At 35.3% G+C, this 57,671-nt stretch carries 60 protein-coding genes (1 of these 60 running past the window's edge); 21 read left to right on the forward strand and 39 right to left on the reverse strand.

The genetic code is table 11. The features are described 5' to 3' along the window. Positions 1-2 precede the first annotated feature (2 nt). From ATE49_RS07810 to ATE49_RS07820, 4 genes are read right to left on the reverse strand one after another with little or no spacing between them, the layout of a single operon-like run. On the reverse strand, positions 3-422 hold the full coding sequence (locus ATE49_RS07810; protein WP_065081713.1) for a hypothetical protein: 420 nt from the start codon (positions 420-422) through the stop codon (positions 3-5). A gap of 7 nt (positions 423-429) precedes the next feature. Then, a complete protein-coding gene (locus ATE49_RS07815) occupies positions 430-651 on the reverse strand; it encodes a hypothetical protein (RefSeq protein ID WP_065081714.1) in 222 nt (73 codons plus the stop codon). Next, a complete protein-coding gene (locus tag ATE49_RS20160; RefSeq protein WP_155759293.1) occupies positions 648-809 on the reverse strand; it encodes a hypothetical protein in 162 nt (53 codons plus the stop codon). Before ATE49_RS20160 ends, ATE49_RS07815 begins: the two co-directional genes overlap by 4 nt. 17 nt (positions 810-826) lie before the next feature. Next, positions 827-1,120 carry a hypothetical protein gene (locus ATE49_RS07820; protein WP_143349666.1) on the reverse strand — a complete coding sequence of 98 codons (294 nt, stop codon included), beginning with the start codon at positions 1,118-1,120 and terminating at the stop codon, positions 827-829. A gap of 118 nt (positions 1,121-1,238) precedes the next feature. Between ATE49_RS07820 and ATE49_RS07825 the strand changes: the two genes are divergently transcribed. Beyond that, positions 1,239-2,015 carry a helix-turn-helix domain-containing protein gene (locus ATE49_RS07825; RefSeq protein ID WP_065081716.1) on the forward strand — a complete coding sequence of 259 codons (777 nt, stop codon included), beginning with the start codon at positions 1,239-1,241 and terminating at the stop codon, positions 2,013-2,015. Positions 2,016-2,622: 607 nt separating this feature from the next. Here the strand turns inward: ATE49_RS07825 and ATE49_RS07835 are convergent. The 4 genes from ATE49_RS07835 to ATE49_RS07850 form a co-directional block, all read right to left on the reverse strand. Continuing rightward, positions 2,623-3,465, reverse strand: a complete 843-nt coding sequence (locus ATE49_RS07835; RefSeq protein ID WP_065081717.1) for a GLPGLI family protein — start codon at positions 3,463-3,465, stop codon at positions 2,623-2,625. A gap of 62 nt (positions 3,466-3,527) precedes the next feature. Further along, a complete protein-coding gene (locus ATE49_RS07840; RefSeq protein ID WP_059154818.1) occupies positions 3,528-3,785 on the reverse strand; it encodes a hypothetical protein in 258 nt (85 codons plus the stop codon). A gap of 252 nt (positions 3,786-4,037) precedes the next feature. Beyond that, positions 4,038-4,820 carry a DUF5694 domain-containing protein gene (locus ATE49_RS07845; protein ID WP_065081786.1) on the reverse strand — a complete coding sequence of 261 codons (783 nt, stop codon included), beginning with the start codon at positions 4,818-4,820 and terminating at the stop codon, positions 4,038-4,040. 14 nt (positions 4,821-4,834) lie between these two features. Continuing rightward, entirely contained in the window at positions 4,835-5,044 is a 210-nt protein-coding gene (locus ATE49_RS07850; RefSeq protein ID WP_065081718.1) for a hypothetical protein, read from the reverse strand. A gap of 100 nt (positions 5,045-5,144) precedes the next feature. On the opposite strand from ATE49_RS07850, the gene ATE49_RS07855 reads away from it, so the two are divergent. Beyond that, the gene (locus ATE49_RS07855; protein ID WP_065081787.1) at positions 5,145-5,900 is read left to right on the forward strand and encodes a response regulator transcription factor; all 756 of its coding nucleotides are present in this window, start codon (positions 5,145-5,147) and stop codon (positions 5,898-5,900) included. A 280-nt stretch (positions 5,901-6,180) separates the two neighbouring features. On the opposite strand, the gene ATE49_RS07860 is transcribed toward ATE49_RS07855, so the two are convergent. From ATE49_RS07860 to ATE49_RS07930, 14 genes are all read right to left on the reverse strand, one after another. Next, a complete protein-coding gene (locus ATE49_RS07860) occupies positions 6,181-6,876 on the reverse strand; it encodes a siderophore-interacting protein (protein WP_233174284.1) in 696 nt (231 codons plus the stop codon). Positions 6,877-7,081: 205 nt separating this feature from the next. Then, a complete protein-coding gene (locus ATE49_RS07865; protein WP_059154815.1) occupies positions 7,082-8,632 on the reverse strand; it encodes a DHA2 family efflux MFS transporter permease subunit in 1,551 nt (516 codons plus the stop codon). A gap of 10 nt (positions 8,633-8,642) precedes the next feature. Next, positions 8,643-9,689: an HlyD family secretion protein gene (locus tag ATE49_RS07870; protein WP_065081720.1), complete on the reverse strand. Its 1,047-nt coding sequence runs from the start codon at positions 9,687-9,689 to the stop codon at positions 8,643-8,645. Between the two features lie 21 nt (positions 9,690-9,710). Next, a complete protein-coding gene (locus ATE49_RS07875) occupies positions 9,711-11,057 on the reverse strand; it encodes a TolC family protein (protein WP_065081721.1) in 1,347 nt (448 codons plus the stop codon). 96 nt (positions 11,058-11,153) lie between these two features. Beyond that, positions 11,154-11,585: a universal stress protein gene (locus ATE49_RS07880; RefSeq protein ID WP_233174286.1), complete on the reverse strand. Its 432-nt coding sequence runs from the start codon at positions 11,583-11,585 to the stop codon at positions 11,154-11,156. Positions 11,586-11,668: 83 nt separating this feature from the next. Beyond that, a complete protein-coding gene (locus ATE49_RS07885) occupies positions 11,669-12,238 on the reverse strand; it encodes a Crp/Fnr family transcriptional regulator (RefSeq protein WP_021347225.1) in 570 nt (189 codons plus the stop codon). A gap of 267 nt (positions 12,239-12,505) precedes the next feature. Next, positions 12,506-13,300, reverse strand: a complete 795-nt coding sequence (locus tag ATE49_RS07890) for a siderophore-interacting protein (protein ID WP_233174287.1) — start codon at positions 13,298-13,300, stop codon at positions 12,506-12,508. 112 nt (positions 13,301-13,412) lie between these two features. After that, positions 13,413-15,011, reverse strand: a complete 1,599-nt coding sequence (locus tag ATE49_RS07895) for a Na+/H+ antiporter (protein WP_065081723.1) — start codon at positions 15,009-15,011, stop codon at positions 13,413-13,415. A gap of 165 nt (positions 15,012-15,176) precedes the next feature. Beyond that, entirely contained in the window at positions 15,177-15,797 is a 621-nt protein-coding gene (locus ATE49_RS07900; protein ID WP_233174288.1) for a DsbA family protein, read from the reverse strand. 68 nt (positions 15,798-15,865) lie between these two features. Next, positions 15,866-16,255: a nuclear transport factor 2 family protein gene (locus ATE49_RS07905; protein ID WP_024565699.1), complete on the reverse strand. Its 390-nt coding sequence runs from the start codon at positions 16,253-16,255 to the stop codon at positions 15,866-15,868. Between the two features lie 81 nt (positions 16,256-16,336). Next, the gene (locus ATE49_RS07910; protein ID WP_260255970.1) at positions 16,337-17,176 is read right to left on the reverse strand and encodes an MBL fold metallo-hydrolase; all 840 of its coding nucleotides are present in this window, start codon (positions 17,174-17,176) and stop codon (positions 16,337-16,339) included. Between the two features lie 405 nt (positions 17,177-17,581). Next, positions 17,582-18,163 (reverse strand): Crp/Fnr family transcriptional regulator, encoded by a 582-nt coding sequence (locus ATE49_RS07915; protein ID WP_065081726.1) that lies wholly within the window; start codon positions 18,161-18,163, stop codon positions 17,582-17,584. A gap of 183 nt (positions 18,164-18,346) precedes the next feature. Next, a complete protein-coding gene (locus tag ATE49_RS07920; RefSeq protein WP_065081727.1) occupies positions 18,347-19,354 on the reverse strand; it encodes an OmpA family protein in 1,008 nt (335 codons plus the stop codon). A gap of 568 nt (positions 19,355-19,922) precedes the next feature. Next, positions 19,923-20,279 (reverse strand): DUF2200 domain-containing protein, encoded by a 357-nt coding sequence (locus ATE49_RS07930; protein ID WP_065081729.1) that lies wholly within the window; start codon positions 20,277-20,279, stop codon positions 19,923-19,925. Positions 20,280-20,460: 181 nt separating this feature from the next. Between ATE49_RS07930 and ATE49_RS07935 the strand changes: the two genes are divergently transcribed. The 8 genes from ATE49_RS07935 to ATE49_RS07955 all read left to right on the forward strand — a co-directional run bounded on the left by ATE49_RS07935 (position 20,461) and on the right by ATE49_RS07955 (position 27,094). After that, positions 20,461-21,072 carry a DUF2306 domain-containing protein gene (locus ATE49_RS07935; protein WP_065081730.1) on the forward strand — a complete coding sequence of 204 codons (612 nt, stop codon included), beginning with the start codon at positions 20,461-20,463 and terminating at the stop codon, positions 21,070-21,072. 231 nt (positions 21,073-21,303) lie between these two features. After that, the gene (gene srmL, locus ATE49_RS07940) at positions 21,304-22,338 is read left to right on the forward strand and encodes a PheS-related mystery ligase SrmL (RefSeq protein ID WP_065081731.1); all 1,035 of its coding nucleotides are present in this window, start codon (positions 21,304-21,306) and stop codon (positions 22,336-22,338) included. A gap of 216 nt (positions 22,339-22,554) precedes the next feature. Beyond that, complete coding sequence (locus ATE49_RS07945; RefSeq protein WP_024567231.1) at positions 22,555-22,737, forward strand: bacteriocin-like protein; 183 nt, start codon at positions 22,555-22,557, stop codon at positions 22,735-22,737. A gap of 105 nt (positions 22,738-22,842) precedes the next feature. Further along, positions 22,843-23,016: a bacteriocin-like protein gene (locus ATE49_RS20165; protein WP_155759294.1), complete on the forward strand. Its 174-nt coding sequence runs from the start codon at positions 22,843-22,845 to the stop codon at positions 23,014-23,016. Positions 23,017-23,171: 155 nt separating this feature from the next. Then, positions 23,172-23,336: a hypothetical protein gene (locus ATE49_RS20170; protein ID WP_155759295.1), complete on the forward strand. Its 165-nt coding sequence runs from the start codon at positions 23,172-23,174 to the stop codon at positions 23,334-23,336. A gap of 57 nt (positions 23,337-23,393) precedes the next feature. Continuing rightward, positions 23,394-23,561, forward strand: coding sequence for a hypothetical protein (locus ATE49_RS20175; protein WP_155759296.1), 168 nt, complete (start codon positions 23,394-23,396; stop codon positions 23,559-23,561). Between the two features lie 187 nt (positions 23,562-23,748). Then, on the forward strand, positions 23,749-24,957 hold the full coding sequence (locus ATE49_RS07950) for a PepSY-associated TM helix domain-containing protein (protein ID WP_065081732.1): 1,209 nt from the start codon (positions 23,749-23,751) through the stop codon (positions 24,955-24,957). Between the two features lie 10 nt (positions 24,958-24,967). Then, the gene (locus ATE49_RS07955; protein WP_065081733.1) at positions 24,968-27,094 is read left to right on the forward strand and encodes an outer membrane beta-barrel family protein; all 2,127 of its coding nucleotides are present in this window, start codon (positions 24,968-24,970) and stop codon (positions 27,092-27,094) included. Positions 27,095-27,362: 268 nt separating this feature from the next. Here the strand turns inward: ATE49_RS07955 and ATE49_RS07960 are convergent, their stop codons facing one another. Together ATE49_RS07960 and ATE49_RS07965 are read right to left on the reverse strand one after the other, a co-directional pair. Further along, entirely contained in the window at positions 27,363-28,565 is a 1,203-nt protein-coding gene (locus ATE49_RS07960; protein WP_065081734.1) for a YncE family protein, read from the reverse strand. A 6-nt stretch (positions 28,566-28,571) separates the two neighbouring features. Continuing rightward, positions 28,572-30,932 (reverse strand): TonB-dependent receptor, encoded by a 2,361-nt coding sequence (locus tag ATE49_RS07965; protein WP_065081735.1) that lies wholly within the window; start codon positions 30,930-30,932, stop codon positions 28,572-28,574. 371 nt (positions 30,933-31,303) lie between these two features. Here ATE49_RS07965 and ATE49_RS07970 point away from each other — a divergent pair, with 371 nt between their 5' ends. From ATE49_RS07970 to ATE49_RS07995, 6 genes are all read left to right on the forward strand, one after another. Further along, complete coding sequence (locus tag ATE49_RS07970) at positions 31,304-32,755, forward strand: S41 family peptidase (protein ID WP_065081736.1); 1,452 nt, start codon at positions 31,304-31,306, stop codon at positions 32,753-32,755. A 42-nt stretch (positions 32,756-32,797) separates the two neighbouring features. Beyond that, positions 32,798-33,256, forward strand: coding sequence for a hypothetical protein (locus tag ATE49_RS07975; protein ID WP_065081737.1), 459 nt, complete (start codon positions 32,798-32,800; stop codon positions 33,254-33,256). Between the two features lie 105 nt (positions 33,257-33,361). After that, positions 33,362-33,799, forward strand: coding sequence for a DUF5958 family protein (locus ATE49_RS07980; protein WP_065081738.1), 438 nt, complete (start codon positions 33,362-33,364; stop codon positions 33,797-33,799). A 101-nt stretch (positions 33,800-33,900) separates the two neighbouring features. Further along, a complete protein-coding gene (locus ATE49_RS07985; protein ID WP_065081739.1) occupies positions 33,901-34,482 on the forward strand; it encodes a hypothetical protein in 582 nt (193 codons plus the stop codon). Between the two features lie 26 nt (positions 34,483-34,508). Beyond that, the gene (locus tag ATE49_RS07990; RefSeq protein WP_059345184.1) at positions 34,509-34,799 is read left to right on the forward strand and encodes a hypothetical protein; all 291 of its coding nucleotides are present in this window, start codon (positions 34,509-34,511) and stop codon (positions 34,797-34,799) included. A 14-nt stretch (positions 34,800-34,813) separates the two neighbouring features. Next, entirely contained in the window at positions 34,814-35,068 is a 255-nt protein-coding gene (locus ATE49_RS07995; protein ID WP_065081740.1) for a hypothetical protein, read from the forward strand. A 178-nt stretch (positions 35,069-35,246) separates the two neighbouring features. On the opposite strand, the gene ATE49_RS08000 is transcribed toward ATE49_RS07995, so the two are convergent. Next, positions 35,247-36,158 carry an NAD(P)/FAD-dependent oxidoreductase gene (locus ATE49_RS08000; protein ID WP_065081741.1) on the reverse strand — a complete coding sequence of 304 codons (912 nt, stop codon included), beginning with the start codon at positions 36,156-36,158 and terminating at the stop codon, positions 35,247-35,249. 793 nt (positions 36,159-36,951) lie between these two features. On the opposite strand from ATE49_RS08000, the gene ATE49_RS20180 reads away from it, so the two are divergent. Beyond that, positions 36,952-37,230, forward strand: a complete 279-nt coding sequence (locus ATE49_RS20180) for a hypothetical protein (RefSeq protein ID WP_140384412.1) — start codon at positions 36,952-36,954, stop codon at positions 37,228-37,230. A gap of 75 nt (positions 37,231-37,305) precedes the next feature. Here ATE49_RS20180 and sph read toward each other — a convergent pair whose 3' ends face one another. The 4 genes from sph to ATE49_RS08025 all read right to left on the reverse strand — a co-directional run bounded on the left by sph (position 37,306) and on the right by ATE49_RS08025 (position 44,340). Then, on the reverse strand, positions 37,306-38,892 hold the full coding sequence (sph, locus tag ATE49_RS08010) for a sphingomyelin phosphodiesterase (protein WP_081278437.1): 1,587 nt from the start codon (positions 38,890-38,892) through the stop codon (positions 37,306-37,308). 217 nt (positions 38,893-39,109) lie between these two features. Beyond that, a complete protein-coding gene (locus ATE49_RS08015) occupies positions 39,110-40,291 on the reverse strand; it encodes a phosphatidylinositol-specific phospholipase C domain-containing protein (RefSeq protein WP_065081744.1) in 1,182 nt (393 codons plus the stop codon). Between the two features lie 20 nt (positions 40,292-40,311). After that, positions 40,312-43,152, reverse strand: coding sequence for a TonB-dependent receptor (locus ATE49_RS08020; RefSeq protein WP_065081745.1), 2,841 nt, complete (start codon positions 43,150-43,152; stop codon positions 40,312-40,314). Between the two features lie 126 nt (positions 43,153-43,278). Next, positions 43,279-44,340 carry an AraC family transcriptional regulator gene (locus tag ATE49_RS08025; protein ID WP_065081746.1) on the reverse strand — a complete coding sequence of 354 codons (1,062 nt, stop codon included), beginning with the start codon at positions 44,338-44,340 and terminating at the stop codon, positions 43,279-43,281. 385 nt (positions 44,341-44,725) lie between these two features. On the opposite strand from ATE49_RS08025, the gene ATE49_RS08030 reads away from it, so the two are divergent. From ATE49_RS08030 to ATE49_RS08045, 4 genes are all read left to right on the forward strand, one after another. Next, positions 44,726-45,745: a DUF3450 domain-containing protein gene (locus ATE49_RS08030; RefSeq protein WP_065081747.1), complete on the forward strand. Its 1,020-nt coding sequence runs from the start codon at positions 44,726-44,728 to the stop codon at positions 45,743-45,745. 6 nt (positions 45,746-45,751) lie between these two features. Next, positions 45,752-46,630: a hypothetical protein gene (locus ATE49_RS08035; protein ID WP_065081748.1), complete on the forward strand. Its 879-nt coding sequence runs from the start codon at positions 45,752-45,754 to the stop codon at positions 46,628-46,630. A gap of 4 nt (positions 46,631-46,634) precedes the next feature. Beyond that, positions 46,635-47,987 carry a hypothetical protein gene (locus tag ATE49_RS20560; protein ID WP_260255983.1) on the forward strand — a complete coding sequence of 451 codons (1,353 nt, stop codon included), beginning with the start codon at positions 46,635-46,637 and terminating at the stop codon, positions 47,985-47,987. Positions 47,988-48,108: 121 nt separating this feature from the next. Beyond that, positions 48,109-49,836: a hypothetical protein gene (locus ATE49_RS08045; RefSeq protein ID WP_065081749.1), complete on the forward strand. Its 1,728-nt coding sequence runs from the start codon at positions 48,109-48,111 to the stop codon at positions 49,834-49,836. Between the two features lie 136 nt (positions 49,837-49,972). Here ATE49_RS08045 and ATE49_RS08050 read toward each other — a convergent pair whose 3' ends face one another. The 10 genes from ATE49_RS08050 to ATE49_RS08095 form a co-directional block, all read right to left on the reverse strand. Further along, the gene (locus tag ATE49_RS08050) at positions 49,973-50,731 is read right to left on the reverse strand and encodes a DNA adenine methylase (protein ID WP_221407066.1); all 759 of its coding nucleotides are present in this window, start codon (positions 50,729-50,731) and stop codon (positions 49,973-49,975) included. A 168-nt stretch (positions 50,732-50,899) separates the two neighbouring features. Further along, complete coding sequence (locus ATE49_RS08055; RefSeq protein WP_065081750.1) at positions 50,900-53,953, reverse strand: CotH kinase family protein; 3,054 nt, start codon at positions 53,951-53,953, stop codon at positions 50,900-50,902. A gap of 4 nt (positions 53,954-53,957) precedes the next feature. After that, the gene (locus tag ATE49_RS08060; protein WP_065081751.1) at positions 53,958-54,854 is read right to left on the reverse strand and encodes a hypothetical protein; all 897 of its coding nucleotides are present in this window, start codon (positions 54,852-54,854) and stop codon (positions 53,958-53,960) included. Next, complete coding sequence (locus ATE49_RS08065; protein WP_065081752.1) at positions 54,851-55,309, reverse strand: hypothetical protein; 459 nt, start codon at positions 55,307-55,309, stop codon at positions 54,851-54,853. The genes ATE49_RS08060 and ATE49_RS08065 overlap by 4 nt, the downstream gene beginning before the upstream one ends. Further along, positions 55,299-56,153, reverse strand: a complete 855-nt coding sequence (locus tag ATE49_RS08070; protein ID WP_065081753.1) for a hypothetical protein — start codon at positions 56,151-56,153, stop codon at positions 55,299-55,301. The genes ATE49_RS08065 and ATE49_RS08070 overlap by 11 nt, the downstream gene beginning before the upstream one ends. Beyond that, positions 56,150-56,437 (reverse strand): hypothetical protein, encoded by a 288-nt coding sequence (locus tag ATE49_RS08075; protein ID WP_065081754.1) that lies wholly within the window; start codon positions 56,435-56,437, stop codon positions 56,150-56,152. The genes ATE49_RS08070 and ATE49_RS08075 overlap by 4 nt, the downstream gene beginning before the upstream one ends. Next, complete coding sequence (locus ATE49_RS08080) at positions 56,415-56,954, reverse strand: phage holin family protein (RefSeq protein ID WP_065081755.1); 540 nt, start codon at positions 56,952-56,954, stop codon at positions 56,415-56,417. The genes ATE49_RS08075 and ATE49_RS08080 overlap by 23 nt, the downstream gene beginning before the upstream one ends. Next, positions 56,954-57,241 (reverse strand): hypothetical protein, encoded by a 288-nt coding sequence (locus tag ATE49_RS08085; protein ID WP_065081756.1) that lies wholly within the window; start codon positions 57,239-57,241, stop codon positions 56,954-56,956. The genes ATE49_RS08080 and ATE49_RS08085 overlap by 1 nt, the downstream gene beginning before the upstream one ends. 1 nt (position 57,242) lies before the next feature. Then, positions 57,243-57,440: a hypothetical protein gene (locus tag ATE49_RS08090; RefSeq protein ID WP_065081757.1), complete on the reverse strand. Its 198-nt coding sequence runs from the start codon at positions 57,438-57,440 to the stop codon at positions 57,243-57,245. Continuing rightward, positions 57,440-57,671 carry the end of a hypothetical protein gene (locus ATE49_RS08095; protein ID WP_065081758.1) on the reverse strand. It continues 263 nt past the right edge of the window, so the window shows 232 of its 495 coding nt (coding positions 264-495); its start codon lies beyond the right edge, outside the window; the stop codon is at positions 57,440-57,442. The genes ATE49_RS08090 and ATE49_RS08095 overlap by 1 nt, the downstream gene beginning before the upstream one ends.

Raw genomic sequence — 57,671 nt, forward strand, 5'->3', positions numbered from 1 at the left:
CACTATTCATTGTTAGAACCCAAGAAGTTAATACCTAAATCAGCTACTTCAAACCCGACAATTTTGCCTTTTACAGCCTTGTCTACACCAGTACAGGTAATAGATACGCCCTGCCCTATTGGTAAATTAGCTAAAGATTGAACCAAGATTGTTTGAGCAGCAACAAAAGGCATAGTACCATTGTGAAGCTTAGCTAAATAATATACCTTACCATCCGAATCGGCAGCTTCTTTCAATCCAAGATAAAAACATCTTTGTTCTTTACCTTTCAAAGCTGCCCAATCTTCGGCTGTCATATATTTAGCCGTAAGACTAGCACCTTTTTTTGCATTTTTTAATGTGCCTATAACATTTGTATTTGGCATAATAAAAGTTACTTCACCACCTTTAGGGTACAATTCTGATTGTTGTTGATTTTCCATTTTATAATTATTTATTGGTTGGTTTAATATATTTTCTAATCTGTTTTTCCATATCAATCTCTATCTGTGATATAGAACCACTTTTCTTTTTTTTAACGGAACGCCTGTTTCCCACTTCAGGCGTTCCGAATAACACTTCAAGACGTGTGTTGTTCTTTTTAATCTCATCAGCGTAGAAAGCATTCTGCTCTATAAGCTTTCTCGCTTCATTTTGCTGAATATTTGTCATTTTAAAAAATTTAATACTCTATTTTTAAATATTATTGCCAATACCCCGCTGATAGCGAAAAGAGCAAGCGGAATAGTTGTGTTTGTATCGATATTATCTGCACAAAGCGCAAAACTTGCGATAGCAGTACCAGAATAAATGTTAACTATTGTTTTCATACGAACTGTTTTTTTTATTAATCTAATGGACAACTACCTAAAGCTTCTAACATTTGATATTTTGTAATTTTTGGAGATATATTTTTCACCTCTTTACTATACTCATTTTTATCAATCGGATACCTTTTATATATCTGATTAAGCAAGAATGTTGTGTGCCCTTTTAAGTACATAGCCCTATCACGCTGATCTTGATTCTTACCAGTACCGTTGAATAAGAAATTAGAAGCTTCGAATTGAACACCTTGCAAGAATTCTATTCTTTTCATTACTAATTTTCTACTTTGCGGGAAACCGTAATTTGTTTTCATTACTTTTCGTACTTTTGTCGTTGTCGTTGTCGTTTGTTGATACAAATGTATATCAAATATTTGATACTACAATAAAATAATATCAAATATACGATAATTTATAATTATTCTAAACAACATGAAAGCAGCAGATTTAAAAAAGGCTCGAAAAGCGCTTAATTTAACGCAAAAACAAGTAGCAGAACTGATCGGCGTATCATTTCAAACTTACAACGGTTACGAAAACGGAAAAGAAATACCTAATACAAAATATCAAATATTAGATAATGTATTAAGTTTATCAAGTGACACACCTAAGATAACACTAGACGTATCTAATGTTAATCAGAATTCTATTTTAACTAATCAAAACTCTTTTTCTAGAATTCCAAAGGTTATCACAATTTCGGAGAAAGATGAAGAAAAAGAGAATATAGAACTTGTTCCAGTAAAATTAGCAGCTGGATATGTTGGTGGTGGTTTTGCAGAAGAGAATTTTATAAGAGAATTACCAAAGTTCAGATTACCATTCTTAAACAATGGAACTTTCAGGTGCTTTGGTGTCGGTGGTCACTCAATGGACAAAATTCAAGATGAAGATTGGTTTATTGGTAGATTCGTGAGCAACTTAAGGGATTTTCATGAAGGTAAAGTACATGCAATAATTTCAAAAAAATCAAACTCTCTTTTATTAAAACGAGTATTTAGGCATCCAGAAAGAAATGACATGCTCATCTTGAGATCAGACGGAAATGACATTGTAAATACATATCCTGACATTCATATACACATGGACTTGATTGATGAAATCTGGAGTTATGCAGCTCTTATATCTTTCAAAGAGCCGGCTTATGATATAAATAGATTTAGAGAAATTCTACTGTCAAAACCAAAAGCTACAGTACTTGATAAATAGCCCTATTAATAGGCGATTTCTAAAATAAAAAACTCAATATAACGCTCAATATAAGGGCAAAATATGATAGGAACATTAATAAATAAAAATATAATTTATACTGAAAATCAACTAATTACACGTTTTGAAACAAACACACGAGGACTCATAATCAGCAAGTCCTTGGTTCGAGCCCAAGTGGGGCCACCCAAAACTCCCTGAAATAAAGATTTCAGGGAGTTTTTATTTTATAGAACACATTTTTACCTTTAAATAGGCACATTTTAATCTTTTAGAACTCTAATTTTTCTATCCGTTCTGAAATTTCCTTTTCTGAAGATTTATAAAATTCAAAAAAATCTTTATGTATAAACTTTATTTCAAAAGGTTTTACATTTATAAGTTCTACCAAAAAACAAGGTGTTTTATCCTGTAATATGTAAATAGTACCTATTTCGTCTTTCAATATTTCTATAAATACAATATTACAAAAAAAGGTCCCGATTTCTCAGTACCAACCAAATCACATTCTCATACAATAACTTTTGGAAGTTTGTAACTATCCAAATGTAAATAGAAATATTTTTGAGGCTTTACGGAATACCGTAAGGAAGAGAAAAATCCAAGATCAAAGACTCTCTTTAAGTAGGTCTAATTCAATAATATTATTGTTTGATTTAAAATCTTTCTTTCTTTTCTCATCAGCATTTTTTAAAAATGTATTTCGGTCTATTTCTTTGCCGTCAATTCCTATATAAGTTCTTGTTTCCGATCCTCTTGTGCTATTATCGTCAATTTCATACGCTGACGACTTTCTATTTTGTATGAATAGTTTGCGATATTGTCCTTCATTGACAAGTTTGTATTTGCTTTTATTTATGTTTAATACTGATGGTTTATTTATTTTTTTTATACCTATAAGTTGAAAAGAATGACTTCCTGTTTCATCATCAACTTTTAAAATTAGACCAGGCAAGCCATTAAATTTATATGGTCCATCCTGAATAGGAACTTCAGTCGTATACCATGCAATCCAGTTCCTACCATACATAAAAGTTTTAGCCTTTTTTACATTATAATTATTAAAAACTTCAGAATCCGGTAATAAAGTCCAATTGATTTTTCTATTATCAGCAACATTAAATGAACCTCCTTTAACAGAAGTTAAAACATTTTGTGAATTTAATCCTCTGTTTTTTATTATTATATCGGAAATCTTAGTTGCATTTTTTATAAAAAAACTAGGATCAGGTCTTGTTAACATTTTTGCCAAAGCAGAGTCTCGTTGATACGTTTTATAACTTAGATATGTAGAGGAGTTTTTATCAATATCTAAAATCATAACTTCTGATTCTTTATTATCTTTTGATAAACTATCCCTAATGAACGTATATTCGTAGAACACTCTATAATTTTGAGTGAAAAATAATAGAGGACTAAAGAATAATATTACTTGTAATATAAATTTCATAATAACTAATTTAAAAAAAATGGGGAATCAAAATTCCCCACTCTGTTTTTTTTGAAAAATGTTTAACAAGATGTTCCATCATTTACAATAACATTATGTGCATGAAGTACTACACTTCCCGATTCTGATCCATAGCAATTGGAATCATAAGGTCTGTCAACATTATAAGAATCTTGTCTAAGTAATGTACCACATTGGTTCCTGTAAGTGTATGTGTCCGCATTTGAACAACCACCACCTGGCAGTTTGCCACCACTAACATTTTTCAATTTCTCTCTTGTTAAAGGGTTTTTACCTTTTAAAAAATTTAAATTTTTCATTTTAATAAATTTTAATGATTAGTATCTCAAATCTAAATACTTTATATGAATAAATTATTTAACATAATAAATTTTTAGTTATAAAATTTTGTTAAAAAAAATATTTAATAATTTTTTTTAATTCAATTTGACATAAAGATATTTTTTTTACATTGCGTGAAACCGTAATACTGTTTAAAAAGTTTATTGTAAAAAAAAATCCCGGCAACTCGTGCCGGGAAACATATCACATTTCTAATTTTAGCAAAAACTCTACTTCAAATAATCTGCAGCATTTATAAGTTCATATTTTGGGCTGCGCTTTATGAATTCATTAAGGAAAGCTGTATGAGTAGCGCCCATAATGATAAAAATTCTATCATCTTTAGTAACCGGAATCTGATTTAAATTTGAAAAAATCCTCAGGTTTCTTCTGTAAAATTTACTCGCTTCATCAGCTCCCTCAAAGTTTCCTTTAGTACTGATATAGGTTAGAATATCTGCATTGATATTAATGAACTTCTCCAGAGCTTCTTTAGAATTAAAAGTCTTCAGTTTATCCAGTGTAGATAACTTTCCAATTTCAGCAAATTCTTTATAAACACTATTGGTGTAATTCTTTGAAGTAAGGCTGTCTACCTGGTTTTCCAATTCATTTCCAATATTATAATTATATGGCGCTGTAGCCTGTTCATCGATTCCATAAATCCTTTTCACTCCTGACATTTTGCTAACTTCATAAGCAATCAGAGCAACTTCTCCACCTATTTTAGTTTTGTAATCTTTATTCTTTAAAAAGTTAGAATAGTCATTATTCAATTCTTCATTTCTTTCAGGAACTATTTCCACACAAATTATTGTAGGCTTGAACTGCGCTAGTGTTTTAGCTATTTCATAAGTTTCGGATTTACTCTTTTCATCATTTTGATCAAATTTCACTTTATGTTTATCTGGTGTATACACCATGTGAAAGGTCGCAAAATTTAAAACCTTCACTTTTTGTGCAGACAAGTTTGCACAAATAAAAATCCCAAGGATTAAAATAGTCTTTTTCATTTTTATTCCAGCTTTTAGCATTCTATCCAACGAACAATATACTGACGGATAATTTTTTCAAAGAATTCAAGACTGTTTTCAAATCCTACAGCCTCATATTTATTAATGGTAAAACAGGTTTGCCCAACATTTTTATAACTTCCCATATTTACAGTTTTGATTCCGGCAATAGCAGAAACCACAGCTGCAATTATAAACAGATTTAGTAAAATTCGTTTCTTCATGTTTATTACTTATTATTTTGCCCAAAAATATTGCGGTTTGTTTTGATAAATGCTACACTTTTGTGTAGTTTTATACAAATTCGAAAATCAGACATCAGAAATGGATTTTAACCCTTTATTTTCTACTAAAAACAGAATAGATAACCTCTCTTACAAAGATCTATTACAAACCTCTGATTACATAGAAATTGTAAAAGCTTTTTCACGGATTACCTACCAGAGTATTTACATTATAGATTATCAATCCAAAGCTTTCGAGTTTGTTTCGGACAACCCTTTATTTCTTGCTGGTTTAACACCAGAACAGGTATTATCTATGGGCTATGACTTTTATCAAAAGTTTGTACCTGCTGAAGATTTGCAAATGCTGATTGACATTAACAATTCGGGGTTTGAATTCTATGAAAAAATACCACTGGAAGAAAGGAAACAATATGTTATATCCTATGATTTTCATATACAGAATACAAGCGGAAAATTTATTTTAATCAACCATAAGCTGACACCAGTCTTTCTGACAGAAGAAGGAAAGATTTGGAAATCCATGTGTGTTGTCTCCCTTTCTACAAATACTTCGTCGGGAAATGTAACTATAGGAAAACTAAATTCCGACTTGTTATGGGAAATGGATCTTATGACCAATAAATGGTCTGAGCGTAAAAAGACAAATCTTACAGAACGGGAAACTGAAATATTACGTTTTTATAATCAAGGTCTCAGCATTAATGAAATAGCTGAAAAAATCTTTATTTCGGTAGATACAGTCAAATTCCACCGTCGAAAATTATTCGACAAATTGGAAGTGAATAATATCAACGAAGCCCTGGCTTATGTAATACATCATAAGTTATTGTAATTATTAAAAATATTTGTGAAACAGACATAAAAAAAGCCCCGAAATTAATCGGGGCCAACACCAAATCACAAAATATTTTATATGAAAAAATACTTTACTTACTATACACAAAAGCCTTGCCAAATAAAATATTTTATGATTTTTTTTAGACATATTAACAAATGTCATGTTTTTTTTCACTTTTAAATCCATTCATTAGAAATAAAGGATAAAATGGCAGATTAATTTCCATAAAATCTGACTGTTTTTTCAACCGACATTAAAGTTTAATTATCAAGCTTTAATACGGATTGTTAAAATTGACAATCCTTACCTGATCTTCTCTGGTTTCCCATTCTTTTTTGAAGAAATTTGTAAAAAGTTTATTCACCTCATCATTGCCTGCCAGTATTATCTTAAAATCTTTGCTTGTTTTTATGAAATCACTTCTGAAAAGATCCAATACTCTTTCCGGGCTATAGGGATATACAATATGATAGTTGAGTGGATAACTTCCATCCACATCCGGAAAAAATTCTCCCGTATGCCTGCTGTAAACAAAACTGTTGACCATACTGGAAAAAGGAAGATTCCTGTTGAACTGGTAGAAAAAAGATTGCGCATCGGCATTGCCAATAAGGTAATAACACTCTGCATTTGATTCCTGTAGTACCATTTCCTCGGGATTCATCCATTTAATAATCTTTCCGTTTTGCAGATCTCCCAACCAGTTATACAATTCTTTATCCGGACTGGGATGAATTGTGATATCTGCTATATTACGCATCGCATCATAACTCCACAGCATAAACCTTCTTAATACAGGAATACCTTGGTTATTATAACCAATCATTACAGGAATTATATATCCGGGATTCTTATCTATATCCAGTTCCATTGGGAAAATTGTTCTTATTTTAAGATGCCACGAGGTTGTTGTCATCTTTTTATGATATACAATTTCGCCCCGGTTTATATTTCTTAATTCTGATTTCATTTTACATATTTTTAGAATTATATTTTGTTTCCATCATCTGCCTCTTTCGTTTTCTATTAATAAACCACAACAGAAAACAAAAATGTTTTAACTCACTTTAGCTCAACAATCGTTACACAAAAAGGAAAATAAGGACATACTATTTTTATTAAACTATAGCGACTGTTGTGGTTATAATTAAGTATGATGTATTTCTATTATAATATTAATGGGCATCTGCAGGGATTTCTGTTTTTTTCTTCTTAAAGCCCTGTAATAACACAAACGGAATACAGCACAGCATAGCGATTCCCAGATACTGGTAGGCATCTGTAAACCCCATCAGCATCGACTGTTTATTAATCGTTCCCTCCACAGCCCGCAATGCCATTTCCGAAGCATCAGAATGAGAGAAACCTTTCCCCATAAAACCAACGATATAATCCTGTATTCTTTCCCAGTAAGCAGAGCCATATTCATTTACGTTTTCCAGTAGATAATTCCGGTGTTTTCCTTTTCCGATATGTATTGCTGTTGCTAATCCTGCAATCCCAAAAGAACCGCCTAACTGACGCATCATATTATATAATCCTGCACCCTGCCCTATCTCAGGTCCTTTCAGATCTTTAATAGCCAATGTAATAAGTGGTACAAACAACAATCCAATACCTATTCCTCTGAAGTAAAGTGGAAAATAGAAGTCCGTATTTCCGGAAGACAATGTTGCTTTACTCATAATCATCGGAAAAATAAAGAAGCATATAAATCCTGCAATAACAAAGAGCTGTGGTGGAACTCCTTTTTTCAATAATTTCCCTACTGTTGGCATTAAGGCTATGGTGAATATCTGACCCGGCAGCAAAAGAAACCCCGTTTGCTCTGCCGAGAATCCCAAAAGGCTCTGGCAAAACTGAGGAAAAACAAATACAGAACCATACAAGCCTATCCCGAAAAGAAAAGAAGTAACCATTCCCGCCGAAAAGCTTCTGTACCTGAATAATTTAAGGTTTACAACAGGATGATCCGTTGTGGTTTCCCGCCAGATAAACAGGAGTATACCAATGACTGCAGTAACTGTAAGCACTATAATATACTTGGTTGCAAACCAGTCTTTCTCTTCACCTTTTTCCAGAACTGTCTGCAAGCTTCCCACCGCAACAGTAAGGAGCAAAATCCCCCACCAATCGACAGGTTTGCCTGTACTCTCTTTAGGTGTAGATCTTACATACTGATAAGTAAGTATTGCCGCCAGAATACCCAATGGTAAATTAATATAGAATACCCATGGCCACGATAAATGATCCGTAAGATAACCTCCCAGTGCAGGTGCTACTGTAGGACCTACTACTGCTCCGAAACCAAATATCGCAGTAGCGGTTCCTCTTTCCTCCGGTGGCCAGGTCTCGAGTAATATTGCCTGTGCATTGGATATTAGCCCGCCTCCTGCAAGCCCCTGTAATATTCTGAATACAACCAGCTCTGTCAATGTATGCGAATTACCGCACAACATAGATGCTATTGTAAATAAAATAATAGAAAACAGAAAATAATTCTTACGCCCAAAGCGGCTTCCCAGCCATCCGGACATCGGCAAAATAATAACATTGGCTACAGCATATCCTGTAGATACCCATGCTACATCTTCCAATATAGCGCCCATATTCCCTTGAATATGAGGTATAGCAACATTTACAATAGTTGTATCCAAAAATTCCAGCATACAGGACAATACCATGGTAAAGGTTATAATCCATTTTCTAAATCCTTTCTCAGCCATTATTTCCTGATTATTTGGTTACAACGCTTACCTCTACATTCATTCCCGGACGTATCTTTTTAAGAAGTTCTGCAGAGGCATTAATTTTAATCTTTACAGGAATACGCTGCACTACTTTTACAAAGTTCCCTGTAGCATTATCCGGTGGCAGCAAAGACATCTTGGCACCGGTAGTTCCGGCATAGTTGTGTACAACACCATCTATAGGTTCATCCGGATAAGCGTCCACTACAATCTTAGCTTTCTGTCCCGGACGGATATGCTGCATCTGCGTTTCTTTGAAGTTGGCTGTTACATAGAGGTTATTTTCATCTACAACCGCAAACAGCGTTTGCCCTGCCTGCAGCAACTGTCCCATTTGTACACGACGCTTGGTTACAATCCCGGAAACAGGTGCTTTAATATTCGTATAAGATAGCAGTAGCTTCGCATAATCTACATCTGTTTGCTGCTGGTTTGTTGCCGTATGCGTTACATTAAGCTCCGAACGCGTATTTCCAATCTGTGCTACTGCCGTTTTATATTGCTCTTCAGCAGATATATAAGCTGCTTTAGCAATATCACGTTCTGCCTTAGCCTTATCAAAAGTCTGCTGCGGAACAGAGCCACTTCTGACAAGTGCTGTATAACGATCATAATCCTGATTGGCCTGCCATAGTCTGGCTTTAGCTTCTTCTATTCTTGCTTTATATCCCAATGATGCAGCATGAGTAGCAGATACCTGAGTTTCGGATACACCAATCTTAGACCCTGCGGTCTTTTGTGCTGCCAAAGCCTGTTCCAATTTAATACGGTACTCCTGATCTTCCAGTGTTACCAAAGTCTGTCCTTTAGTCACACGCTGATTATCTTCAAAGTTTATAGTATTGATATAGCCTCCTACACGTGCCACCACAGCACTAAGGTCACCATCCACCTGAGCATCATCGGTATCTTCATGGCTCTGGTAGTAGGTATATTGTTTTATTCCGAAAATACTACCGGCTATAATTACGACCAACAGAATTGCCGGTACTGTATATTTTTTCTGTTTTGTCTGAGTTGTTTCGATATTCATAAGTATTGTTTTCTTATAGTATTATTGATTAATTGTTGATATTTTACCCGACACTTTTAATAAGTTGTACCAGGCAACAGAAGCGTCGGCACGGGCAATTTCCAGATCAGTAAGAGCCTGATAAAGTTTAGCATCTGCATCTATACGATCGGTAACTGTTGTAACATTATTTTTATAGCGGTCTTCCTGCATACGATCGTTTTCCGTTGCCTCGTCTATGGCAGAATGCAGTAATGCTACTTTATTTAAGGCACGCTGATATAACTGATAAGCCTGATTAACCTCTGTACGAATCTTATCTGTCCAGATATTCTTTTCAATCGATGTCTGCTGCTGACGGATTTTTATTTCAGAGCGTTTGTTTTTATTCATCCATAGCGAGGAAAAATCCCAGGATAATGTGGCCCCCGCTGAAATCGGAGCTATAAAATTTCCGTTGGCAGGAATAAATGTGGAACCGGCATGAAGATATTTCAATCCGGCATTTAATGATAATTTCGGAAGTTCATCTGCCTGTATCGTTTTAAAGGAAAACTCTTCCACTTTATATTGCAAATCATTTTGCTTCAGCTCTTTCCTTTCCGAAAAAGCCATATTCACATATTGGTTCAGCGGATCCGGGGCTTCTTCTTTTAACAATACCTGTCCCGATTTTAAATCTGTTTCCTCCGGTAATCCAAGTAATACTGCTATATTATAACATATAATCTTTCGGTTGGCTTCCAGATCCGATGCTGTGATTTCTATTGCCGATTTCTGTAATCTGAAGCGCAACACATCGTTTTTAGTAACAACACCATGGCGGTAAAACTGATCTGCCTGCTGAATCAGCTTTTCTATGGCTGCCATATTCTGCTGTACAATTTTCTGGCTCTGGGTTACTTTATACAAATCAAAATACATTTGTACCGCTGTATAAATCACCTCATCTTCACTAAGCGCCACATTGGTTCTGGCCATCTCTGTTAACAACAATGTAGAAGCTCTTGCATATTTTAGCTTAAAGCCATTGAACACAGTTTCACTTAGTGCAATATTCCCGTTATACGATTCTGCCCTGTCCGGCAATGTCCAATCCAGAGATCCTAATCTGATATGATTTGCCGGAATTTCTGCATGAGAGAAACTACCGCTTATACTTCCTGTTGGCAGCGACAGGTCCTTTGCCTGATTGTATTTATTAATCGCAAGATCTATTGCAGAACGCTTTAGCTTTAGTGTATTACTGTTAGAAAGCGCCATTTCTATAGTCTGATTAAGTGTAAGAATATTCGACTGAGCCTGTACACTTACCATCATCATACTTCCTCCGGCACACATTAACAGCGATGCCTTTAGGGCTTTCAAAGGAATTTTTAATGTTTTCATTTCTTATATTTTTCGTTCATTACAGAGCATAGCTCCGCCAGGCAGGCTTTTAGCCCGCTTATTTTTTTTATTACTAAGCAATTATGTTATGAGGATTTAGTGTGCCTGATGGTTGTAAGGCATTACCAGTACTGGTATAGTAGTATGTCGGATCACCTGCTCGGCAACACTGCCATTTATCCAGTGATCCAGTCCCGTTCTTCCGTGAGTACCCACAATAAGTAAGTCGGCAGTATTTTTGGTAACAAACCGGATTATTTCCTCCGAAGGATCACCTTCCGGTATTATTATATGACATTCTACAGTTTCAAAAATTTTGTTAAGCTCTTGTATTTTCTCTATCAGCTGCGCTCCGGAGCTGTTATTCTCTATGGAAGCATTAGCCAGTGATGCATTTACAACAGCTTCATTATTTCGGATCAAAAGTATTGTTATTCTACTGTTAAAGGATGTAGCCAATTCAAATCCATGCCGGGCGATCATCGGAGAATAAATACTCTCATCGAGCGCGATGATTATAGATTTCATGTTCATAGGTTTTGTTTAAAATCATGTTGCAAAATTCCGCTATCACAAGATTAAAAACTTTGACCTGTGTCAAAAAAGGAGGTTTATAACTTCGATTTTAAGCGGCTAAGAGTTTCCTGAGAAATATTAAGATAGGACGCCACCATTTTATTGGAAAGCCTGCGTACAACAATTGGATTTTCTGCCAGCAGCTGGCGGTATTTTTCCAATGCATCCTGTATGAGGAATGACATCAGACGTCTGGTATTAGTTATATATGCAATTTCAAGATAAATTCTGTAAAATTTCTCCCACTGCGGAATAATCTCCAATAGATGGTAGAAATCTTTATGGCTGATGTAGAAAACTTCAGTAGGCTCTACCGCCTGTATAAACTCTTTAGATTTTTCAGCTGTAATAAAACTTACTAATGCACTTGCAAACTGATTTTCAAAAGCAAAGTAACGTGTAGCTTCCTGTCCTTCTTCATTGATAAAAAAAATTCGCAGACAGCCTTTGGTTACGAAAAAAGAACGCTGACTAACCTGCCCTTCGGCAAGCAATAATTCATTTTTTTTAAGCTTAATACATTTAAAGTAAGAGAGAATAGTATCCAGCTCTTCCTCTGTTACCGATATTTTACTTTTGATATATGATATGAGTAATTCGTTCATGTAATTATCCTAAATAAGATCAGCAGACAAATGTAATAAAATTAGAAAGACATTGCTGCACTCTGTAAGTTTCCTGTTTTTATGAATTTAAAAATCCCTGCCGAAATTACACACTCTGACAGGGACCAACTTTAATAGATTTTCAAAAATTATATATACTAAGTTATCTGATGCATTTTTTTGAAACAGATAAAAGCTAATTTTAATGATGAATACCTACAGAAACCCTTTAGGCGGGTTCTGTAAATATTCTGTTATTAATTAGTTTCAGTTCTTCAAATCTTCAGATGCTTCATCTTCTGAAACTCCTGCCTTCCAATAAGAACAAGCATACATTTCGCGGGGATTCCAGCCCTTATCTGTTCTGTAATAGCTGCGCAAATCTTTTACTGTTGCATATTCTGCAGCGATATACACATACTTTTTCAGATCATCATCCGGAAATTCAAATGCCCTTACCTGTTTTGCCAGATCACTTCCCTCCTCAGGAGCCGCGTTATATAACCATTCCGTTTCTACACTGGCTGCAGAACACAACATCAGCTCATCTTCTTTTGTAGGGACTTCCAGAAAAACCTTTGCTTTTGCTTCTGAAGGAAGCTGTTCCAGGATAGCGCTAATAACAGGTAGAGCCGTTGCATCTCCTGCCAGTAAATAACGATCTGACTCCGGAACCAGTGGCCTTAAACTTTCTTTCATGCCGATTCCCAGATGATCTCCGGCTTTTGCCTTCAATGCCCATGCTGATGCGGGACCATTATCACCATGTGCTACAAAGTCAACGCTAAGCTCATTTTTCTCCAGATCTATTTTACGGTTGGTATAGGTTCTTACTATTGTTTCCTGTCCATCATTACCCACTGGAATAAATATCTTATTATTGGATCCAGGTCTTACACCGGCCAGCAATTCTGTCTGTTCATCATCCATATTAAATACGACACGGATAAGATGTGGCGTAATATATTCTTTATGTTTTACTGTAAATACAGACCGTATCTTTTTAGTTATTTTCTGCTCCATCATTTTAAGTAAGTTTTTATTTGATATAAGTTCTGTCATAATTATTACGCCAGCAAAGATCATCACATCGAAACAGATAAACATTGATCTGAGTCAAAAAACGAACAGCATCTGTATTTTTCTATTTTAGATTATAATGGATCTATTGATACTACACCTTCAGAGATTCTACCTCATGATAAACCGTCGTTGTCCAGAAATCCAGTTCCTGTTCTTTTTTCCGTATCTCTTCCAGCTCATATTCTCCCTTACGATAGCATTTCACAAGCTCCTTACGCTGAAAATCTATGAGTTCCAATTCTATTCTGAAATAGGTTTCCCGCCATTCTTTCTTTGCCATAACATCTGTATTACCAGCATTGTTTCCGAAGAGTTCTAATTCTTCTTTTTTTAGCTTTTCAGCCATTCTAGCAATAATATCCCGTGACATTTCATCCTGGGGATGCATGGTCTGTAGACAGGAAAGTGATTTTTCAATTAACAGAATATTCAGTTCCTTTTCATACTGCTTTTCTTCCGAAGCGGGTTTAATCAACTTTATCAGTTTAGGTAGTGTAAGTCCTTGTATAAGCAGGGTAAAAATAATAACAACAAATGATACAAATAATATAGTACTCCGTTGTTCTATAAGTGCACCATTATTAGTATACAGGGGTAAAGCCAAAGCAGCAGCCAAAGATACTACCCCACGCATTCCCGACCAGGACAGAATAATATATTCCTTGCGAAAGCGTGGCAGCAAAACATCTTTATAGCCGTTTTTCTTCCCGGAAAACACGGGAAAAGTAAAGGTTATCAACAACCGGATCAAAATCAAAATGCCAAACATCAACAAACCATAAAGAATAAGAACAGGAAGCTCTGAATGTGGTATAGCTGCAACAATCTGTGGCAGCTGCATTCCGAGGATAAGGAATACCAAACCGTTGAGGATAAAAATAATAACATCCCAGAAATGCCCCATCTGAATCCGGCTTACAGAACTAAACAGGGAAAATGAATTCCATGAAAGAAACATTCCAAGAGCTACTACAGCCAGAACTCCCGAAGAATCCAAATGTTCTGCCAGACTATAAGTGGCAAACGGTAACAGAACAATGGCAAAAGTTTCTGTATTGCTGTTACCATTCAGAAAACGGTGTATCTTAAGAAATACAAAACCGATTAATAGCCCTATAACAATCCCTCCGAGGCTAATGCTGACAAACTGTACACCTGCATTCCAAAAAGAAAACACCCCGCTAAGCACTGCCGTAACAGCACATTTATAAGCTATTAGCGCGGAAGCATCATTCAGAAGGCTTTCTCCTTCCAGTATGGTTATCAGTTTTTTAGGAAGCGGCAAATCCCTTGTTATACTGGTTGCTGCTACAGCATCTGGCGGCGATATAATGGCGCCTAATATAAAAGCCAGCGGCCAGGTAAATCCGGGAATAATACTATGGGCAACAACAGCAATAACTGTGGTGGTAATAAATACCAGTCCTACTGCCAGCAAAGATATTTTTGGCAACTCTTTTTTGAAATCCGGAATAGAGGTATTCCATGCAGCATCGAATAAAATAGGTGGAAGTACGACATAAAAAATCATCTCCGGACTCATATCTATAGATGGTATCAGTTGGGTAAGACTTAATAACAATCCTACCACTACCAATAAAATAGGCAATGCCAGTTTCAGCCTGTCTTTCACCGAAATAATAACAATAAGAATAATAGAAATCCAGATAATTTTTTCAAGTTCTGCCATACACAAATAATTATGCTGCGAAATTAGACAGCTCTGACAGCTAAAACTATGATCTGGATCAAAAAATAAAAGAGACCTATTTTGGGATATGGTCTCTTTTATACGTTTCTTCAGCATTAGCAACACCGAATGTCTTATGCTGAAATAAATCTATTAGTGAGGTGCTTAGTTCTTTAATGCTTCAATACGCTGTTCCAGATCAGAAAGAGAGGCATAACCTTGTTCGATAACCGTATACTTACCATTATTTTCTACCAGCATAGTAGGGAAGGATTGTGCAAATTGTACAGCTTTCTGAAAGGTATTTCGGGTTTCCTTTCTGGCTTTATCAGAGTGAAAGTAATCAAGAAATGTTTGCTCATCGATCCCTAAATCTTCTGCAACAGAAAGATAAGTTTCATCCAGATTCAAATCTTTTCCAAAATAATACCTTGCTTTTTGTACTGCTACCATAAAAGGAACCGTTAATTCAGGAGCTATATTCTGTATGGTTACAATAGCTCTTGAAGGGATTTCGCTGTCTAATACTATTTCCTGTTTCAACAATTCTCTGTAGGCATTACCAAACTCTATTCCGGTGTGTTCTTCAACTACTGTATCGTGACGCAGAAAGAAACTGACCATTTGTGGCGATTGTCTTCGCACGTTTTCACCAACCCACATTCCACCAGGAAGAATCTCAAATTTTATATCATTCTTATACTTTTCAAACAATTCCAGTAGATTGTCTGAGTTACCATAACACCATCCGCAAAGTGGATCCATTATATATATTAGTTTCATCATTTTGTATTTTTAAATTGTATTCTGGTTCCTATAACTGATAAAACAAATTATCAGGAAACTCAGTTTATTTATTGCATTGCATCCGTTACGGTCTTGCTGTCTACAAACTGTTCAAACTTAACAATTTTACCATGCTCCAGATGCCAGATGTGTGCTACTCTTGCCGCAAAAGCTTTGTTAGTGACTTTATTTATTCCTGTATAAGTTCCAAAGGCCACTACTTTGTTATCACTGGCCACATAATCTTCCGGTGTGAATTTGTAATCAATCCATTCGCTTCCAAGACGGCTGAAAACATTTTTTGTAATTTCCTCCAGACCTGTATATGTTCCTGCATACGGGAAACCCTTTGCTTCAGTCCATTGTACATTTTCTGCAACATGAGCTGCTAATGCTCTTCCGTTTTCTTCCGAAGTTTTTCCTTCGTAAGTGCTTTTTACAATTTCTAAATTGGTCATCGCTGTATTATTTTTTGAATTACAGCCTGATAACAGAAGTATAACTATCAGGCTGTAGATTATTGATTTCATATAATTCCGTTACCATTTCATTTCGCCGGTGTTCACTTTCGCACCAATCTGAAGAGCAGTTTCAAAAGTAAGTGCAGGATACTTTGCTTTGATCGTTTTTATTAATGCTTCTGAAGTACTATTGGTTTTTAGCGCTTCTTCATAGAAAAGAATATAATCTTTGGTGTGTTTTACAGATGTTAAATCTGTTGCATCTGTTAATTTTCCGTGTGCAGGGATTACTATTGATGGTTTTAATGCAATGATCTTATCCAGTACTTTAATCCAGTTAGAACGGGCTTCCGGTGTTTGCGCATCTGCCATCCAAAGATTGAAAGAGTTTCCGAATACGTTGATACCACCAACAACTGCTTTTGCAGATGGAATATATACAAATGTTCTGGCCGGGAAGTCTTCTAAACCTGTAATTTCCAGTTTTTCACCTTCCAGCTCAATGCTGTTTCCTTTTAATACCTGTGGCAATACTACATTACTGGTTACTGCTGCCCCCAGCTGTCCACCCCATACATCCAGCTTTTTCTGTGCCGTCTGCGCTATTGCGTCTACTACTTTAGGAGTTGCATAAGCAGTTACTCCGGGAAAATGTCTTTTGAAAACCTCCAGACCGAAATAAAAATCAGGATCATTATGTGATATATATATCGCTTTAAGGTTTTTACCCGATGTTTTAATTTTTTGTGCAACTGTTTCCGCATCTGCCAATGTGAATTGAGCATCTATTAATACAGCGTCTGTTTTGCCTGATACAATTACAGATGCTACACCAAAGCTATTTTCTGAAGCATTGAATACATCCAGATTAAATTTACCTGCCTGAATTGTTTTAAAATTTTGTGCTTTACCTGACATAGTGAATAATGTTAAAATTGTGAATAATGTTGTTTTAAATACTGATTTCATTATTGTAAAATTATGATTTTTAATCGCTTACTTCCTTTGAACTAGTTCAATAAATTAACCGCCATTATCTTTATAAATTCTACAGTCTTTATAATGAAGTGACTGTGCTAAGAAAGATTAAAGTGCCTATAATTTATGTGTCCGTGGATGTTTTATATTTTATTTACAATGCAAAGTTCAGCATCTGTGCTCTCTAAAACATTGAACAAGTTCAATAAATGAAAATGGTAAAATCAGAAGGTATCTAAAAGAAAGGAGGTAACCGTATATTATAATACCGGTTAACAGAAACTTAGTAACAAAGAAATGCTTTCGTTACTGGGTTTTATTAATGGTTAAAAACCAATTACAATTTTATTTACGAATCATTGTCTTCCTTCTTATCTTACTCAAAAACTCGTGACTAATTCCAAGATAGGCCGCAATCTGTAAATTTGTGAGTCTTTGATTAAGTGAAGGGTATTTTTCAATAAAATCCAGATAACGTTGATCGGCTGTTTTACTCAGGTTATCTATCATCCTGCGTTGCAAAGTGGTATGTGTTTTTTGTGTCATAATACGGAAAAGCTTCTCTACCCAGGGGTAATTTTCATAAGCAAAATCTTTGTCCGTTTTCGAGATTAACAGTACTTCGCTGTCTTCAATTGCTTCTATGAAAAGCCGGGAAGGTGCTTGATTGGTAAAGCTGTCGATATCAGTAAGCCACCAGTCTTCCATTCCGAAATATAAAATCTGCTCAGCTCCTTTAATATCAATATGGTATATTTTAAAAAGACCTTTTGTTACAAAGGCTTCAAACTTACATACTTCACCTCCCCGCAATAAGAACTCCTTCTTTTTAATCGATTTTGAAGTAAAAAGATTACAGAACTTAGCTATATCTGCCTCAGAGCTTGCTATATTTCGTGATATATTGAGATGGAGTGCTTCTATCATAGATTATTTGATTATTGAGCAGTATAATACAAAAGTATTAAAAAGCAGCGCTTTGTCTATACATGTAAGCTGATTTATGATAGTTGGGGTTTTATACTAATTATCTAACAACAAACCATGTAATTCTTTAATTACATGGTTTGTTGTTTTAAAAATTCAGCTTTAGGCTGAATAGTATTCTTTCTATTTCTTTATAAGTTCCACCCTTCTGTTCTGGGCTTTTCCTTCCTCAGTATTATTGTCTGCTATTGGGCTTTGCTGTCCAAAACCTTTTGCTGATAAACGATCCTCAGCAATACCTGCCTTGGTAATTTCCCCTCTCACAGATTGAGCTCTTGCATCTGAAAGTTTCAGATTGTGGTCAGCATTACCAGAGTTATCCGTATAACCATTAATGGCAATTTTTAATGTCTTATCTGTGTTCAGAACTTTTACAATTTCTTTTACCGCATCGGATCCGTCAGGTTTCAGAGTAGCCTTATCGGTATCAAAATTAATATGAAGTACTGCTTTTCCTTTTTCATCAAGCTGCTTCTTTATCTCATCAGATTTTACCAAAGTAATAGTTTGTTTAAAACCTTCTTCCTGTAGAATATTAATTTTTCCGCTGGCACTGTTGCCTGTTAGCTGAATAAAGATATTGCCCTGATCTTTACGTCTGATCACATAGACTTTAATATTTTCGCCGGCATATCCTACATCTCCGTCTTCACCAAGGTTTGTTGCCTGTTTGCTATACTTTTCGTACTCTTCGTTGGTAATTTGGCCATCAAATATTTTAACACCACCTACTGCTGTAATAGCTTCGTCAAAGCTTTTCTCGAAATATGGCAGCGCCCATTGCTCACCGCTTCCCTCTTTAACAACAACATTTGCTTTCCAGACTTTTCCTTCAAACGGAGTCATTACACCACCTATCGGGAAAAATACTTTATCATATTTCTTTTCTATAGGTTTATTCTGTGAAACAAGTCCTTCGGGCATATTGAAAAATGGAAATTCGCCAATATTTTTATCCGATACAGGAACGGCATCAATATTAAATGTCGAAGACGTTGCTTGTGAAGTATTTTTTTCTTCTGTTTTTATACTATCCTGTGTTGCATTGCTATCCTCTGCTTTCTTCTTGTTGCAGGAAAGTATAAATAAAGACATTGCTGCAATCGCAACTCCGGTTGTCATTTTTTTCATGTTTGTTATATCTGTTTAGGTATTATTTGCTGATTGTTCTTACTTTACTTCCAAATATCTTATATTTTTATTGAATGTGAGGATTCTAAGTTTTTTATTTTTTTTCTGAATATTAAAAATTCTACCCCTGTACATAGTAAATAAACTATTAAAAAAACTAATGGGCGTATTATAAAGCTGTAGTTATATTGATATATCTCTATTAAAACATTAGTACCTAAATAAATAACACAGATTAACGGTATTCCTGAAAATGCTAAAAAAGACAAGAAAGAATTATTTCTGATTTTCTCTATTAGATTTAGAAAAAAAGATAAAGAACCTAAAACCATTACAGCCAGATAGATCAAGGAAAAACCTAAGTTTAGCAAAATATCAATTATGTACAGAATATTCCCCAGGAAAGTTGTATCTGTCTGTTTTGTTTCCATCATCACAATTTTGTAAAGGAAAAATAGCAGAATACTGATCAGAAGATTAACCAGCCAGAATTTAAATATAATTTTCTTCATTTATAGAAAATTTTCACAGTCTTTATATTTCAATGTTTTATACAATTTTTATCTAGTTATTCTCTCAATATCTTCTCCATACTCTTGCCTTTCGCCAGTTCATCTATCAATTTATCCAGATAACGAACTTTCTGTATAATCGGATCTTCTATTTCTTCTACCCTGTATCCACAGATAACTCCGGTAATCTTTGAAACATTCGGATTGATTTTTGGAGCCTGATTGAAGAAATCCTCGAAGTTTGCTTTTTGGTCTATGTGCTGTTGTAAGCTTTTTTCATTGTAACCTGTAAGCCAGAAGATAATCTCATCTACCTCAGCTTTTGTCCTCCCTTTCTTTTCAGCCTTCTGAATGTAATGCGGATATACACCGGCAAAGGACATTTTGTATACTCTTTCGTTATTACTATTCATTTTATGGATTATAATGATATTTATACAATTACAGAGAAGGACTAAAAATACAAAACTTTTCAACTCATAACCGGAAAAAATGAATAAATTAAAGCTCTGATTTTAAGTTTAATATTTCAATGTGAGATTTAAATATATATATCCTTAAAATTCCGTTTTCATAATAATTCAACGATATGTTATGAGGAAATTTTTATTTGCCATCATCTGTATTTTTGCTCTCCTTATTGGAATTTATCCATTTATGTATGCTTTTGTTGATCACAAGTATACTTTTTTGGGATCTAAATCATCAGAAGTTCTTCATAATGTGATTTGGAAACTGGCATTTTATACTCATATTATCTTTGGTGGATTATCACTTTTTATAGGGTGGCGGCAGTTTGGTAAAAAGTTCAGGAATAAACATATAAAACTACACAGAAATATCGGAAAACTATATGTAATATCGGTTATCATAAGCTCTGTTGCAGGAATTTATATGGGATTCTATGCTAATGGCGGCATCATATCTTCAACCGGATTTATATTACTGGGACTCATTTGGTTTAATACAACAGTTATGGCTTTATCACAGATCAGAAAAGGAAATATTAAACAACACCAGCAACTGATGATCTATAGCTACGCCTGTACTTTTGCTGCCGTTACACTTAGACTCTGGCTTCCTCTATTAACCATTCTAACAAAGGATCCGGCGCATTCTTATCTCGTTGTAGCATGGCTAAGCTGGGTTCCGAATCTTATAGTGGCTTATTTTATTAACAGAAAAGTAATCAGAACCAAAGTGTAAGCCACCAATCTAATAATCTTTAATCGTCTTTATTCTAATAATATTTTGTAGATTTGTTATAGATAATGAACATCAGACGTAACATATTATTTTCATTCTTCTTTTTTGGCCTCCAAGGGCCAAGATAATTAACTACGTCTGTTGCGTACAGATATACCATATTAAATTCTCACCTTATTTTAAATCAAAAATCTACGACATACAAATGTCGCAGAAAGTAATTATTTAATTATGAACAATATATCAAATCTAATAAATGAAAAGCGCAGTAAAAAACTGCATAACAATAAACTACACCCTGTATGCCAGTCAAAAGAAAAGATACAATTATACTTCAATGATTTTTCAGTATTTGATGATTTAAATGAAATTGTAAGTATTAAAGACAACTTTGATGATTTACTGATTCCGATGGATCATCCTGCCCGATCTGCAAATGATACATATTATGCAGATAATGATCATGTCCTTAGAACACAAACTTCTGCACATCAGAATATGCTGCTTAAGGCTGGCCATAAAAGATTCATTGCTTCGGGCGATGTATACCGCAAAGACACTATTGACAAAACTCATTATCCGGTTTTCCATCAGATGGAAGGTGTAAAAATTTTACCAGCCGGAGCTGATGCTCTGGATGATTTAAAGAAAACACTGGAAGGATTGATTCAGTATTTATATCCCGGAAAAGAATATAGATTTTTAGATGATTATTTTCCTTTTACAGAACCTTCATTACAAATAGAAGTATTACAAAATAAAGAATGGATGGAAGTATTGGGAGCAGGTGTAATACATCCTCAAATTCTAAAAAACTGCAATATAGAAGGTACCGGCTGGGCTTTTGGATTAGGTCTGGATCGTTTGCTGCTTTCTTATTGTAATATCCCCGATATACGGTATTTATGGACAGACGATTTACGTTTCATTTCACAATTCGAAAATGGATTGACCGAATTTCAGCAATATTCAAAATATCCACCTGTGTATAAAGACATATCATTCTGGGTAAACGAATATACTGAGAATAAAGAAGGCAACTGGAATGAATATAATAATCTCTGTGAAGTTATACGAGAAGAAGGTAATGATCTTGTAGAAAGCATTGACCTGCTGGACAAATTTTGTAAAGAAAACAAAACATCTTTAGCTTATCGCATTATGTACAGGTCTAATGAAAGAACCTTGCTAAATGATGAAATTAATGAAAAACAGGAACGTATCAGAGCTACATTGTCTGAAAATTTTGACATTATACTAAGATAAATTTTAGGGGGCTTTGCTTTTATCAGCAAAGCCTTTTTATATAATTGATTTATAAATGAAGTATAAAATTTCTATAAATCAATCTGTTTATAATCTCCGGCTTTCAGGAATTACTAATGATGAATAAGTTATTCTTTAGGAAAAAGTAATACTCTATTTATTTGCAGATTGATAAATATATCTATAATTTGAAAGTTGAATCAAAAAAATTTTATTATGAAAAAATTACGACAACTTTCAAGACATGATCTTAAAAATGTAAAAGGTAGTGCAGCATGCAGTATGTGGTATAATCATACTGCTTCTTGCGGAGTTAGTTATGGTTTATGCTTTGATAACTATACAAGCATCGACGATATGCAAAAGGCTGTTGATGATCTGGATAAAATTAAATGCTAAAAACTTTCAATTTTCTATTCATTTATATTTAAATTTCTTCACAATAAGTCACTTTAAAGTGAATAAATGTATTATATTTGCTCTACACCAAATAAATATAGTATTATGAAAAATTTAAAGAAGATTTCCAGAAACGAACTTAAATCTGTTGTAGGTGGTATCGGTCCTAATGAAGCTCTTCCATTTTGTACAAAACCAAGGCAAATAGAGCTTTGGGAAATGCAATGCAGTCCTTTGGATACCGAACCATGTTATGCAGCAGGTTGCAGAATGAAGTAATTAAAAAGAGCAGCTGATATTTTTATCAGCTGTTTTTATTTTTACCTTCTACATCAAACTTCTCTGTTTATTAAAATCATAAATATCTTTACAATTAAGTCACTTTTAAGTGAATAAACATTATATTTACACCTTAACCAAATAAATAATTTATTATGAAAAAGTTATCAAAAAAAAATCTGAAAGACATTAAAGGAAGTGATGATTGGAAATCATGTAATACATCTTATGATTGTAGACCCGGTAATTATGTATGCTGCTTTGGTGGATGTTATAAAACCACAGAATTGGAATACTTACCTATATGTCCAAATGATTAAATCATTATAAAGTGAGCAAACATTATATTTATACCTTATCCAAATAAATAATTTATTATGAAAAAGTTATCGAAAAAAGATCTAAAGGCTATTAAAGGAAGTGGTGAAGGAGAAACTTGCCATAGCCGTAGAGACTGTCGTACGGGAAATTATGTATGTTGTTTTGGTACATGTCAAAAAACAACTGAAATGGAGTATTTACCTCAATGCCCAGAAGATAATTAAGAAAAGGATGCTCTAGCATCCTTTTTTATTAAATAAATATTATCAGACAATTTTCCTTCCTCCCTATAAGCCTAATAAAAATCAGGTTTTTCGGGTGAAATAAAGTTCTCACACTGTTTAGAATTATTACAAATAAAGCTATATTTGTAGTTTATTTATTTTTAATAAGACTAAATAGTAATAAAGAATGCAACAGACAGATAAAAAGAAGTCTAAGGGTACATTTAAGAAATATGTTCTGAAAGTCCATCTGTGGCTCGGCCTCATTACTGGCATTATAGTACTCGTAGTTTCTCTTTCCGGAGCATTTTTCGTTTTTAATGAAGACATTACTGCTGTAATGCGAAAGCAACACATCTTTCATGGAGAGAAAGATATTCAGCACAAGAAACCAATCCCAATACACGACTTAAAGAATATCGTTAACTCTCAACTGAAAAACGAAATCGTAAAAGCAGAAGAGGTTACCATTCCTATAGACCCTGCCCGTTCCTATGAATTTGGTTTGATTAAAGGGAACCCCGATGGCTGGAATTACTTCAACAACATTCTTATTTATAAAAACGTTTATGTAAACCAATATACCGGCAAGGTACTGGCAGTATATGATATAAAGAAGAATCCTTTCTATTTCTGCATGGAATTACATCGTTCCTTGCTGTTGAGCAATAAAATCGGTGGTACTATTGTAGGTACTTCTACAATTATATTTGTGATAATGCTGGTTACAGGGATTATCTTGTGGTGGCCAAAGAATAAAAAAATGCGCAAACAACGCCTTTGGTTCCGCTGGGAGAAAGTAAAAGGCTGGCGACGCAAGAACTACGACGTACACAATATTCTTGGTTTCTATGCGTCTTTTCTCGCTGTTATTGTAGCTATTACCGGTATTATGTATTCCTTCAGGGTTACCCAGGTGTGGTTATATGTCTTACTGAATGGTTTTTCCTCGGCTACACCCGATTACAGTCAGTACAAAACAACTGCACCGGAATCTGTAGAGACAATAACGACTATAGACCGTATTATAGAGCAGGTCAAAACTCATTATCCAAAAGCCTACTCGTTTGGACTCGACCTGGAAGATCACGCGGAAGCAGATCACAAGCACGATAATCTGAGTGTCCGCATCAAGGAAAAAGAATTCACTTACGGAGAATCCTCTCTGATGATTTTTGATGAACATTCAGGAAAACTTCTGTTCAACCGTCCACACAAGGATAAGTTAATGGCTCAGAGAGCTACCGATGCTACTTATGATCTGCACGTCGGTGCTTTCTTCGGTTTTCCCGGAAAAATTCTCGCATTTATCATGAGTCTTTTCTGTGCCTCACTACCAATAACAGGATTTATAATCTGGTGGGGTCGGAGAAATAAAAAGAAACCAACAACCTAAATTCACTATTATGAAGAAGCACTATATATGGTTACCTTTAATGGCAAGCCTGAATACCTATGGGCAGACAGAAAGCCAAAACGATTCGCTGCAAACGGAGAAGACAGCAGAAATTAGCGGTGTCGTAGTTAAAGGTAGCAGCAAAGCTATTTTTCAGCAGAAAGCTGATAAAATGATTTTTAATGTAGAAAACAGTGTATTATCCGACGGAACTACGGTATTGGAACTATTAGGAAAAACACCTGGTGTAGTAGTTTCGCAGGAAGGTGAACTTTCCTTAAGGGGCAAAAAGGAGGTAAGTGTAATGATAAATGGTAAACTTAGCTCTTTGTCAACAAAAGAACTTGCCAATCTTCTGCGCTCCACTAACTCCACACTGGTAAAGAATATAGAGATTATTGCCAACCCATCGTCCAAATATGATGCTACCGGAAATGCAGGCATCATTAACATCGTCATGAAAAAAAGCTCGCTGGAGGGACTTAGTGGCAACTATTATCTGAACGGCGGCAGAGGCCGTAAAAACAGAATCAATACAGGATTAAGTCTGAATTATACTCACAAAAAGCTATCCCTGCATGGGGATTACAGTTATACTTTCCGCGGGGAAGAAGAACGGAAGCATTTTAATCAGGTATTTTTTGATGAAAAAAATCCACAGACAGTTACCAGAAAAACGAACCAGAGTTCAGTAACCAACGAACCTTTAACCTCTAACAACTTTAAGTTCGGTATGGATTATGCCTTTAGCGATAAGACGACTATCGGCGCCTTATTCGATGCTAAAATAGGAAGGTATGAAGACTTTTCCAGAGGTGAAAACAGAATATTTCAGCCTGTGGACAATCTGTTTGCCCACATACTCTCTAATAATAAAAGCAAAGAAAACTGGTATGATTATACTTACAACCTAAAAGGTACACACATCTTCAACGATAAAAATTACAAAGTAGATGTAGATTTGGAATACGAAACCTCGCGCTTTACTTCCCGGCAAAATCAGATTTCGGATGTACTGGTCAACCAGGGAACAGAGCCATTCAGCAACAGAATGGGGAATATCGCTTCACGGCTAAAAGTCTTTAATGCAAAAGCAGACTTCAGTCTTCCATTCAGTGAAATCCACAATCTGGAAACCGGACTGAAATCTACCATTAAATCTAACAATAATCCGTCTCAGTATTTTATACAACAGGGACAGGACTGGATAAATGATGATAAAGCAAGCAATGAATATGCTTATAAGGAACAAATCCATGCGCTTTATGCTGATTATAAAGTAAGTTTGACGAAATGGACATTTCAGGCAGGACTAAGAATGGAAACAACCCATACGGATATCAACCAGAAAACATCGCAGGAACGCCGCAAGAGGGATTACACAAATCTTTTCCCTAGTGCATCGGTAAGATATCAGCTTAATGATAAACACGAGTTTTATGCTTCTTATAGTAAAAGAATCAACAGGCCTAGCCATTTTGATCTGAATCCATTCCGGTTTTACGATGACCCTTTCAATTACTGGCAGGGAAATCCAAACCTGAACCCGGAGTTTACACATGCCACAGAGCTAGGTTATACCTGGGGTAAATACATTATAGCATCGGCATACTTTAGTGTAACAAACGATGTAATGACGGAAGTGTATAACTACCAGCAAGACACAGGAATCCTGGTAAAAACACAGGAAAATCTCAACAAATCCTATGTATATGGCACAAATATAACGGCTACAACAAAGCTTTATAACTGGTGGTCGCTTACCTCCATGCTGAATGTATTCAACAATGAGTATAAAGGTAATTATCAGAACACAACGATCAATAGTTCTCAGCTGGCTTTTACATTGAATGCACAAAACAGCTTTACAATTGTTAAAGGCTTAAAGGCTGAAGCTAATGCTCAGTATTTTTCGAAATCGAATATAGGTTTATATATCCGGGATGCCTACTTCGATCTGACACTGGGTGTCTCCAAAACACTGCTAAAGGATAAAGCGACGTTAAAACTGGCGGTAACAGATTTACTAAAAACCAACAATTACCGTGTAACAGGAGATAATTTCAGTTCTGTTATCCGACAGAAATACAATCTGGACAGCCGTGTGGTAACATTATCCTTCAATTACAAGCTTTAAAATACCAAATCATAAAAAGCTATCTGACAGCTGTAAATGACCGGAAGAATTCTTCCGGTCATTTTTAATTCAATGATTAACCAAACCATACTTGTCACTCTGAGCTTAGCTAGTAATGGGTATGATAACGAATTATCGAAGAGTTTACTGTTCTCGTAGAAATAAAAAACTGCTCTCAAAATTATTGAGAACAGTTTTTAAAAATGAGATAAAATTCTAATTATATAGATTATATTCTATATTCGTTTTTATAAACTTCTATATTCGATTAGTCATAGAACTTATCGAACCGGGCAAATCCGGAGATACGATCCGGAAGCTTCATACCTTTGGTAATCTTGTCTGTCTGCGGATCATAAATCCATACATAATTACCACCTTTGCTGGCATTTACAGCGATATACAACTTTTTATCCTGAACAAAAAATCCTTGTTCATAAGGTTCATCACCCGGTAATTCATCCAATACACGAATCAATTGTCTGGTCTCAATATCTACAATAGCATAGCGGCCATTGTAGCTATTACCCAATGCCGGATCACGGTAAAGAATTACTATTTTGTTATTACCAATATAATCTATCGCAGTTTCCAAAGATTTCCCACCAACAAGTTCCGTAAGATTAATCTCATAGCCTGCATCTGGTGCAGTTGCACCTTTAAGTGCTCTTAGAAGAGAGATTTTGCCTGTTCCGGCTCCCGTACGCGGAAAACAGGTATAATAAAAAGCTTCATTATCTTTTGTAAATGAGGTTTTGAAATACGGAGATCCATTAGATACCCCAACACTACGGTTATCACTTATAGAATTCTTTACTTTAAAGGTTTTGTAGTCTATTACTGCAAAGTTATAATATTGTGGGGTTAACCATTTACCATCACGGAAGCTATACTGCAAATAGATTTGTCCGTCTATATAGGTAACAGCACCCAATGTAAAGAAATTGTATCCATTCGGGAATGGCTGAAATCCTTCAATTTCTCCCTGACGTATAATACTAAGGTCGGATGTTCTAAAAATAGTGTAACGTATATGCTGGCCATCGCCTGTTTCACCAGTCAATAATAAAGTATCTGCATCGATCCAGGTATAACCGGAAATATCACTGATATAGGTATATGGAACTTCTTTTATAGTGGTAAGCCTGTCCTGAGTGTATTTAAACTTTTTAAATACGCCCTGATCGGTTTTGTAATTGTATATAAACCCATTCTTCACAATATAAGAATAGGTTCCTTTGGAATTGATTTCGTCCCCCTCCTTGGTAATATCCATTTCGCCTTTTGTAACATCATTGGTAGCCGTCATATAATGCACGGTATTTGGCCAGCTTCCCAAAGCTGAAAGCAGAAAATATTTATAGTCTTTTTCACCACTTCCTGTACTTCCAGAACCGGGTTCACGTTCGCAGCTGATTATGATTAAAGATGCAAGTATTAAAAATATGCTGTTTCTGAAATATTGTATCATGTTTATTTACTTAAGTAGGTATCTGAATTTTACATAGAAAGCACGTCCCTGTTTCTGAAGCTTAAAATTGTCATAGGCCAGTGCATCACCAAGATTGGTAACATCGAATGCCAGGTTATATCTTCCATTTTTCATGGAATAACTGATGCCTATATTATGAAGCGTTTGTCGCGGAATAACCGGAATATTGCGCGGATTACCATAGGACTGCCAGTTCTTGTAGAACCATTCAGTCATCTGTAATCCGTAATAAAGCTCTACCCTGCTGTCTTTCTGTAACCAGTCGTCTTTGCCCAAACTTACATTGACATTACCAAATAACCAGGGCTGATTTGGCACGTCTTTTTTGTAGGTTGCTGAGATTACTTCTTCATTGTTATTGGCAAACTTTGTATTATCATAAGCTTTGTTATAGCTAATATTCATCAATACATTCAGCAACCTTTTGTATTGGTAGCTTAATTCACCTTCCAGCCCTTTGGTAAAAATATTGGAAAGGTTTTCGTATTTGAAGGTACTGTTGTAAAGATTAGGAACTGTATAAATAAAGTCTTTTGTATCGCGTATATATCCAGCTCCTTCTGCTCTGAAAGCATGTGCCCCCCAATGATGGCTGTAATACAGACCAACATTCACGTTATTGCTGGTTTCAGGCTTCAGGTTCATATTGCTGGTTACAGCAACACCATCTCCGAAAATTTCTTGTGGCTCTACCAGACGATAAGAACGTTCAAAAGATCCTTTTGCGCCCAGCCCTTTTACAATTTTTACAGTTGTTGCAAAACCATAGCCCCAGCTGCTGAAATTGTCTTTCACAGGATTATCGGTTCTGGTTGCCTGATCAAAAACCATTTTCTGAAGTCCTACACGGTAATATTTACCAAAAAAAACATTCGTCCAATGCTTGTTGAAGAAATCCTGCTGATAGGCCATCGAGAAAATCTGCTTTGTCATCTTAGCCGGAGGGACATCTTCTTTCTTTTCGTCGAGAGAATTAAATGTAGTATTCTTAATATAATCGAGAACGTAATTAAAAATAAGCTTATGATGATCAGCCAACCTGTAAGTAGCGCCCAACTGTGAGTAAACACGGTCTTCGTACTGCATCATGATACTTTTGCCTCCTTTCTCACTTGAAGCTGAAGGTTCAAATGTACCGTCCCAACTGTATTTACGCATAAGAGTGTCTGTAGCTTTCTGGACACTTTTGGAAAAGCCTGCGTAAACATTAAGATCTAACCGGTCGTTAAAAAGATTGGCTTTTTTATATTTCATAAAATAATTGTGAGCCTGTCCATTCTGCTTCACGCCACCATAAACAACTTCCTGATTGGATCCTGTCTGTACCTGTTTGTCGAAAACAGACTGTGACATTCCTACAAAAAAATAGTCCGCCCATTTTTTATTTTCTACTCCGGCTTCTGCCATCCCAAAAACAGACTGATAACGGTCGTTGAAACGTTTTACATTTCTTAATTCATATTCATTTTTTCCGGCATTCCATATCTTCATATCCTTCATGATATAGTTGTTATCGGAATGGTTATAAAAACTATTGATCCGCAGGATAATCCCGGTTTTATCATCTTTGATCTGTCCATTCAGGTTGATACGCTGCGTATTAAAAGATCCGACACTGATCCCGGCATCCAGATAGTTTTTACTGGCAGAAGGACTTATAATATTTACAGCTCCCCCCATAGCATCGGTACTCAGATGAACCGGAACCACACCTTTATAAATCTCCACACGGTCGGCCATATTCACAGGCAGTGTGCTCAGGTCTACACCTTTGCCCAACATTTCCAAAGGAACTCCGTCTATAAAGAATTTCACCGCCTTACCGGACATACCGTTGATAGAGAAATTGTAATCGGAACCTACTCCGCCTTGTTGGCGAACTTTAATCCCAGTTGTCCTGTTCAAAACCTGATTAAGGTCGGCTGTAGTATTGGCAAGCTTAGCAATATCTATAGCATTAACAGTGAAAGCACCGTCCTGCAGTGCTTTTACTTTTCCTTTACCATGTACTGTAACTTCCTTTACAACTGATTGATCATCGGCCAGCTGAATTGTTACAACGGGAGCCTCACTACTGAAGCTAACTTTCTTTCTGTACTTTTTATAACCATCAAGGCTAAATACCAATGTTGCCTCACCCTTCCTGTAAGCAATCCTGAAATTTCCATTTTGATCGGTTTGTGTTTTAATTTTTGTGTTTTCAACAAAAATATTTACTCCGTTTAGTCCCTGCTGGGTATGATCCTGTACGACTCCCTGAATCCAAAAACCTGAATCTTGTGCTCTGATAAGGGAAATCGACATCACCACGATAAGAAAGATAAAAATACGCTGATATGACTTCATTATTTATAATTATTATAAATAACAAAATTAAACCTTAGTCCTCTATCCGTAAAGGAAACCGCTTGTTTATTTTTATTTAATCTAATTAGTGTTAAAATTTATTAATGTAAAAATTTAAACAGGCCCTATAACATACTGTAATACAGTATTAAATATTAAAACACCTGTTCATAATTTTTTGTTAATATGAAAAAAGTCATTCTGAAACCGCCTATAATTTTTATAGATTTGCCCCGATTCTCACGGGATTCTGGTAAAAAACACAACCAAAACTCATTCTGTTATCGCCCTAAAACGATCCGTTAATGTCTTTGACATCAGGAAATCGATTTTATTTTTTTGAGATATAATATTAATACTAAATATAATTTATGACGAAGAAAGTACTTATTTTACCTATGTTGTTGATCAGTATAGTAGGCTTTTCACAGTATTCTATTTCGGAAATAAGCAAAGACGCTTATCTCAAAGATTTTGACATCGCTGTAGATATTATTAAACAGCAGCACCCTAATCCTTATCGCTTTCACAGTAAAGAGGTATTGGGCAAAAAGCTGGATTCTCTACGCAAAGAAATAGAGAAAAATCCTACCTATATTGGCTTTTATATGAATACCCCGACTAAAGTACTGGGTGATGGACACAGCTCAATGGGCATGGAATCTAATTATATGGAGGATTATGTAAGCAAAACTTCCTTTTTTCCTTTGGCAACCTATGTTCAAAACGGCAATACGTATATCAACAGCAATAACAAATACGGTGTAGAAGCCGGAAGCCGCATACTGGAAGTCAATAATAAAAAAATCGGTGATCTCTTTAGCAAAGCTTCAAGACAGGCAGATGGCAGCATAAAAGTTGAAGATCTGGATATGTCATCCGTTATTTCTTATACTAATGCAAAGACTTATCAGATAAAATACGAAACACCTTCCGGCGAACAAAAGACTATTGAGCTGAAAGGGATTAGCTACCCTGAATTCAACTATGAATCCAGACATGCGATACTGCCTATAGATGTAACTTCCGGAAGTGGTATCTATGGCTATCAATTAAATCCGGATACTTATTATTTGGCCGTAAAGTCATTTTCGTTCAATGAAAGCTACTTCTACGAAAGGCTGAAGAAGTATTTTCAGGATATGAAAAACCTGAAGACTAAAAATCTGATACTTGACATTCGTGATAATTCGGGTGGTTCTATCAGCAATGTTCCGTTACTATATTCTTTCCTTTCTAAAGATAAGCTTTTCAACAATTCCTATAAATACGGGACAAAAGTAGTGGATATCAATTACAAGGATTATCTGGTAGATCCTCAGACGGATCGATATTTCTCTGATAGTGATATCCGTAATGAGAATAACTTTATGCACCAAAGATTTGACAAGTCCGATAAAGGTGATTATTATTTCGGGAATACGAGATTAGACGATACTTATATTAAAAGTTATCCGCGTGATGGTTTATTCTTTGATGGAAAAGTAATTTTGATGATTAATAACCGTACGTTTTCGGCTGCAACTTATTTCGCATCTCTTTTTAAAAGTGAAAAAAGAGGAAATGTAGTAGGAAAAGAAACGGGATCTTGCAGCAACTTTACAACTGCTGCGTGGTTTCTCACTTATAAACTGCCTAATACCAAAAGTACACTTTCGATTCCGAGAACTGAGATTTTCTTTAACAGCAGTGAGGGTGATAATATTACCAAATGTACAGGCGTAATTCCTGACCACACATTGAAAACAGACTATTTTCTGAATGCCATGAAGGAACAAAAGGATCCGGAACTGGAATATTCTAAAACACTGCTTTCTAAATAATCGGAACTACAGCTAATAATACACAATAAAATATCACACTATATGAACACAGCTTTTATATATATAAACACAAAATTCACAAAACTATTTCTATTATTATCATTAATTATACTTTCCCTAAGCAGCTGCGAGAACAGAGATACCCCGGATTCTTTCAATCCGCCTGAATGGATAAAAGGAGAATGGAGTGCTAATGATGGTGTTAAATATCAGTTTTTCGAGCATGATTTTATACTTACTACAGGAGGCTCACGATTTAGCTATGGTTTTGTAAACGGGAATAAATCTATGGTTAATGTTATTAAAAGTACCTCTTCGGAATATATTTTTGAGATTATAAATTATGATGTAACCGATACTTTTAATCCTCCTGGCAGTCAGAATTACCGCAATAATTTATGGCAGAGAACACCGTCCAGAAAGCTTTATTTTAAGTTTAAAAGGAATTCTGATAATTCGATAATCGAAAGTAATAATACGTTTTTCAGAACCGGTTTATAAGATAATCTGTATCAAACATATTACAAAGCTGCCTTCCCAGGCAGCTTTTTTTGATTAAAAGATCTATATTTAAATCATATTTATGTGTCATACAAAACAGAAAAAATGATATTAGAATATGAAATACTATTTAACAAATATGGTCAGGGTATTATATTACCTGAGGCATTAGTCAGTAATTTTCTGGAGGCTAATAAAGATGAGCAAAAAGCTTTTTTTGACTATTTATTATTTCTTATTAGCCAATCAAAACCTCAACATCAGGATATTGAAGAAGCTATAGAAAGCAGCTGCCTGAGACCAACCTATACACCTTGTGTTCTTTTAAAAAAAGGTATAGATCTCAACAATTTAACAAGAATATCTAAACTTCCTGATAATGAAAAACTAAAAAGTTTTAGATTACTTTTAGAGCTTTTCAAAATAGCATATAGAAGAAGATTTGATTCCGAGAAAAACAATATAAATAAATGGTGGTACTGGGATTTATCTGATCCCTTAATAGAAAATAAAGTTTATCAAATGTATTTTAAAACAGAATAGTACTTTTTTCTAATACAAATATATTCTTCCAAAAAATATATTACTAAACTAATAAAAAACAATTATCAATGGCGCTGTTAACAGATAGCAAAAAATTTAGCATGTACAAAAAAAGAGTATCCGAGCTATTTTTTCCTGAAAATAAAATTGAGGATAACATTTTCAGGGAAGATTTTAAATACTTTATGGCTTTTGACTTTGATTATATATATGAAGAAATATTTTTTGATGGAATAAAGCATTTTTTAAAAGATATCAATGAATCTGTTATATACTTTTATACCTTATCCCCTTCACAGGAAGAGTATTATTATAAACGATTCGGAAAGTACAGTACATTTGATATAAATACAAATCAGACATACGAAGATCTTTATGATAATCTTTATGAAGATCCAGGAGAAAATACTGGAAATTATGCGGGTGTTGTATCAAATGATGTTGTTTGGTTTTCTGATTCTAACGATTGGGCAATTGCCTGCTCCCGTGATTTAGAAATTGCTATTTGCGGTTTTACTACACTGAAAATGAAAAAACGATTTAAGGATTCTTTTAATAAAAATTTCGGCATATTTTCAACTATTGAGGAACATATAAATAACTTAAACGATATGCTGTCTTTTAATGATGAACAATGGGTATATTATAATCAGATAATACATAATCATATCGACAAACACTAAATAATAACTATATTTTTTATTAAAAAATGGAAAATAAAAATTCAGCAGTAAATACACTGATAAAAAAATTGAGAAATGAAAATAGCATCAATTATACTATTGTTGATTTTTGGGACGCAGATATTACTGCTATAGGGCTTAAATTTGAGAATGTTTTATTTTACATTTCTACTTTTAATTATAATAACATTAATCAATACGATCTCATTTTGGAAGACTGTGATACAGGTGAAATAATCGAAACAGAAAAAATTGTTTCGTATGAAAATCTAGTAAAAAAAATGAAGGACTATAATGGTAAATCTGATGCTTATTAAAGAAACTAAAATTTATGAAAGATTATATCTGCAGAATCTGTGGTTTTAATAATTACCCTGACAAATATTGGGAGAATGATTTACCTTCTTATATAATTTGTCCATGCTGTGGCTGTGAAGCCGGAAATGAAGATTATACTATAAGATCAGCAAAAGAACATAGAGCAATCTGGTTTGAGAAAAAAGAACAGTGGTTTAATCTATCACTAAAGCCTGGTAACTGGGATTTTTCTGAACAATTAAAAAGCATACCAGAGAAGTACAAGTAATTTTGCTGCCGCATATTCAATTGATCAGAAAACATATTACAAAGCTGCCTTTCCAGGCAGCTTTTTTTGATCTCTTATACTTTATGTTCCACTATAAAAGTGACAAATCTAGAACTATACTCTCATCTTTTGTATCTCTTGTGAGTCAATAAACCAGATTGGTTATTTTTTTCAGTAACTATGCAAATATCTCACTCACCAATTCCATATTTAACATCGCTCCGGCTAAATTGCCTGAACCAACAGCAAGAGCAACAGAGCGCATCATCGAAGTACTATCTCCACAGGCAAACACTCCGGGAACATTTGTTCTTTGCATACTGTCTACCTGAATATACCCCTGTTCAGTTAACTCACATCCCAGCTGCTCTGCGATATCACAATTCTGTATAAATGGTATAGCAGCATATACGGCTTTAAAGTTCATTTTTGTTCCGTCCTCAAAAACAATATTATCAACATGACCGTTCATATGTTCAATTTCTGTAATATTCTTCTCTATCACAGGGATATTATGTCTTTCCAATCTTGCTCTTTGTTCCGCATCAAAATCTGCAGGACCAGATGTTAAGATTGTAAGGTCTTTCGTCAGGTTATTGATTAGAGAAGCCATGTGAACAGCCCTGTCACTGTTGGCTATAATTCCTGTTTTTTCATTACGGTATTCGTATCCGTGACAATAAGGACAATGGATTACAGAAATACCCCATGATTCGGAAAATCCTTTTATATCTGGCATTATATCTTTTATTCCTGCTGCTAGAATAAGCTTTCGGCTACTGAACTCTTCTCCGGTATTAGTCGTTATGATAAATCCGGCATCTATTTTTTTTCCTTTCACAACTTCGCCTTCATAAAACTGTACAGTCGGATATTGTTTTACCTGCTCTTTTGCCATCTGAGATATTTCCTGAGGCGTTTTACCATCATGCGTCAGAAAGTTATGTGAATGTGGGGTCTGACGATTGCAAGGCTTTCCGCCATCTATTATTAATACATTTCGCAAAGAGCGCCCCAGACTCATCGCAGATGATAATCCGGCATAACTACCGCCAATGATAATAACGTCGAATACTATATCTGTTTTCATGTTTTTCTTTATTTAATTGTTTTGTTACTGCAAAAGTAATTAATACCGCCACTAACGCAACCAAGTATCATTAACGAAATATTAATTTCTATTATTGATAATATATATATTCATACTTGAATTATAAACTTAATCTAAGTTTAAATACAACTATTTATTACTCAACGTAAGTCTATTAGATAGAACGACAATATTTTAAATAAAATTTTATAATACTTTCCACTAATCAAGTAAATTTACTACGACAATAAAAGACAAAAAAATAATACAAAGTTGTATTAGTAAAACAATTATGAAAGATTATATCTGTAAAGTTTATGGTTTCAATAATTATTCTTGTAGATTTTGGAAACATACTATGCCAGAATATATCATTTGTTTATGCTGTTGCTGTGAGGCGGGAAATGGAGATTATACTGTAGAATCTATAAAAGAATATAAAAAAAGTGGTTTAATGGATCATTAAAATCAAACACCTGGAATTTCCTTGAATAATTGGGGAATATTCCTGAAAATATAAGTAACTCCAACTAGACTACTCATTTTAATCACCAATAAAAAATAATAACCTCCAATGAAAATATCATTGTTAATGCAACACAGCAACAAAACCAGGATTATATCCTCATTTCTGTTACTGATATTAATAATTCAATGTAAAAGAAAAGAAATAACAACGAATACCTCAAAAATTAAAAAAATACAATATGTAGGCTTCCATACAGGAAGGAGGCTAGGAAAGGAAAATCAGCAAAAAGTCTTTGGTAAATGGAAATTTTCACATATCCATTTTATGAATGACACAAAGAATACAGAAAAGAGAATCAGCATCAATGAAAATATTGTTATTAATGAACTTGGCATTTTCAATGCTAAAGACCAAAGTATAGCCTGGACACATATGACTATCGGAACATATAAATTTATAACTCTTGATTCTCTGAATACATCTTATTACGTACGCACATTTAATGATAAAAAGATGGTTATGCAAAATTCATTACTAAGAGCAGTGAATCATAAAATTACAAAAGAACGAGCTAGTGCTTACCTTGTATTTATAAGAGAATAAACTACCCTATAATAAAACCAGCAACCTCTGGAGATTGCTGGCTGATTTCTTATTTCTCACACTGTTTCGAGTGCCTTACCAGCTAACCGGAGTAGTGTTATTGAACTTAACTTCAAATTGCTCTGAATTTCCTGCAGAAGTACCATTCAGGTAAAGCCAGTCTGTTCCACTTTTATTATACACCTGAAGATAATAAGCATTTCCCGCTGATGTATAATCTCTGAAAGCCACAATATCGCCGTCTTCAATACTAGCTGAAGTATTTCCGTTTTTCTTTTTAATCAGTACCAGCTCCAGATTTTTGAGTGATTTCCCAAACTTTGGAAAATAGTAATAGGCACCGCCGTTCAGAAGTTCCCAATACCAGAAATTATTAATACGCTCACTGGTTTCTACACGTACTTTTCCCGCCTTCAGATCAAAATAATTGCCACCATCAGTATTCACCAGATTAAACCAGGTATTCTCATCCGGTACAGTTGCCGAAACCTTTAACCAATCATCTGTTTTCGATAAGTTTGTTGAGATATATTTACCGGTTTTCACAGACTTTAGCGATACCTTATCATACTTCCTGAACTTTAGACTGCTTTTAGGAGTTACCTCATCCGAATAAATATTTCCCTCCACAGGATAGTGATCGGAATAATCTGTCCAGTAGTATTTATCCTGAGTAAGATTGGTATAACTCATAAGATTAGAGCTTACAGGATCAAAAACAAAATTTTGCCATACAGGCGGAAGTAAATGATCATTAGATACAAAAATATAATCGAGATATTCCTGCTTATTCGCCGGATATGGATAATGGTAAGCTGCCATAGTATTGGTCTTTGTATCCCAGGTAGATGGAAGTCCTTTATAAACTGGCGCAGAGACATTCAGCAGGCTCAACATTTTCGGGTATTCAGATGTATCCTTGATAATATTAAAATCCCCACCATAGATTAACATCTCATCCTTTGGAATTTTCAGATTGTCAACATAAGTTTTTATAACTTTTAACTGATTTTCCCGGATTTGTACTTCACTTCCTTTACATCCAGGCTGTGTAGACTGCAGGTGGGTAGCAATAAAATGTACAGGTTTATTATCTTTCAGTATACGGACATATACAAAACCTTTCAGTGCCAATCCATCAGCGTCACATCCTTTAGGGAAGATATACTGATCCATATATTCAATAGGGTGTTTGCTGGCAATCATAACTCCTCCGTTTTCAAATCCACCAGATATAATCTCACGCCAGTCACCAAGCGTATTATTCCATCCTTGTTTAGTCTGTCCCAAAACCGGTGTAAGATAAGGGTAGTTAGCGGAGAGTTTTTTACGCAGACTTGTACAGGCTGTATTGTCAAAACATTCCTGTAATAGCAGGACATCATAGTTTTTAATAAAGTCAGCATCACCAAGTTTTTCGGCTCTTGCATTTTGTGACCATTGAGTTGTAGAAGCAACTGCAATATCTCTTAATAAAAAGGTATTATAGCTGAGTACTTTGATCCGACTTCCTCCAAGTTGGGAAAATTCATTGATTTTCTGAGTGCTTTTAGCTTCAGCATCATGATCTCTGAGCAAAGTTTGTTCCTGTCTGCAGGAAACAAAAAACAGAACAGTTAGTAATAACAAAAACCAATAAGGTTTGCGATTGAGATAATTCATATTATAATATTAATTGTGATTGGTGTATACGTTTTTTCAAAAAACTTTCCCGCAAAAATAATTAGAATACTGACCTGCAATCGTTTACCACTACATATTTAATTATTTCTTCATACAGGCTTAACATTAGCATAGCATTACCCAAAGTCACGTAGATCCATATTATAAAACCAGCAGCTATATAAAGCTGCTGGTTTGGGAAATCTGAATCAATAATCTATCTGCATGAAGAATTAATCGGATTGTTAATATACCCCTCTCCTTTTGGTGGCTGTACAAAATAGGAGGTTCCATATGTATTTCCTGGATGGAAAAAATCGGTAGATATAACCTGTGCTCCACTACTAAAAGCAGCTTTAGAGCGTGTAAAATCATTCATCTTGGCTTCATAGGTTTCTATATCAGATCTTGTTCTTACCATAAAACCTTTTTTAACCATTTCCTGAATTTCTTTTTGTCTTACAATAGCATTATCCAGCAGTATGAAAGCCGCAAAATCATCATCCGGTTCGCTATTCAGGAACATAACGCGATTTTGAAGACTACCGTTTATCAGGTATGGATTATGCTTGGACGAAAGTGTCCCTGCGCTTCCGGGTAGCAACATAAAGATAAACTTACCTTTGCTGTCACTTAGTTTTGGCCAGTTATTGTGGGTTACAGCTTCTTTCAGGCTTGCATATTTACCCTGAACACTTGCAGGAGTAATAATTTTATCCTTACCCAGATACTGTAAAATCTCTTTATCCAGATCGTCATAGGCTTCCTTATCAAAAGGCAAAACCTTGGTACTATTAGAAAAAATTGGAAATCCTGAATCCTTGGCTTCTACCATAATAAAAACAGGTGTATGCCCGGAATGAGCATCGGACCAGCTGCGCAGTGCTACAAGTGCATCTTTCAGGGTCGGATAATGTGATCTGAAGTCGATATCAGCCATATGCAAAACTTTGAATCCTGGCTGATCCAATCCTTTTGTATTATGAGGCGCCAAATTAGTAATACCTTTTTCTTTTAATATCTGATAAGCAGCCGGAGTACTGAATCTGCCACCATCCGGATCATAGTATACATCAAGTTCCAAACCTCTCAGATTAGCATTCAGCTGCTCTGTAAAATCCGGATGGTTATAATTAAGTCCTTCTTTTATATTGAAATCATACGGGTGGTATTCTTTGAACTTCGCTTTCTGCTCCTCAGACATACTGCTGCCAAATTTCTGCATCAGCCCGCTAATAATTGGTGATGCCATATCCAGTACTTTAGGATCTGCTGGTTGCGCATACGAATTATGCGTCCCGACAACCTGTATCTGATTAATCTTAAGGTTTTGGCATTTGTCCTGTGCCTGCATTAGCGCTGCCATACAAAATGCAGCGGTATATATATACTTTTTCATATAAATAAAATTGTTTCTGACTAAAAATTGAAATTGATCCCCATCTGTCCTCTGATTCCTGAGTAAGAGATGTTTTCAACACGGCTCTTTACGCCCATATAATAGCGGTTGGGTTCATTGAAAATATTGTTAAGTTCTATAAACAGACGAATATTTTTATTAATACTATAGGATGCAGAAGCATCTACCGTGAAGTTTTTATCAAAATACTGGTAATGGTCCGGCCCAGCTGCAGCTCTTACTTCGCTCACGTAGTTTCCTTTATAATTTCCTGCAAAGCGCAGCATAAATTTGCTGGTTTCGTAAAATAATATAGCATTGAATATATGCTTCGCCTGATTAGGGATAGTAGCCGTCATAGTGCCCGTCTGTTTTCCGTTTTCATATACAGGCATCCTCATTTTGGATGTGATATAGGTATAATTTCCTTCAAAACCCAGGTTCTTTAAAAATCCGGGAAGGCCTTCAAAACGTTTAGAGATCCCTGCTTCAAAACCAAAAAGGCTGGCACCTTCCAGGTTTTTGGGAGAAGTAAATGTATAAGGCCTGCCTCCAACATCCACAATAGACTGATCTTTGTAAATAAGATTGGTAATATCTTTATAAAAAACTCCCGCTGTAACAAGATCCAGTTTGCCAAAGTAGTTTTCAAACATCAGGTCAAAATTGTTTGAAAATGTAGGCTCCAGTTTGGTATTTCCCTGATTGACTGTATTGGTGATATCATTGATAATAGTCCCCGGATTAAGATCATTGAAATCTGGTCTTGCAAACGAACGGGTATAAGCTGCCCGAAGAATACGATCTTTACTTAGGTTCCATTTTACATTGACCATCGGAAGGACTACATTATAAGTTTTACTATCCTTTATATCCTCTGCTTTATCCGCAACGACTTTCTTTCCCCAGAATGTAATATCATTATATTCATTTCTAACCCCTCCCAACAACTGAAAATTGTCAGTAATTTTCCAGGTTCCCATTATATAAGTCCCCCACACATTTTCTGTACCACGGTAAGAACTTGTAAGATTGGAATTACTGTCTTTTTTACTTACCTGCATCAGCCCCAAACGGTTTTGTGTTGCAGCATCATACATGCTATCGATTTGTCCATTGGTAATCTGATCGATAATAACAGCATTATACGGGTTGCCCAGGGGATTCATAAAACCTCCTTTATATGGGAATCCTTCGCGCTCCAATTGATTCATATAAGTAACAGGGCTACCCGGAATTCCTAATGAAGATTTGGGCATCCATACCAATACACTGGCATCTACTACTTTTTCTTTATTTGCATATTTTGTCCCAAACTTTAACTCAAAATTATCCGATACCTTATACTTTACATCTGCTTGTCCTCTTAAATCTGTTTCGCTGTTATGATTCTGGCTAAGAATTACCTGGTTTAGCCTCAACTGATCTGCTGCAATTGGTTTTTGCTGATGTGGCAATGTATAATCACCTGTATCTCCAATGCCATCCGGAGCATCCATTGCCATATATTTTCTGCCATCTGCAGATAGATTTCCGTACGTCATTGGCTGGATAAAATTAACAATAGGGTATCCCCGCTCCGATTTCTCGAGATTATTCGGTGAGTCGAATCTGAACTCTGAACGTGCTTTTGATAACGACCAGGTAATTTCCATACGCTGACCAGCCTGATGACTCCCGCCTAATTCCATAGAATACAGATCCGTGAGATAATCTGCATGTCTTGCCTGAAGTGTTACATTTTTATTATCAAAATTGAAATAAGTTTCCCGAACAGACTGCCCGTCTTTATATTGACTATATAAACCTCTTATATATAACTTGTTCCGGCTGTCGATCTCATAGTCCATTCCCATATTAAAACCCAAAGTTCTTCTGTTGGCCAGATAATCCCGAAGTTGTAACTGATTAACAGAATAAGAAGCGGTTTTATCAGCAAGTCCGTAATTGAAGATATTCCTCATCTGGTCTATAGCAGTAGAGCGTTCCCAGATTACAGCAGAAGTAATAAATTTCAGTTTATTGGTAATCTTATTTCCATAGACCACAGAAGCATTATAAGTCGGAGATTTAGCCATATTAACGTATCCGCTGGCAGCACTTACTGCTAAAACTTCTTTATTAGGTGATGTTTTGGTAATAAAATCTATATGTCCCCCGATAGCATCACCATCAAGATCTGGTGTAAGCGCTTTGGACAAACGTACATTCTGAATTAGCTCCGATGGAAAAATATCCATCTGTATTCCACGGTTAGCATTGTCACCGCTGGCACTGGGCATTCTGTTTCCATTGAGTGTAGAAGCTGTCCATTGTATAGGTGTTCCTCTTACAGCAACAAAACGTCCCTCGCCCATATCCCGTTCAATAGATACACCCTGCATTCGCTGTACAGCATCGGCAGCATTACGATCCGGCAATTTTCCAATAGCATCTGCAGAAAGAACTTCTGTGATTGTATTGGAATTCTTTTTCATGGTAATAGCTCTGGCTTGAGAAGCTTTGTATACGCTGGTAACAACAACTCCCTGAATATTATTCTCTTTAACTTTTGTACCACCTAACTTAATCAGTCCTAAACTTACCGGAGTGGTTCCCGAAATTGTAAAAGGAACGGAAAGATTGTCATAGCCTTTATATTCTATAATCAGTTTGTAAGATCCGTCCGGAATATTATTCAGAATAAAGGAACCATCTATATTAGAGGTTATGCGTTCCTGCCTGTTTTCTATATATACCAAGGCATTGGGAAGGTTACCTTCATTATCTGTTACAGTTCCGCTGACGGAGGTCTGGGCAAAAGCAAAAGAACCTAAAAAGAAAAATGCAGCTTTCGTTATCAAAAGTCTTTTTCGTGTCATCTTCGTAAAATTTTGCACAAAGATGTCTGTCCACCCCAAAATTTTAGTTCATTAAAATTTCATACAACTAAAATCCGAAAACTCCAAAAACAAATCACTGAACATCAGTGAGTTACAAATATTAAATTATTGTAAACTAGGCAAATACTCTGAAGGAAGACAATTAAATTCTCTCTTAAAATATTTGTAAAAAGTGGATTTAGATTTGAAGCCACACTGAAATGCAAGATTGGTAACATTCACTGAAGGATCCTGTGTCAGAATCTGCTTAAAATGCATAATGCGGTTTCTGTTGGTATACTCATGGAAGTTGGAATTCAGATACTTATTAAAAGTTATACTAAGATCTGATTTACTAATTTCCAGATGATCTGCAAGCTGACCCAATGTAAATTCCTCATCAAGATAAACGTTAGTTTCTTTATAAAAATACTCTATAGCTTTTTGTAGTGAATCGAAATCTATTTTTGAAAGGTCTTTATACTGGTATGTTTCCTTGGACTCTAAAGATTGCTGAATAATTTCGCGTTCTTCTTTCAGCCTGAACTTGTACGTTAAAATATAAACGTACAATATCCACCCGAACTGAATAAGAAACATCAGGATATAAACCTTCTGATATTGTATTCTGTCGGATGAAGAATAAGAGATGGCATATAAAATGAGAATGCTGGCAAGGATATAGCACAAAAGATATCTGAAGTTATTGGCTATAGCATGATTAATAGTTTTCCGATGTTTTATTAAAAGAAAAATAGACAAAGCAAGACATAGAATCCAGTAATAAGTATAGTAAATAAAATAGGCTTTGTAAGAGGCTATTGCAGCATCTGCCCAAGAAAGATCGAGTAATTTTGCCGATACCACTACTGTATGGTGCACCACAACCAAAGACAAGGGCGGTATAAGATATTTCAGTTTGTCCCGCCAGCGGGCATTAATAAGGTATGCTGTGGCATAAAGAAAAATCAAGCCCTTAAAAACACGCAGGCTACCCGGAATTTCATACATCACCCATTCGTACCCAAATTTCTGAATAATAAAGTATTCATATCCCATATCCAGCACTACTACCAGAATATAGAGCAATAGCATATTGAGCAGAGATTTTCTGTTTTTTATTAAACACATTAATAATGCAAGCGTGATCAGTGCCTGAAGCATTACTACCATTATAATATATAACATGGCTGGCTAACGTTTGGTCAAAGTTATATATTTTCATTGTAGCTCTTTTTAACTGTTTATTAAATCTGCAAGAAATAAATCCCGGGGACTATACAGCACCCGAAAACAGTAAAAAAACTATCATTCTATTAAAAAAAATCCAAACTAAAATATAATGCGTCAAGTTTTGACGCCACGAGCCAGGATATTTGCCTTGATGGTTATCGGACTATGGTTGATGGTTAACAACCGGCAACTGATAACAGCCACCAATCTTCTCATTTAAAACCTCAACTCCTTAAAACCTTACAAACTTAAAGCTTATGAAACACTACATCACAAAACCGCCGTAAACCACAATGGAAACAAATGAAACAATTATTAACCTTTTAAAAATTAAAATATTATGAAAAACACATTTTTATTACTCACCCTAATTACTTCTATTGGGCTGTCTGCCCAGAGCTTGAATCCTGTTCCATCAATAATTAATCCGGGAGCAGCCGATACTTTTACAGGTGGATATACTTTTGCTTACAAAACATCAGGTACCCCATGGAATGGAGCCTTAATAAGTTTTGGAGGCTTTTCAAATAATTATGATACTCAGCTTAGTGCTGATTATGGACCTCATAAAGGCAATCATCTTTCCTTCAGAACAAGAAACGGTGACGCTGGTGTATGGAATAACTGGCAGGAATTGGCTACAAAAGGTAGCAATGAATTTTCAGGAGACCAAAATATACTGGGAAATGTAGGGATTGGAACAACTACCCCTCAGGCAAAGCTAAATATCTATGGAGGACATGGAGATACCACTTTACTATTGCATTCTGTTGGAGATGGTGCTGATGCTCCAGCCTACTTAAGCTTATGGGCATCGGAACCTGGTCATACTTTCAATGGTGTAGGTATTGGAAACAATATTAACCACTGGAATAATGTTACTCCTTTTTCTCGCTACAATAGTACAAAAGGAGCTTCTTATATGAGACTTCTTGATAATCTCATTGTATTTAATACAGTAGATCATGCTGGTAAATCCGTACAAGCTCTAAAAATCGGTGCTGAAGGAAATGTCTCTGTTACCAATAAACTCGAAGCTAAAGAAATTAAAGTGACCACTACTCCAACAGCAGATTTTGTTTTTGAAGATACTTACCAACTCCCCGACTTAGCTGATGTGGAAAAACACATTAAGGAAAAGAAGCACTTACCGGAGATTGCCTCGGCTGCTGAAATGCAAAAAGAAGGGGTAAACATCGGAGATTTCCAGATTAAGCTTTTACAAAAAATTGAAGAGCTGACACTTTATTTTATTGAGCAGAATAAGCAAAACAAAGAATTATTCCACCTAGTAGAAAAGCAGCAAGAACAGATTAAAAATCTGGAAAAAAATATTCAACAATCAACCAACACAAAATAAAATATCATGAGAAAGCTAAGTATATTATTATTCATATTACCGGGACTTCACTTTGCTCAACTAAGTACACCGCAAGGGCAGGTACAAGCAACCACCAATCCGGAATTCAAACATGTAGGAATTGGGACAACTACTCCACAAGCTATATTAGACATTCATGCTAATGAAAACATCCCTATTATAAGAGGAAACGGAGGCTATATTCCGACGGGATTACGTTTCATTGATGATGCCTACACGCAACCCGGACAAGTAAAAGAATGGGCTATATGGAAAGGAAATACATGGGCTAAGGGATTAGGCTTTTATCGATATGATGCTGTTAATCGCTGCCAGGGTGGTATTTGTGATATCACATTATTTCTCCAAGACAATGGAAATGTTGGGATTGGATATGAGGCTCCCAAGTATAAATTGGATGTAAATGGTTCTGCCCGATTCCAAGATATCATTAGTGGAGGTCTCAATAGTTGGATTTTTCATTCTCCTGATGATGGTAGAACTACATTGCACATTGCTCCTAAAAATGATGCACTAGATTGGGATTGGGGTAAACAATTTATTATTAACGGAGCCAATGGTAATGTAAGTGTAAGTGGTAAACTCGAAGCCAAAGAAATCAAAGTAACCACTACCCCAACCGCAGATTTTGTTTTTGAAGATACTTATCAACTACCCAATCTGGAAAGTGTAGAAAAACACATTAAAGAAAAGAAACATCTACCCGAGATTGCCTCGGCAACTGAAATGCAAAAAGAGGGTGTAAACATAGGGGATTTCCAGATTAAACTTTTACAAAAAATCGAAGAGCTCACACTTTATTCTATTGAGCAAAATAAGAGAATCCTGCAACTCGAAAATGAAATAAAATCCCTAAAAAAATAAAACTATGAAAACACTTAAATACCTCATTGTTCTAAGTATACTCATTCTTTCTTCAGAACTTATAAAAGCTCAGAATTACAACCCTATTATCAATTACAGTTTTAATGATACTCCGGTACATGGGGTAAAAATAAAAACCAATATCCCGTTTATTAACCAACAGGGAATGCCTACCATTATTATTGAAGGTTATAATTATTTTGATGGAAAACCTATTGGGCTAATATTCAACTGGTACATATACGAAAATGAATTTATTAACAATAGTATTTCTTCTTTTGGTGCCTATACTCCGGAAGTAAAACTTTCCAATGAGAATGGTAAAGTTGTCATCTTCATCAATGAAAAAAAATATTTCAATCGATTTACGGTAAGAGGTTTTGCCCATGGTTTGAGTGAAGATATATCATGGTTTTCCAACTGGAGTATTGCTGACGAGCCTCTTTCAGATACTAAAACGGTTACTATTCCATATAAAAATACTGTAGGCGAATTAAACTTTCCCACAGGTATCGTTACCAATAATGGTAATGTAGGGATTGGAACAACTACTCCTGAAAATACAGAAAGCTGGAATAAAGTACTAGAAGTAAAAGGAACCGCTAATTCTAAGCTAATTACCACTACCTCTGATATTACAACCGGAATGTGGTCTCATAATACTGACATCTTTTCTGCTCCTGCCGGAGGTTTAGCCGGAACCCACACCAATCATCCTTATAGTTTGATTACCAACAAAACATCTAGAATGACTATTGCTGCCGATGGTAATATTGGGATTGGAACAACTACTCCTTCAGAAAAACTTGAAGTTAATGGTTCTGTATATTCAAATACTGATAATTCTTATATCGGAGTAGATGCCCAAGGAGAATCAAGATTAGGTCTTGTTAAAAAGGGAGGATTTGGCCCTGTCATTTCTTCAGGCTCTAACCATCCAATTATTTTAGGTTCATGGAACACTCCTGATATAAGGAACAATATTTCAAGTGGCAATTTTAAAGAGCATTTAAGAATTAACACTAATGGAAATGCTTCTCTTCAAGGTAAACTCGAAGCCAAGGAAATTAAAGTCACCACCACCCCAACCGCAGATTTTGTTTTTGAAGATACTTATCAACTACCCAATCTGGAAAATGTAGAAAAACATATTAAAGAAAATAAACACCTACCCGAGATTGCCTCGGCTGCTGAAATGCAAAAAGAGGGTGTAAACATTGGTGATTTCCAGATTAAGCTTTTACAAAAAATTGAAGAGCTGACACTTTATTCTATTGAGCAGAATAAACAAAACAAAGAACAACAGGAAAGAATTCTAAAACTTGAAGGACAGATTAAAGTCTTACTCAACAAATAAACTTCTCAATACTACAGTAAAAAAACTGAAAGTCTTTTTTAATGCGTCAAGTTCTGTCGCCACGGGCCATGATCTTTGTTGGAGAAAAGAAAACATCAACTAATTAATAAAATTATTCAATATGAAAAATTATACATCATTTTTTATACTGTGTTTTGGATTTATATACTCACAGTCAAACAAATTAACACCTAGTATAGTACCTACTACTCCCGAATCCTTTGCATTTAATAAAATATCAAATACTGATATAGACTTTATCAGTGGTAAGGATAATATATCAATTCCCATATATACTATAAAAAATAAGGACATTGAGATTCCTCTTACTCTAAATTATTCAACAGGAGGAATCAGATTAAATGAAATCGCAAGTAACGTAGGCTTAGGTTGGACACTAAATACAAAAAATAAAATAACAAAAAATACCAAAGGAAAAGATGATGACTTTTATACAATATGGAAGCCTTCAGAAAATGAAATCCTAAATTTCCAACAGGAATTTTTAGAAACCGATCCACTTTTTCAAAAAATAAAAGAAGCTACAGATGTTTATTCAAATAAAGATACTCAGTCTGATATTTATAGCTATAATTTGCCAACATCATCAGGAACATTTTTCTTTGATAAAAATAATAGATCTCATACAATTCCTTATCAAAATGATAAAATAGAAAAAGATGTTATCAATAATAGTATTACAATAAAAGATACAAAAGGCAACATTTATACTTTTAAAAAGGGAGATGAGATATCAACACAAGTTAGCGACTATATTGGTTTGGATGGAACACCTCCTCCTGTAAATTTCTCAAGAACCTCTTACATTCTGGAGAATATTAGAACTCCTAGTAATAATTTAGTCAAATATTCATACCGCCCGGTCAATTACGCTACTAATTCTTATTATAAAGATGTGCGAATACCAATAACTATGCCCGGAGACATGACCAATGTTCCTTACAATGATAGAAACCCTGTTAACAAGTCATATACAACTACAAATGTCACCACAGAAAACTATATATCACAAATTGATTTTGAAAATGGCAAGATTATCTTCGAATATTCCGATAATAACAATCTAATTAATAACAAAGCTTTCAGACTGGATTTAAAAGGAATAGATGAATCTCTCACATCGACATCTCCTGTTGCTTTGAAGTTCATTAAAATCTACAATCAGGCTGGTCAGTTAATTAAAAATTTTGAATTTAATTATAATTATTTCATTAGTAATAATGCTATAGAATCTCCAGAAAAATATAGGCTTAAATTATTAAGTATAGTAGAATTATTAAGTAATGAAAAACATTCCTTTGAATACTATGAAAATTATAACATGCCCTCAAGAAATGCTAATAGCCATGATTATTGGGGGTATTTTAATAACAAACAGAACAATACATCTATTCCTAATATCTCTGCAAGTTCAGAGATCAGTCAGCCATATTATTATCCATATGGAGGAGATTTAAACGTAGATGAAGCTGCTTCAGAGACTTACTCATTAAAGAAAATTACATATCCTACCGGAGGCTCAAAACAGTATAATTATGAGTCAAATACAATATTCAGCCAGGAAATATTAACAATTCCTGTTATAAAAGACTCTGAAAATCTTTTTGCTCCCCCATCAGACTCTTATTTACTTTATACAAGTAATATTGTAAATATACCTACATCTGTTCCTGCCAATAAAATGAAACTTGTATTCAATAACAATTGTGAGAATAGTAATAGCAGTAATGCTGAGATAAACAATACATTCGGTTTGGGAAAATTAATACATATAAACGCTGATAATTCTGAAACTATATTAGCTAACAATATATTTAAAAATGTATAATCGGCAAAACCAAATGTATAAAAAATAATCGCTATGGATTCCAATAATCGGCTGGAAAATCTGGGCAAAATTAAAGCACGTTTAAAGATAAATTAAACGTGCTTTTCCTTGTATAAACGATAAGAATTTCGGATCTCTATATAAGTAAGTTGGTGTTTTGTGAACTAAATTTATACACCATTATATCTTGATACTTTGCATTATGGGTTAGTCCTACATCTTGAGTCTTCTTAGTGGCTCCAATAAAAGGACTATTTGCGCCATAATGTAATTCCAACCAGCTAAATAGTTCTAACAGTGAAGACTTATTCGATGTAAAATAGAAATAAGAAGTATCCACTAATGTCTCTAATACGTCTAAATAATCGGTTAGTCTCCAGTAATCCTTATTGCTATACGTTCCTACATCAGTAGATAAGTAAGGAGGATCCACGAGAAAAATAACATTATTTTGTCCCTTATACTGCTTAAACAGCTCTTTATAATCCTGACAAACCACTTCAATGCCATCCAGATACCCATCAACTTTGTAATCATTTTGGCGAGCTTTATTGTAGAACTTTTCTTTTTTTAATTCTTCCAGGCTAGTGACATAATTCATTGAAAAAAGAAGACTTGAAGAAAGCGTTATATAATCTACATATCCTTTCTCTTGCTCAATACGTGAAATAATTTTAGAGTGTGTAACATTATCAAGCCTTTCTTTGCTGTTCTGAGGATATTTTGCAGAAACAATGCCTCTAATATCAGATATTAAAGCATTTGTACGATCAACGTTACCCAATCTCTCTGAATAATTATCAAAGTCATTGTAAACAACTTGAGCGCTAGGAAATAGACTTTTAGCAGTGTGGCTAAGCAGTCCAGAGCCTCCAAATAAATCAACAAAAATCAAATTTTCATGGGGGGGGTAAATTCTTTTAAAGCTTGTTTAAAATCCTTTAAAAATCGTCTTTTTTGACCTTGAAACGGCAATGGTGCCTGTGTGTAAGTTTTCATATAGTATATTTATATTTTATTTTTTTAAAGCGGAGGACGTTTTTCCTCCAGGAATAATGATTCTTTATTTTATATATCCGAATCTTACATCTAAGTACTTTATACGTCTATCCATGTAGTTGTATAGCAGTTGAATAGTATTATCTCGCATTTTATTCCACTTAGTGACATCTTTCTCGTAATTACTTCGCTCGAATTTTAATGTTAGATTTCTGGTTACATTATAGAAGTTATCGAGCGAAAACACTCCACAGCTTCTTAGATATGCATACCTATTAAGTATTTCCTGTCTGTACTCTGTGCCTACCTTATCACGCCAAAAAATAATCGTGTTATCCGGAACATTAACGGCAGTATCCCAGACGGAAGCTTCAGGGTTAGAGCTTGGATTTCCGAAAACATCGGCTGCCCAGCTATCAAGATCATACGGAGTGAACAATACTTTATCAAAGCTATTATAACTCATGATATGACTATTACGACTAACACAGTCTATCAACTGAAAAAATTCTAAAAGCAGGTAGAAATCAACAACGTTTGTACTCCAAAGCATTTGCCTTGCTGCTGCGCTAAATTCCGCACCTACTTTGGCCGCCATTGTTGCAAACTTCTGTATATTCTGATTTGTCAAAGCTATCACCGTCTTAGGTACTCTCACTTCAGTATTATTCATAAGGTGAAAATCAACTGCGTTGGCTAGTTCTATCTGTATATGGGTTTGATCATCTTTTAATAAGTCATAATTATCATTCTTTTTACCGATATTAACCGTGCCTATGCCATAGAAAACCCCGTTAATGGTTAATATTGCCGGGTAACCTTCAACATGGCCTAAGGCTCCCGTTTCCATGTTTTCCGGGTGTTGTTTTCCAATAAGCGCCCAATCAGTTTCACGTTTAGGGAATCCTGTTCTTGTCTGAATCATTTGCTCCCAAATTCGATTTGCTGATATATTCCTTACATGTGTCGGATCGATATAATTGACTTTTAGCACGTATTCACTATATGGCAATAGATTGGCCAGTCTTATTTTCTTAGACGTTGTAAACCCTGCATCACTATAAAGTGATATTGTCCAGTTCTTTTCCGGATATGCAGCAGACGAAGAACCCTGCACCTCATACGTCATAAATAGATCGTACTTAACATTATCAATTTCCAATGTTCCAGAACCTTTCATCAGCGTTCCTTTAGCCTCTGGTATAGGGTCAGTCGTTGTAAGAGCTATTTTGATTAGTTGCTTTGGATTGTTCTCCGTTATATTCGGAATAAACTTTCCTACACCGCCCCCAGAGCCTCCGGTAATATCCTTCGGTGTTGCATATATCTTACCTTCATTAATCGTAATAGAGGGCATAGCAGATGAATAAAAGGAATTAAAGCCGATATAACAATCTTCTTCCGTTACATATCCAACGGTTCCCATTCCAACGAAATTACCTCTGATTACGGTTTTTAACGTTACACCATCAGAGTTATATACCCGGATAAGTACGTTAACCTGTTCGCCGTTAGGGTCTGGATCATATTTTTCAGTGCCTAAATAAGCCGATATAGACGATCCTTTGGATACAAATATTAAATTTGAGTACCTCCAATCCGGGACACTCGGATTTACACCTTGACCATCATTATAGCCTACATTACGCAGAAATGAAACGCTGTAATTAGAAATCTTATTATTATCTAATAATTGCTTTACCTCTTTGTAAGAAGCTACACTATTAGAGCTGCTTATATTGTTAATGTCATGCGGAGTAGTGTAATAATTTGACATTACTTTCACTGAAGCTGAAGGCACATCGTTAACCAGTCCGGATTGAAAAACTACGTAACACTCGGCATCGGCTGTATAGGAAAATAATTTACGTTCTGGTTCACCATCAACATTGATAGGTGAAGGCACGTTTCTGACCGTCTTTTTATCCAATTCAAATACTAGTATACCTTGAATGTTGGATAAACATTCTACATGATCACCGTTGTTTAGTTTGAATAAATCAGTAAATCTCAATTGCGGATAATAGCCACTCAATTGTCCTTCCGGTGTAAAATATCCTATCCCCTTAAATATTGAGCTATCAAGTATAGTAAGTGTTTTATTGTCTTTAAACTTTTTAAATTCTGAATATCCAGCAACACCATTGCTAGACCTTTCATTATTAATGTCAAGATTCGTAATTCCAAAATATCCAATTTCTGCCCCGCCTATTGGCGTTCCTCCACTTCTAAGGGTACACACAGCAACTAAACAATCACCTGTAGCAGTATAATTGTATTCGTGAACATTGGCATTATCCTTAAAAAACATAGATTGTGAAGGCTGGAAAATACCGTCTAAGCTCCAAACACCCAGTGCTATATTTCCGATATATTCACCCACTAATTTGGCAGAAATCTTTTCGCCTTGTTTTAGCATTACTTTATCAGAACCGATATAAGCGTCAAAACCGCCAAACTCACCATCTGCTCTGATATATCTTGAAATTGCATATATATCCACAGGAGTGGTATACTTACTCCCTATTACTTCATCCCATCTATCAGATACTCCGGGAAGATCACCTTTAGAAATCGTATTAGATTCCCACATACGGCCAGAAAATAGGGTTTGCGTACCTTTAGTGTATTGCACATCTTTATTCCACTTAGGCGTTTTGGAAGAATCCTTTTTGCTCTTTACTTTTTTTGCTATACGGTTTTTAACCTCAATTGTCACATCGAAATAAGTTCCGTCTTTTTCAAAATCATCAGCAACTGTACTAATTGGATTACTGGCAGAATCTATGAGGTTTGCGAAAGTAGTTATATTTCCGGCTTCAACCTTATACCAGAATGAACCAAATTCCGGAGCTATAGAGGATTGTTCTGCAATACCTAAATATGCTTTATTTGCGTCTTCTGCCTGTTTTACTTTTTCATCAAAGGCAGCAATAAGAGAACTTTCAGCACCTTTATCCAGTTTACTGTCTAATGACGTCCGAAGTGCATCCACGTTATCAATGGAAATAGAATCATCTTTATGAGTATAAGAATCCAGAAGGTCACCGAATTGTTCTTCAGTGGGTTTCTTGCCTTTCTGAAAATATGTTTTTAATGTATTACGAGGTCTTTTCATTATATTAACCTTTAAATCTGATAAATATTACTACTCTAAAAGGGTTCATAATATCATGAGCCCCGTCACCACCCAGAGTGTTGGTGTTACCCGCCCAAGCTTCGCCGCCTGCGGATGTTATGGTATAATTCCAATCTTCATTGTCATTAGGTGAATCACCTTTTCCGGCAGCGGTTCCGTTTGGATTGTTGGCAATTGTTGCCGTATTCATTCCATCACCACCAAATATTTTAAAGCTGTGCCTAGGCAGTTCCGACATAGTGAGTGTATGCTTTTTATTTCCTCCAGCTTGTAATACCTGGGCAAAATCCAGATCATCAGGATTTAGTCCTATAGGAAAACGTCCTCTAAATTCGGTCGCTTCTTCCCAACCTTCCGGAATTTCATTTGCCGGACGCATAAATAGTACAGGTGCATTCCCGTCAAGAATTGGCTTAGATGCACGCTCCAATTTGGTTAAACGAGCTTCAATTTGCTGAAGCGGAACTGTGGGAATAAAATCTTCAATATTTTTAAACCTCGCTTCAAGAGTATTTAAAGGAGGTATTCTTTTAAAGGCTGTCCAGGCAAAATAATCATTTGAAAAACCGAAAGTGGCAAACCGATATTTAATAACATCTTTCATTTCACCTGTTTCAAATTTCTTCTGGGTAATGATTTCACGAATAATAACAGTATTCTGTTTAGCACCACCTTTGAAATCTAATAGCTCATTATTAATCATCACTACGCCATCGCTAACCGTTGCACCTCCGCCAGCTTCTGTACATCCGGAAATTATAGCCAGATTACCGGCTACTCTTGCAACGCCTTCGATAATAGAATAAGCGTCCTGTATATCTGATAGGGTTTCGGTAGTTACCTTAAAACCTCCTGTTTGATTGAAATTAAATGTTTTCATATGAGTTCTATTCTAAAGCGTTTAGATGCAAGTCTGTAATAGTCTACAGTATTATATATCTGATCATAATAGTCTGTTAATGCTTTTGGCACTTTTACGATGAAATCTACCTGATCATCCGAAAATTCACTGGCGGGATATAAGGCTAATTCACCCAGGTATTTTGGTTTATTTTCTGCATCCGTATAGATGTAGGTTTCCTGTTTATTTATTGGATCTTCTATGGTTATCCTCCTGTCTGAATCAAACTTATCATTCAAAAGCCCTCGCAAATTGCATAACTGGCTATTATGTACTGCACGCTCTATATTATAATTACGGTTGTTGTTAAACTCATCATTTACAGTGTCCATGTGGGCAGTAAGAACGTTAACAACTGCAATCATAGAAGGAGACCTCCAATTTATCGGAAGGTTTAAAGCTCCCAGTTTGCGAAAATCTACTTTATACCACATTTTTAACTGTTTTATATTCTATTACTGTACTCGGCCAGTCGACATCGAAATATCCTGACTCCGGTATTTTACTGATAAATATTGGTTCATAGTTGCCATAGCCTCCGGTTTTAGGATCAAGCCATTTAGAATCCGCAGTGAATAACCAAGGATCAATAACACCAGGAACTTTTTGCAATTTATCTACCAGGCTATTAAGCATTAATTCACCATTGAAAGGAAGTTCCTTCATAAATTCATTGATAGCATCCTCAAAAGGTTTGTTCCCTTGTAAACGGTGAAAACCGTTTTCATCGATTATTTTATCATCTACCTTTATTTGAAGATGCATTTTTAAAATATCCGGCAGGTAGTTAATAATTGTGATTTTCACACCTGCATCTCTATACTCGTTTGCGTATGTTCTAAAACCATTATACTGGCTTTCTGTAATTGGTGACAATTTCCCTTCGGTTTCAGTGGCAATCTTTAAAATTAAACGGCTTTCCTTGTCGTCTTCAGATATAGCAGCATATTTGATAATTTTAGAAGCTTCAATTTGCTCTGGCGTTTTTCCGGTATTATCAAACTGATCTTTATCAGGTAAGAGCTGAAAACCGTATTGAAAAGCTTTAGCCTTTTCTCTGTACCATAAAAGGCCGTGAGCTTTCTCCTTTCTAAGTAAGACTTCCAATTCTGCCTGATGAGCTGCAAATATTTGCTCATGGGTATAGATCGCAAAAGCCACAATATAAAACATCAATTTCCATACTGCTGCCTTTGAATTGGATGTAAGGCCGCTTAATTCGGCTTGTCTTTCTTTTTCGGCTAAAAGCGCATTATATATGTCTGTAATGGTTCTCATTGTACTTTAAAGTTCTTTTCTATTTCCCAGTAGTTAATCCCTTCAGGGTAATTAATGTCTTTATCTCTGATAGCGGTTGCAGGTTCCAGCTTTTTGGCTGCATAATAGTTTTTCACATCAGCATCCCATTCCATTTCAGGAATAATCAGCTCCGATCCCGGTTCTAAATCATCCGTTATACTGATATTATTTGCTATAGCAATGAAAATGGCATTTTCAGCCTTTCCCGTGGCTTTTATGGCAATATCTAAAAGCGATTGATTATGTAGTACTGTTACTGCCATTGGTGAAATCGTTGTAAGTTTTCTTAGCTTCTTTTGCCTTGTTCACAATCTTTTTTAGCATACCCCAGATACTGAAGCCGGCACGAGGTAAATTCTCAAAGAATATGGAGTAAAACTCAATTGCACAGCTAATGGCCATTGCAATAAAGGTGAGTGTTATTTCATGGTCAATCCAGCTTAACTCAAAAGGTTTAATCCGGAATATCATTTCTAAACACCAGGACAGAATTATGAATAAAAAATAAGTAACAATTTTTATAAGGCTTAAGCGTGTTTTCTCACTTGTAAAGCCATTGGTTCTGAATCTTCCTTCTTTCTTTTCACGCTTCCATACCGCCCATGATGCAAGAACACCTGTAATATAATCAGCCAAAAGCAGTCCTAATAATAGAAAGATCATTAAATGATAACTACTTAAGGATATAGACAGTCCCATTGCAGGAATCAGAACAGAGGGCTTTTTAACTGCTGTAATAATAGTCCAGATATATTTTCCGTATACATGCAATTCTTTCATTATATATTAATTTTTAAGTTTTCATAGCCTCCGGAGAGATCTATGTCCGGATCCGGATAACCATCATACTCCAGTTGTATCTTTAAATCACGTTTAAACGCCAGATCGTTCGGGTTTTTCTTTAACTGCAGCTGAGCTCCAAAGCCTAACATGGGAAACTCTTTAAACTCTCCCGGATGCGCCAGCACAATATCCTTTACATGCTGAGTATCGGATGGACCAATGACAAAATCACCATTTCTGATCACCAGGGATCCGTCTTCGTTTAAGCTGATATCCTCTCTCATTCTATTGTATTTTTCCGGTTCCTGTAAATGCTCCCTGATTAGAAGTTCCTGTAATCGAAATTGTAAGAGACTTTAAATAGGCTTCAAAAGCATCAGCAAGTTTTCTGGCAAACTGTTCTTTTGCCTTCTCTTCATCCGTTTCTTCTCGGAGCTCGTCCTGGATCTGAATAATCTTCTGTACTAAAATTTCCTTTTCCATTACTTAAGCAGTGCCTGTGAAGCTTCTTTTAATTCATTAAACTTTAGTTTATCTGCAGGGGAAAATTTCCCTGGTCCGGAAGGCGTGGTAATGATTGCATTTTTTAGCTGATCAAAGCCTTCAGAGAGTATTTTTTTTAAACTGCTCTCTTGGTTACTGATTTCAAATTTTCCACCGGACATTTCAAACTTTGCTCCGGATATGGTCATGATCACTTTTTCAACTTCAGTA

It is taken from the genome of Elizabethkingia miricola (genome assembly GCF_001675285.1).
GTDB lineage: Bacteria > Bacteroidota > Bacteroidia > Flavobacteriales > Weeksellaceae > Elizabethkingia > Elizabethkingia miricola.

What these genes read in the sequence shown, in the direction of transcription:
- ATE49_RS07890 (WP_233174287.1), bottom strand. Translation starts at nt 13,300, where the DNA reads ATGACAGAACTTATATCAAATAAAAACTTACTTAAAATGATGGAGCAG.
- ATE49_RS08090 (WP_065081757.1), bottom strand. Translation starts at nt 57,440, where the DNA reads ATGGAAAAGGAAATTTTAGTACAGAAGATTATTCAGATCCAGGACGAG.
- ATE49_RS08055 (WP_065081750.1), bottom strand. Translation starts at nt 53,953, where the DNA reads ATGAAAAGACCTCGTAATACATTAAAAACATATTTTCAGAAAGGCAAG.
- ATE49_RS20160 (WP_155759293.1), bottom strand. Translation starts at nt 809, where the DNA reads ATGAAAACAATAGTTAACATTTATTCTGGTACTGCTATCGCAAGTTTT.
- ATE49_RS08000 (WP_065081741.1), bottom strand. Translation starts at nt 36,158, where the DNA reads ATGAAAACAGATATAGTATTCGACGTTATTATCATTGGCGGTAGTTAT.
- ATE49_RS07935 (WP_065081730.1), top strand. Translation starts at nt 20,461, where the DNA reads ATGAGGAAATTTTTATTTGCCATCATCTGTATTTTTGCTCTCCTTATT.
- ATE49_RS08045 (WP_065081749.1), top strand. Translation starts at nt 48,109, where the DNA reads ATGAAAAATTATACATCATTTTTTATACTGTGTTTTGGATTTATATAC.
- ATE49_RS08085 (WP_065081756.1), bottom strand. Translation starts at nt 57,241, where the DNA reads ATGAGAGAGGATATCAGCTTAAACGAAGACGGATCCCTGGTGATCAGA.
- ATE49_RS07985 (WP_065081739.1), top strand. Translation starts at nt 33,901, where the DNA reads ATGTACAAAAAAAGAGTATCCGAGCTATTTTTTCCTGAAAATAAAATT.
- ATE49_RS07870 (WP_065081720.1), bottom strand. Translation starts at nt 9,689, where the DNA reads ATGAATATCGAAACAACTCAGACAAAACAGAAAAAATATACAGTACCG.
- ATE49_RS07900 (WP_233174288.1), bottom strand. Translation starts at nt 15,797, where the DNA reads ATGATGAAACTAATATATATAATGGATCCACTTTGCGGATGGTGTTAT.
- ATE49_RS20170 (WP_155759295.1), top strand. Translation starts at nt 23,172, where the DNA reads ATGAAAAAGTTATCAAAAAAAAATCTGAAAGACATTAAAGGAAGTGAT.
- ATE49_RS07860 (WP_233174284.1), bottom strand. Translation starts at nt 6,876, where the DNA reads ATGAAATCAGAATTAAGAAATATAAACCGGGGCGAAATTGTATATCAT.
- ATE49_RS08070 (WP_065081753.1), bottom strand. Translation starts at nt 56,153, where the DNA reads ATGAGAACCATTACAGACATATATAATGCGCTTTTAGCCGAAAAAGAA.
- ATE49_RS08015 (WP_065081744.1), bottom strand. Translation starts at nt 40,291, where the DNA reads ATGAAAAAGTATATATATACCGCTGCATTTTGTATGGCAGCGCTAATG.
- ATE49_RS20165 (WP_155759294.1), top strand. Translation starts at nt 22,843, where the DNA reads ATGAAAAATTTAAAGAAGATTTCCAGAAACGAACTTAAATCTGTTGTA.
- ATE49_RS08065 (WP_065081752.1), bottom strand. Translation starts at nt 55,309, where the DNA reads ATGTGGTATAAAGTAGATTTTCGCAAACTGGGAGCTTTAAACCTTCCG.
- ATE49_RS07865 (WP_059154815.1), bottom strand. Translation starts at nt 8,632, where the DNA reads ATGGCTGAGAAAGGATTTAGAAAATGGATTATAACCTTTACCATGGTA.
- ATE49_RS08060 (WP_065081751.1), bottom strand. Translation starts at nt 54,854, where the DNA reads ATGAAAACATTTAATTTCAATCAAACAGGAGGTTTTAAGGTAACTACC.
- srmL (WP_065081731.1), top strand. Translation starts at nt 21,304, where the DNA reads ATGAACAATATATCAAATCTAATAAATGAAAAGCGCAGTAAAAAACTG.
- ATE49_RS07855 (WP_065081787.1), top strand. Translation starts at nt 5,145, where the DNA reads ATGGATTTTAACCCTTTATTTTCTACTAAAAACAGAATAGATAACCTC.
- ATE49_RS07875 (WP_065081721.1), bottom strand. Translation starts at nt 11,057, where the DNA reads ATGAAAACATTAAAAATTCCTTTGAAAGCCCTAAAGGCATCGCTGTTA.
- ATE49_RS07915 (WP_065081726.1), bottom strand. Translation starts at nt 18,163, where the DNA reads ATGATAGAAGCACTCCATCTCAATATATCACGAAATATAGCAAGCTCT.
- ATE49_RS07810 (WP_065081713.1), bottom strand. Translation starts at nt 422, where the DNA reads ATGGAAAATCAACAACAATCAGAATTGTACCCTAAAGGTGGTGAAGTA.
- ATE49_RS07835 (WP_065081717.1), bottom strand. Translation starts at nt 3,465, where the DNA reads ATGAAATTTATATTACAAGTAATATTATTCTTTAGTCCTCTATTATTT.
- ATE49_RS07840 (WP_059154818.1), bottom strand. Translation starts at nt 3,785, where the DNA reads ATGAAAAATTTAAATTTTTTAAAAGGTAAAAACCCTTTAACAAGAGAG.
- ATE49_RS07965 (WP_065081735.1), bottom strand. Translation starts at nt 30,932, where the DNA reads ATGAAGTCATATCAGCGTATTTTTATCTTTCTTATCGTGGTGATGTCG.
- ATE49_RS07880 (WP_233174286.1), bottom strand. Translation starts at nt 11,585, where the DNA reads ATGAAATCTATAATCATCGCGCTCGATGAGAGTATTTATTCTCCGATG.
- ATE49_RS07930 (WP_065081729.1), bottom strand. Translation starts at nt 20,279, where the DNA reads ATGAATAGTAATAACGAAAGAGTATACAAAATGTCCTTTGCCGGTGTA.
- ATE49_RS07815 (WP_065081714.1), bottom strand. Translation starts at nt 651, where the DNA reads ATGACAAATATTCAGCAAAATGAAGCGAGAAAGCTTATAGAGCAGAAT.
- ATE49_RS07975 (WP_065081737.1), top strand. Translation starts at nt 32,798, where the DNA reads ATGAACACAGCTTTTATATATATAAACACAAAATTCACAAAACTATTT.
- sph (WP_081278437.1), bottom strand. Translation starts at nt 38,892, where the DNA reads ATGAATTATCTCAATCGCAAACCTTATTGGTTTTTGTTATTACTAACT.
- ATE49_RS07980 (WP_065081738.1), top strand. Translation starts at nt 33,362, where the DNA reads ATGATATTAGAATATGAAATACTATTTAACAAATATGGTCAGGGTATT.
- ATE49_RS07905 (WP_024565699.1), bottom strand. Translation starts at nt 16,255, where the DNA reads ATGACCAATTTAGAAATTGTAAAAAGCACTTACGAAGGAAAAACTTCG.
- ATE49_RS08025 (WP_065081746.1), bottom strand. Translation starts at nt 44,340, where the DNA reads ATGTTATATATTATAATGGTAGTAATGCTTCAGGCACTGATCACGCTT.
- ATE49_RS07920 (WP_065081727.1), bottom strand. Translation starts at nt 19,354, where the DNA reads ATGAAAAAAATGACAACCGGAGTTGCGATTGCAGCAATGTCTTTATTT.
- ATE49_RS07825 (WP_065081716.1), top strand. Translation starts at nt 1,239, where the DNA reads ATGAAAGCAGCAGATTTAAAAAAGGCTCGAAAAGCGCTTAATTTAACG.
- ATE49_RS08035 (WP_065081748.1), top strand. Translation starts at nt 45,752, where the DNA reads ATGAGAAAGCTAAGTATATTATTATTCATATTACCGGGACTTCACTTT.
- ATE49_RS08075 (WP_065081754.1), bottom strand. Translation starts at nt 56,437, where the DNA reads ATGGCAGTAACAGTACTACATAATCAATCGCTTTTAGATATTGCCATA.
- ATE49_RS07850 (WP_065081718.1), bottom strand. Translation starts at nt 5,044, where the DNA reads ATGAAGAAACGAATTTTACTAAATCTGTTTATAATTGCAGCTGTGGTT.
- ATE49_RS07995 (WP_065081740.1), top strand. Translation starts at nt 34,814, where the DNA reads ATGAAAGATTATATCTGCAGAATCTGTGGTTTTAATAATTACCCTGAC.
- ATE49_RS07910 (WP_260255970.1), bottom strand. Translation starts at nt 17,176, where the DNA reads ATGTCAGGTAAAGCACAAAATTTTAAAACAATTCAGGCAGGTAAATTT.
- ATE49_RS07955 (WP_065081733.1), top strand. Translation starts at nt 24,968, where the DNA reads ATGAAGAAGCACTATATATGGTTACCTTTAATGGCAAGCCTGAATACC.
- ATE49_RS08080 (WP_065081755.1), bottom strand. Translation starts at nt 56,954, where the DNA reads ATGAAAGAATTGCATGTATACGGAAAATATATCTGGACTATTATTACA.
- ATE49_RS07970 (WP_065081736.1), top strand. Translation starts at nt 31,304, where the DNA reads ATGACGAAGAAAGTACTTATTTTACCTATGTTGTTGATCAGTATAGTA.
- ATE49_RS08020 (WP_065081745.1), bottom strand. Translation starts at nt 43,152, where the DNA reads ATGACACGAAAAAGACTTTTGATAACGAAAGCTGCATTTTTCTTTTTA.
- ATE49_RS07950 (WP_065081732.1), top strand. Translation starts at nt 23,749, where the DNA reads ATGCAACAGACAGATAAAAAGAAGTCTAAGGGTACATTTAAGAAATAT.
- ATE49_RS07820 (WP_143349666.1), bottom strand. Translation starts at nt 1,120, where the DNA reads ATGAAAACAAATTACGGTTTCCCGCAAAGTAGAAAATTAGTAATGAAA.
- ATE49_RS20175 (WP_155759296.1), top strand. Translation starts at nt 23,394, where the DNA reads ATGAAAAAGTTATCGAAAAAAGATCTAAAGGCTATTAAAGGAAGTGGT.
- ATE49_RS07960 (WP_065081734.1), bottom strand. Translation starts at nt 28,565, where the DNA reads ATGATACAATATTTCAGAAACAGCATATTTTTAATACTTGCATCTTTA.
- ATE49_RS07990 (WP_059345184.1), top strand. Translation starts at nt 34,509, where the DNA reads ATGGAAAATAAAAATTCAGCAGTAAATACACTGATAAAAAAATTGAGA.
- ATE49_RS20180 (WP_140384412.1), top strand. Translation starts at nt 36,952, where the DNA reads ATGAATGACACAAAGAATACAGAAAAGAGAATCAGCATCAATGAAAAT.
- ATE49_RS07885 (WP_021347225.1), bottom strand. Translation starts at nt 12,238, where the DNA reads ATGAACGAATTACTCATATCATATATCAAAAGTAAAATATCGGTAACA.
- ATE49_RS08030 (WP_065081747.1), top strand. Translation starts at nt 44,726, where the DNA reads ATGAAAAACACATTTTTATTACTCACCCTAATTACTTCTATTGGGCTG.
- ATE49_RS07945 (WP_024567231.1), top strand. Translation starts at nt 22,555, where the DNA reads ATGAAAAAATTACGACAACTTTCAAGACATGATCTTAAAAATGTAAAA.
- ATE49_RS07895 (WP_065081723.1), bottom strand. Translation starts at nt 15,011, where the DNA reads ATGGCAGAACTTGAAAAAATTATCTGGATTTCTATTATTCTTATTGTT.
- ATE49_RS07845 (WP_065081786.1), bottom strand. Translation starts at nt 4,820, where the DNA reads ATGAAAAAGACTATTTTAATCCTTGGGATTTTTATTTGTGCAAACTTG.
- ATE49_RS20560 (WP_260255983.1), top strand. Translation starts at nt 46,635, where the DNA reads ATGAAAACACTTAAATACCTCATTGTTCTAAGTATACTCATTCTTTCT.